This is a genomic window from Alteromonas sp. PRIM-21 (assembly GCF_027563165.1).
Taxonomy (GTDB): domain Bacteria; phylum Pseudomonadota; class Gammaproteobacteria; order Enterobacterales; family Alteromonadaceae; genus Alteromonas; species Alteromonas macleodii_A.
Genome location: NZ_JADOEK010000004.1, coordinates 115,343 through 173,013, shown reverse-complemented (window position 1 = coordinate 173,013; position 57,671 = coordinate 115,343). Strand labels below are relative to the sequence as shown.

General features: G+C 45.0%; 45 protein-coding genes and 1 riboswitch (1 of these 46 cut by a window edge). Of the genes, 18 read left to right on the top strand and 27 right to left on the bottom strand.

The window, feature by feature from the left end; all coding sequences use genetic code 11:
• From IW644_RS08540 to phoB, 6 genes are all read right to left on the bottom strand, one after another.
• On the bottom strand, positions 1 to 1,173 hold the 5' end (the start) of the coding sequence (locus tag IW644_RS08540; protein ID WP_269917250.1) for a TonB-dependent receptor domain-containing protein. 1,524 nt of this gene lie to the left of the window's left edge; only the first 1,173 of its 2,697 coding nucleotides appear in the window; the start codon lies at positions 1,171 to 1,173; its stop codon lies beyond the left edge, outside the window.
• Between the two features lie 96 nt (positions 1,174 to 1,269).
• Positions 1,270 to 5,340 carry a beta strand repeat-containing protein gene (locus IW644_RS08535; RefSeq protein ID WP_269917249.1) on the bottom strand — a complete coding sequence of 1,357 codons (4,071 nt, stop codon included), beginning with the start codon at positions 5,338 to 5,340 and terminating at the stop codon, positions 1,270 to 1,272.
• 206 nt (positions 5,341 to 5,546) lie between these two features.
• A complete protein-coding gene (locus IW644_RS08530) occupies positions 5,547 to 6,338 on the bottom strand; it encodes a prolyl hydroxylase family protein (protein WP_269917323.1) in 792 nt (263 codons plus the stop codon).
• Positions 6,339 to 6,400: 62 nt separating this feature from the next.
• A complete protein-coding gene (locus IW644_RS08525; RefSeq protein WP_333473849.1) occupies positions 6,401 to 7,336 on the bottom strand; it encodes a PstS family phosphate ABC transporter substrate-binding protein in 936 nt (311 codons plus the stop codon).
• Positions 7,337 to 7,445: 109 nt separating this feature from the next.
• Entirely contained in the window at positions 7,446 to 8,747 is a 1,302-nt protein-coding gene (gene phoR, locus IW644_RS08520) for a phosphate regulon sensor histidine kinase PhoR (protein WP_269917247.1), read from the bottom strand.
• Positions 8,748 to 8,848: 101 nt separating this feature from the next.
• Complete coding sequence (phoB, locus tag IW644_RS08515; protein ID WP_118490259.1) at positions 8,849 to 9,538, bottom strand: phosphate regulon transcriptional regulator PhoB; 690 nt, start codon at positions 9,536 to 9,538, stop codon at positions 8,849 to 8,851.
• Between the two features lie 266 nt (positions 9,539 to 9,804).
• Here phoB and IW644_RS08510 point away from each other — a divergent pair, with 266 nt between their 5' ends.
• Positions 9,805 to 11,535, top strand: coding sequence for a sensor histidine kinase (locus IW644_RS08510; RefSeq protein WP_269917246.1), 1,731 nt, complete (start codon positions 9,805 to 9,807; stop codon positions 11,533 to 11,535).
• A gap of 136 nt (positions 11,536 to 11,671) precedes the next feature.
• Complete coding sequence (rdgC, locus tag IW644_RS08505; protein WP_136780499.1) at positions 11,672 to 12,583, top strand: recombination-associated protein RdgC; 912 nt, start codon at positions 11,672 to 11,674, stop codon at positions 12,581 to 12,583.
• 188 nt (positions 12,584 to 12,771) lie between these two features.
• Here the strand turns inward: rdgC and IW644_RS08500 are convergent, their stop codons facing one another.
• Positions 12,772 to 13,335 carry a helix-turn-helix domain-containing protein gene (locus tag IW644_RS08500; protein WP_269917245.1) on the bottom strand — a complete coding sequence of 188 codons (564 nt, stop codon included), beginning with the start codon at positions 13,333 to 13,335 and terminating at the stop codon, positions 12,772 to 12,774.
• A gap of 188 nt (positions 13,336 to 13,523) precedes the next feature.
• On the opposite strand from IW644_RS08500, the gene IW644_RS08495 reads away from it, so the two are divergent.
• A complete protein-coding gene (locus IW644_RS08495) occupies positions 13,524 to 14,717 on the top strand; it encodes a benzoate/H(+) symporter BenE family transporter (protein WP_269917244.1) in 1,194 nt (397 codons plus the stop codon).
• Positions 14,718 to 14,847: 130 nt separating this feature from the next.
• Here IW644_RS08495 and IW644_RS08490 read toward each other — a convergent pair whose 3' ends face one another.
• Positions 14,848 to 15,684: an HDOD domain-containing protein gene (locus IW644_RS08490; RefSeq protein ID WP_179982382.1), complete on the bottom strand. Its 837-nt coding sequence runs from the start codon at positions 15,682 to 15,684 to the stop codon at positions 14,848 to 14,850.
• A 445-nt stretch (positions 15,685 to 16,129) separates the two neighbouring features.
• Between IW644_RS08490 and IW644_RS08485 the strand changes: the two genes are divergently transcribed.
• The gene (locus IW644_RS08485) at positions 16,130 to 17,824 is read left to right on the top strand and encodes a dipeptidyl-peptidase 3 family protein (RefSeq protein ID WP_269917322.1); all 1,695 of its coding nucleotides are present in this window, start codon (positions 16,130 to 16,132) and stop codon (positions 17,822 to 17,824) included.
• A 98-nt stretch (positions 17,825 to 17,922) separates the two neighbouring features.
• Here the strand turns inward: IW644_RS08485 and IW644_RS08480 are convergent, their stop codons facing one another.
• The 4 genes from IW644_RS08480 to folB form a co-directional block, all read right to left on the bottom strand.
• Complete coding sequence (locus IW644_RS08480; protein ID WP_179982381.1) at positions 17,923 to 18,294, bottom strand: histidine triad nucleotide-binding protein; 372 nt, start codon at positions 18,292 to 18,294, stop codon at positions 17,923 to 17,925.
• Between the two features lie 120 nt (positions 18,295 to 18,414).
• A complete protein-coding gene (locus IW644_RS08475; RefSeq protein WP_269917243.1) occupies positions 18,415 to 19,215 on the bottom strand; it encodes an undecaprenyl-diphosphate phosphatase in 801 nt (266 codons plus the stop codon).
• Positions 19,216 to 19,223: 8 nt separating this feature from the next.
• Positions 19,224 to 19,718, bottom strand: a complete 495-nt coding sequence (folK, locus tag IW644_RS08470) for a 2-amino-4-hydroxy-6-hydroxymethyldihydropteridine diphosphokinase (RefSeq protein ID WP_269917242.1) — start codon at positions 19,716 to 19,718, stop codon at positions 19,224 to 19,226.
• A complete protein-coding gene (folB, locus tag IW644_RS08465) occupies positions 19,718 to 20,071 on the bottom strand; it encodes a dihydroneopterin aldolase (protein ID WP_179982379.1) in 354 nt (117 codons plus the stop codon). The genes folK and folB overlap by 1 nt, the downstream gene beginning before the upstream one ends.
• A gap of 291 nt (positions 20,072 to 20,362) precedes the next feature.
• Here folB and plsY point away from each other — a divergent pair, with 291 nt between their 5' ends.
• Positions 20,363 to 20,965 carry a glycerol-3-phosphate 1-O-acyltransferase PlsY gene (gene plsY, locus IW644_RS08460; protein ID WP_118490269.1) on the top strand — a complete coding sequence of 201 codons (603 nt, stop codon included), beginning with the start codon at positions 20,363 to 20,365 and terminating at the stop codon, positions 20,963 to 20,965.
• Here the strand turns inward: plsY and IW644_RS08455 are convergent.
• Positions 20,955 to 22,280 (bottom strand): alkaline phosphatase family protein, encoded by a 1,326-nt coding sequence (locus IW644_RS08455; RefSeq protein WP_269917241.1) that lies wholly within the window; start codon positions 22,278 to 22,280, stop codon positions 20,955 to 20,957. The two genes, plsY and IW644_RS08455, sit on opposite strands and share 11 nt — an antisense overlap.
• 193 nt (positions 22,281 to 22,473) lie before the next feature.
• On the bottom strand, positions 22,474 to 23,499 hold the full coding sequence (tsaD, locus tag IW644_RS08450) for a tRNA (adenosine(37)-N6)-threonylcarbamoyltransferase complex transferase subunit TsaD (RefSeq protein WP_179982376.1): 1,026 nt from the start codon (positions 23,497 to 23,499) through the stop codon (positions 22,474 to 22,476).
• 524 nt (positions 23,500 to 24,023) lie between these two features.
• Here tsaD and rpsU point away from each other — a divergent pair.
• The 4 genes from rpsU to rpoD all read left to right on the top strand — a co-directional run bounded on the left by rpsU (position 24,024) and on the right by rpoD (position 29,162).
• A complete protein-coding gene (rpsU, locus tag IW644_RS08445; RefSeq protein WP_012517258.1) occupies positions 24,024 to 24,239 on the top strand; it encodes a 30S ribosomal protein S21 in 216 nt (71 codons plus the stop codon).
• Between the two features lie 245 nt (positions 24,240 to 24,484).
• Complete coding sequence (locus IW644_RS08440) at positions 24,485 to 24,931, top strand: GatB/YqeY domain-containing protein (RefSeq protein WP_269917240.1); 447 nt, start codon at positions 24,485 to 24,487, stop codon at positions 24,929 to 24,931.
• Between the two features lie 174 nt (positions 24,932 to 25,105).
• Complete coding sequence (dnaG, locus tag IW644_RS08435) at positions 25,106 to 26,884, top strand: DNA primase (protein WP_269917239.1); 1,779 nt, start codon at positions 25,106 to 25,108, stop codon at positions 26,882 to 26,884.
• A 442-nt stretch (positions 26,885 to 27,326) separates the two neighbouring features.
• Complete coding sequence (rpoD, locus tag IW644_RS08430) at positions 27,327 to 29,162, top strand: RNA polymerase sigma factor RpoD (protein ID WP_269917238.1); 1,836 nt, start codon at positions 27,327 to 27,329, stop codon at positions 29,160 to 29,162.
• Positions 29,163 to 29,338: 176 nt separating this feature from the next.
• On the opposite strand, the gene IW644_RS08425 is transcribed toward rpoD, so the two are convergent.
• The 5 genes from IW644_RS08425 to IW644_RS08405 form a co-directional block, all read right to left on the bottom strand.
• Entirely contained in the window at positions 29,339 to 30,958 is a 1,620-nt protein-coding gene (locus IW644_RS08425) for a methyl-accepting chemotaxis protein (protein WP_269917237.1), read from the bottom strand.
• 157 nt (positions 30,959 to 31,115) lie between these two features.
• Positions 31,116 to 32,297: a topoisomerase IV gene (locus IW644_RS08420; protein WP_179982372.1), complete on the bottom strand. Its 1,182-nt coding sequence runs from the start codon at positions 32,295 to 32,297 to the stop codon at positions 31,116 to 31,118.
• A gap of 34 nt (positions 32,298 to 32,331) precedes the next feature.
• Complete coding sequence (locus IW644_RS08415; RefSeq protein WP_179985139.1) at positions 32,332 to 32,736, bottom strand: phosphate ABC transporter substrate-binding protein; 405 nt, start codon at positions 32,734 to 32,736, stop codon at positions 32,332 to 32,334.
• Positions 32,737 to 33,231: 495 nt separating this feature from the next.
• Positions 33,232 to 36,339 (bottom strand): efflux RND transporter permease subunit, encoded by a 3,108-nt coding sequence (locus IW644_RS08410; protein WP_269917236.1) that lies wholly within the window; start codon positions 36,337 to 36,339, stop codon positions 33,232 to 33,234.
• 13 nt (positions 36,340 to 36,352) lie between these two features.
• Positions 36,353 to 37,402, bottom strand: a complete 1,050-nt coding sequence (locus IW644_RS08405) for an efflux RND transporter periplasmic adaptor subunit (protein ID WP_269917235.1) — start codon at positions 37,400 to 37,402, stop codon at positions 36,353 to 36,355.
• A gap of 317 nt (positions 37,403 to 37,719) precedes the next feature.
• Here IW644_RS08405 and IW644_RS08400 point away from each other — a divergent pair, with 317 nt between their 5' ends.
• From IW644_RS08400 to IW644_RS08390, 3 genes are all read left to right on the top strand, one after another.
• Positions 37,720 to 38,184 carry an NUDIX hydrolase gene (locus tag IW644_RS08400; RefSeq protein WP_269917234.1) on the top strand — a complete coding sequence of 155 codons (465 nt, stop codon included), beginning with the start codon at positions 37,720 to 37,722 and terminating at the stop codon, positions 38,182 to 38,184.
• A 65-nt stretch (positions 38,185 to 38,249) separates the two neighbouring features.
• Positions 38,250 to 39,017 (top strand): class II aldolase/adducin family protein, encoded by a 768-nt coding sequence (locus tag IW644_RS08395; protein WP_269917233.1) that lies wholly within the window; start codon positions 38,250 to 38,252, stop codon positions 39,015 to 39,017.
• Positions 39,018 to 39,071: 54 nt separating this feature from the next.
• Positions 39,072 to 40,256 carry a mandelate racemase/muconate lactonizing enzyme family protein gene (locus tag IW644_RS08390; protein ID WP_179982367.1) on the top strand — a complete coding sequence of 395 codons (1,185 nt, stop codon included), beginning with the start codon at positions 39,072 to 39,074 and terminating at the stop codon, positions 40,254 to 40,256.
• Between the two features lie 106 nt (positions 40,257 to 40,362).
• Here the strand turns inward: IW644_RS08390 and IW644_RS08385 are convergent, their stop codons facing one another.
• Entirely contained in the window at positions 40,363 to 41,238 is an 876-nt protein-coding gene (locus IW644_RS08385; protein WP_269917232.1) for an amidohydrolase family protein, read from the bottom strand.
• A 137-nt stretch (positions 41,239 to 41,375) separates the two neighbouring features.
• Positions 41,376 to 42,167 (bottom strand): SDR family NAD(P)-dependent oxidoreductase, encoded by a 792-nt coding sequence (locus IW644_RS08380; protein ID WP_269917231.1) that lies wholly within the window; start codon positions 42,165 to 42,167, stop codon positions 41,376 to 41,378.
• A gap of 276 nt (positions 42,168 to 42,443) precedes the next feature.
• On the opposite strand from IW644_RS08380, the gene IW644_RS08375 reads away from it, so the two are divergent.
• Positions 42,444 to 44,204 carry an acyl-CoA dehydrogenase family protein gene (locus tag IW644_RS08375; protein WP_269917230.1) on the top strand — a complete coding sequence of 587 codons (1,761 nt, stop codon included), beginning with the start codon at positions 42,444 to 42,446 and terminating at the stop codon, positions 44,202 to 44,204.
• 95 nt (positions 44,205 to 44,299) lie between these two features.
• Here IW644_RS08375 and IW644_RS08370 read toward each other — a convergent pair whose 3' ends face one another.
• The gene (locus IW644_RS08370) at positions 44,300 to 44,845 is read right to left on the bottom strand and encodes a DUF3016 domain-containing protein (RefSeq protein ID WP_179982362.1); all 546 of its coding nucleotides are present in this window, start codon (positions 44,843 to 44,845) and stop codon (positions 44,300 to 44,302) included.
• A gap of 119 nt (positions 44,846 to 44,964) precedes the next feature.
• Positions 44,965 to 45,330 (bottom strand): hypothetical protein, encoded by a 366-nt coding sequence (locus IW644_RS08365; RefSeq protein ID WP_269917229.1) that lies wholly within the window; start codon positions 45,328 to 45,330, stop codon positions 44,965 to 44,967.
• A gap of 481 nt (positions 45,331 to 45,811) precedes the next feature.
• On the opposite strand from IW644_RS08365, the gene ccoG reads away from it, so the two are divergent.
• The 5 genes from ccoG (at position 45,812) to IW644_RS08340 (ending at position 52,385) form a co-directional block, all read left to right on the top strand.
• Positions 45,812 to 47,242, top strand: coding sequence for a cytochrome c oxidase accessory protein CcoG (gene ccoG, locus IW644_RS08360; protein ID WP_269917228.1), 1,431 nt, complete (start codon positions 45,812 to 45,814; stop codon positions 47,240 to 47,242).
• Complete coding sequence (locus IW644_RS08355; RefSeq protein ID WP_269917227.1) at positions 47,239 to 48,222, top strand: serine/threonine protein kinase; 984 nt, start codon at positions 47,239 to 47,241, stop codon at positions 48,220 to 48,222. The genes ccoG and IW644_RS08355 overlap by 4 nt, the downstream gene beginning before the upstream one ends.
• A gap of 119 nt (positions 48,223 to 48,341) precedes the next feature.
• Positions 48,342 to 48,606: riboswitch (cobalamin riboswitch) on the top strand.
• Positions 48,607 to 48,696: 90 nt separating this feature from the next.
• A complete protein-coding gene (locus IW644_RS08350; RefSeq protein ID WP_269917226.1) occupies positions 48,697 to 50,619 on the top strand; it encodes a TonB-dependent receptor plug domain-containing protein in 1,923 nt (640 codons plus the stop codon).
• Between the two features lie 464 nt (positions 50,620 to 51,083).
• Complete coding sequence (locus tag IW644_RS08345) at positions 51,084 to 51,716, top strand: thiol:disulfide interchange protein DsbA/DsbL (RefSeq protein ID WP_179982357.1); 633 nt, start codon at positions 51,084 to 51,086, stop codon at positions 51,714 to 51,716.
• A gap of 78 nt (positions 51,717 to 51,794) precedes the next feature.
• Complete coding sequence (locus tag IW644_RS08340) at positions 51,795 to 52,385, top strand: HD domain-containing protein (RefSeq protein WP_269917225.1); 591 nt, start codon at positions 51,795 to 51,797, stop codon at positions 52,383 to 52,385.
• A 70-nt stretch (positions 52,386 to 52,455) separates the two neighbouring features.
• Here the strand turns inward: IW644_RS08340 and IW644_RS08335 are convergent, their stop codons facing one another.
• From IW644_RS08335 to IW644_RS08320, 4 genes are all read right to left on the bottom strand, one after another.
• The gene (locus tag IW644_RS08335; protein WP_269917224.1) at positions 52,456 to 53,676 is read right to left on the bottom strand and encodes an alginate export family protein; all 1,221 of its coding nucleotides are present in this window, start codon (positions 53,674 to 53,676) and stop codon (positions 52,456 to 52,458) included.
• Between the two features lie 137 nt (positions 53,677 to 53,813).
• Positions 53,814 to 54,689, bottom strand: coding sequence for an ABC transporter ATP-binding protein (locus IW644_RS08330; RefSeq protein WP_269917223.1), 876 nt, complete (start codon positions 54,687 to 54,689; stop codon positions 53,814 to 53,816).
• Positions 54,690 to 54,705: 16 nt separating this feature from the next.
• Entirely contained in the window at positions 54,706 to 55,701 is a 996-nt protein-coding gene (locus tag IW644_RS08325) for an ABC transporter permease (protein WP_269917222.1), read from the bottom strand.
• Positions 55,702 to 55,788: 87 nt separating this feature from the next.
• On the bottom strand, positions 55,789 to 57,198 hold the full coding sequence (locus tag IW644_RS08320) for a CmpA/NrtA family ABC transporter substrate-binding protein (protein WP_269917221.1): 1,410 nt from the start codon (positions 57,196 to 57,198) through the stop codon (positions 55,789 to 55,791).
• Positions 57,199 to 57,671: the final 473 nt, after the last annotated feature.

Here is a 57,671-nt window from a genome sequence, read left to right as displayed (position 1 = left end):
CTGTGAAGAAACCATTTCACGCTCTTCGAAAATGATATCCATACGGCGGAATTCTTCCACGCCAGGGTTTGATTCACTTTCGTCGAAATAGTATCCATCACGAACACGGTCACGCATGTCGTGAAGGATCATGTTCACAAGTTCTACTTTGTGGTTGCTGTTGTACTCGTAACCCACGTTGAACATACCGCTCCAACGCACGTTTTGCTCAGTTGACACCATGTCGCGATATTTAGTGAAACGTGGATTTTCCTGACCACCACCAATATCGTTACCTAACATCTCTTCGGCAACTGTCCATTCGTTGCTGTAAGAAACCGTTGCAAGGAAACCAAGTACAGAGTCGTTGTCGAAAACGTAATTGTTACCAATGGTCGTACCCAAGCTGAAGTTCGGGTCTACAGACTTTTCGTCTGGGCCGATGTCCCAGTTAAATGAACTTAGGATATCCTGCGTTTCAGCCAGTGTTCTTGTACGGTCACCCTCGAAGCCTGCAGAACCATTTGCAGCAAGACCCGAGCTGATAATGTCAGGCAGTGCACGAGTACCGTCATCACGACCTGTCCAATCATCGCCGCCACCAGAATAGAAAACACCAGTATCGCTGTTCTGCGTATTCCAACCGCCACCTGCACTTACATTGAATACAAACTCAGATGGGATTGATTTAGTGCGAATGTTTACGTTACCACCACCAAAGTGACCAGGCATATTGGGTGAGTAAGATTTCTGAACGTTCAGGCTTTCGATGATACTTGATGGGAATAAATCAAGCGGTACAACCGAGCGCGTAGGATCCGGACTTGGTACCGTCATGCCATTTAGCTGTGTGCTTGAATAACGCTCACCTAAACCACGAACGTAGATAAATTTACCGTCAACTAGCGTAAGGCCTGTTACACGTCGAAGTGCAGCAGCGGCATCGCCGTCACCGGTACGAGAAATTTGTTCTGCGCCAAGAATATCAGCAACGAACGCCTGATTTTGACGCTCTTGCAAAACCGCCGTTGCGGTTCCTTTAAGTCGCGTGCCCGTAGCAACGACTTCTTCAATTACTTCGTCTTCTGATTGCTGTGCTACTGCTGATAACGGTAACGCACTTGCGCCAAGAATGGACGCGATAGCCAGCGAAAGTCCACCGACTTTAAATGCTGACGTTTGATTGTTTTTCATTGTGTAACTCCTAAGAAACTGTAATCAGGTAGCTGCGCTTACACAAAAGCTAAGGCGTAAAAACGCCTTAGCTTTACTGTGTTTCGCATTCACTTATTAGTCTTGAAGACCAACAGTTACCCAACCCAGTGTCCAGTCAGACTCACCGTCGAATGCACCTTGGAAGTCTGTGCTATCAAAGAAAGCGTCCAAAGTAGAAGCGTCGAAGCCTGAACCTAATAAAACTGAATTGCTTGCAGGTACGAAACCTGTTGAATCAAAGCCAAGTGCTGCAGTGTCAGCAAGAACGCTGTTGCCGTCTTGACCTTCAAACCACGCTTGCGTGCTGTCTGTACCTATTGTATCTGAACCAAATGCGCTCGCAGATGAACATGCTACTGTTGAGTGCGTCACAGTTAGTGAACCTGCTGCTGCATTAGCAATTGACTCATCACCATTCACTCGTAAACAGTTGCTGTAGTTGTCGCCACCGGTAACCACTAGGTTTTTGATTGTTCCCGCTGTACCGTTGCGAAGACGTACACCGTTTGTAGTGTCTGCACCTAAAATGGTTACGTTAGATACTGTTGGTGTCGTTAATGGTGTCCACGCAGGGTTATCTTCGTTGTTGTCAGCTTCGAAGGCATTGTCGCCGCCCGCTGCATCTTGCTTGATAACTACGTACTGCGCCTTACCTGTCCAACCAAATGACCAGTCTAGAGAATCATCACCGATAGCAGTTAATACCAAGTGGCTTACGTTTACTGTACCGCCGAAGAACTCAACGCCATCATCTAGGTTTTGGTGAACCTGGATGAAGTCAACTTCAGTGCCGCTACCCACACCCGCAAATGAAATACCGTTTAGCTCATCGCCTGCCGCAAGTGCTTTACCTGCGTGCTTAACAATAACGTAGCGTAGTGTACCTGAGTTATCTTCGCTATCTGCACCACCATATAGGCCCGCATCACCTTCTGCAGCTACACCACAGTTAGCAAGCTCTGCTTCAGACGTGTCAGCGTCGTCGCCTGTGTTACATAGGTTTGTTGGTGCGTTGCCCAGAATAACCAGGCCGCCCCATTGACCGATGGCTGTTTCGCCGCCAGTCATATCTTCAGAAGATGTGAAGGTAATTGGCAATGTTGCAGTACCAGACGCTTCAATTTTAGAGCCACGACGAACAACTAGGAAATCATCACCGTCTTCGCCGAATACTGTCGTACCGCGCTGAATGTAAAGCGTCGCGCTGTCAGCATTGTCGTTACCTACCGCTGTACGACCTTTAATTAGCCAGTGAGCATCGTTAGTTAGCGATACATCAGCAGTAAATACGGTGTCAGCTGCAAGCTGATACACTGGCTTGTCAGTGATATCAGGGAAGCTAGCAGACACGTCAGTCGCCAAGCCTTGCTCTAGTGCAGTCGTGACGTCAGCCGGAATGCTATCGTTTACCGCAACAGTCCAACCGTCCATCCAGTTGTTGTCACCGTCAAATGCCCCGATATAGTCAGTTGCCGCGAAGAAGTCATTCTCTTCTGATACATCAACGCCCGCACCAAGAAGTGGAGAGCCAGAGCGTGGTGTAAAGCCATCGTTAGAAAGCATTAGCGCGTCAGCAGTAAGTACACTGTTGCCCGTTTGACCTTCGAACCATGCCTGAGTAGTACCGCCACCAATAGTGTCTGAACCAAAGTTATTGCCTGATTCACAAGCAACCACTGAATGTTCTACAGAGAGCTCGCCAGATACTGCGTTAGCAATTGACTCGTCGCCGTTAACACGTAGGCAGTTAGAGTAGCCTTCACCAGCAGTAACAACCAGATTGCGAATGTTACCCGCAGTACCGTTGCGTAGACGCACGCCGTTAGTTGTGTCAGCGCCAACGATAGTCACGTTAGAAATAGTAGGCTTAGTAAGTGGAAGCCACGCTGGGTTGTCTTCGTTGTTATCAGCTTCAATAGCATTGTCGCCACCAGCAGCTGACTGTTGGATATAAACGTTTTGCGCGTTACCTGTCCAACCGAAAGACCAATCTAGCGAGTCATCACCGATATCAGTAAGCACAACGTTACGCACGCTAACTGTACCGCCAAAGAACTCAATACCGTCGTCCAGGTTTTGGTGAACTTGAATGTACTCAACTTTAGTGCCTGAACCGATACCTGCAAATGAAATACCGTTTAGCTCGTCACCCGCTGCAAGAGCGCGGCCTGCGTGCTTAACTACTACGTAGCGAAGTGAACCTGTGCTGTCTGCAGGGTTATTACCGCCGTAAAGACCCGCGTCACCTTCAGCAGCCACACCACACGCAGCAAGTTCAGCGTCAGAGGTATCTGAATCGTCACCGGTATTACATAGGTTAGTTGGTGCATTACCTAAAAGTACGATACCACCCCATTGGCCGATACCTGTTTCATCACCAATAAGATCTTGTACAGAGGTAAACGTGATAGGTGCACTTGCGGTACCGTTAGCTTCAATCATTGAGCCACGACGTACTACTAGGAAGTCATCACCTTGCTCACCAAATACAGTTGTACCTTGCTCGATGTAAAGTGTTGCGCTGTCTTCGTTATCGTTACCTACTGCAGTACGGCCTTTAATTAGCCAGTAAGCATCGTTGGTAAGGGTCACGTCAGATGTAAATGTGGTGTCTGCAGCGATTTCGTAAACTGGCTTGTCTAGGTCGAAGTCAGCCGATACGTCTGTTGCTAAACCTTGTTCTAGTGCGCTTGTAACGTCAGTTGGGAAACCGCCATTTACGCCTACCGTCCAACCTACGGTCCAGTCTGTGCCGTTAGGGTTGAATGCACCGATATATTGACCGCCGCCAAGTGCAACCGGAGAAGAGGCAGTAGGGAAGTAACCGTTGTCTTCAAGCATTAATGCAGACGCAGCTAAAACGCTGTTGCCGTCTTGACCTTCAAACCATGCTTGAGTAGTGCCACCGTTAATGGTGTCAGAACCAAAGTTGTTCGCAGGTGTTTCACACGCAACAATTGAATCAGTGATAGAAAGCTCGCCCGACTCAGCGTTAGCAATTGCTTCGTCACCATTTACACGTAGGCAGTTGTTTGCAAGTGCCGAACCCGTTACTAGAACGTTTGAAAGCACGCCTGCTGTACCGTTACGTAGACGTACACCATTGGTGTTGTCTGCACTAACAATAGTCACGTTTGAAATAGTTGGTTTAGTTAGCGGCAACCAAGACGGGTTATCTTCGTTGTTATCCGCTTCGATTGCGTTGTCGCCACCGTCAGCAGACTGTTGGATATAAACGTTAGTTGCGCTACCAGTCCAGCCAAATGACCAATCAAGTGAATCGTCGCCGATGTCAGTAAGTACAACGTTACTTACGTTAACTGTACCACCGAAGAACTCAATACCGTCATCAAGGTTTTGGTGAACCTGAATATAGTTAACTGTAGTGCCTGAACCAATACCAGCGAATGAAATACCGTTTAGCTCATCGCCTGATGCCAGTGCTTTACCCGCATGCTTAACTACAACATACTCTAGGGTACCTGAGTTATCTTCTGGATTATTACCTCCGTAGAGACCTGCGTCACCTTCTGCAGAAACACCACAGTTTGCAAGTTCTTCGTCAGACGTATCTGCATCGTCACCCGTATTACAAAGGTTGGTCGGTGCATTACCTAGTAGAACCACACCGCCCCACTGACCGATTGAAGTTTCTTCACCAGTAACGTCCTGTACCGATGTCATCACGATAGGCGCTGAAGACGTACCAGATGCCTCAATTTGAGAGCCACGGCGAACAACTAAGAAGTCATCGCCGTCTTCGCCGATGACTGTAGTACCTTCTTGAATAGTTAGTACCGCTGCATCAGCGTTGTCGTTACCAACAGCCGTACGACCTTTGATGATCCAATGAGCATCATTTGTTAAGGTCATATCTTGAGTGATAGTCAAATCAGTATCTAAACGATAAACAGGCTTGTCTGTAATCGTTCCTGAGAATTCGCTTGATACGTCTGTGGCAAAGCCTAGAGAGAACGGCGTATCTACATCAGGGGTAGTCGGTGTTGTTGGTGTCGTAGGTGTAGTTGGTGTTGTTGGAGTTGTTACTACTTCATCACCTTCATTAATATTGATGTCACCGCCACAGCCTGCAAGGACAAGCGCAGTCGTGATAGCACTTACCTTAAATATGTTACGAATTTCCATTAAATTCTCCAGATTTTTGTAATACGGATTCTAAGGTTTGCTAGAGAGTAAAGGAGATCGGTGACATTTTTGTTACAAAGCAAAAAACTTATCGAATTTATTTGAACTTTTTCAGCTTTGAACTAAAGGTAACGTAAAGCTATTACTTTTCAATTAGATAAAACAAAACTGATTAAAAATAAAACTAAAAGTTTGGCGTAAGGTGTTTAGTTTTTCGTTCGAAACCATTTGGTTATGACAGTTTTGTGACCTCGAGTGACAGGTTCTGCGAAATGAATACTGTTAAGGTTGGGGTCGCCAGAGGGCAGCAAATTATTCCAAAAAAGTGCCATCCCCTTTTTCGGGCTTACTGCAATATCTAGCTTGGTAAAGCGGGTGTGACCGCCGTCACATTCATCATTCAAGTAAATCATGCATGTCCATGTTCGCTGACCACGCGATAAACAATGCGCTTTGTACTGCGGGCTTCCTGGAGGAAAGAAGTCGTAGTGCGGTTTGTAATATTCCCCAACATTGTAGTGCTGGGCCTGAATAACTTCTCCTTCTCCCACGCCCAAACTAAGTGTTGAAACAATGCGACTATCAACGCTTTTGACTAGCTCATTACCAAGAAAGGCCAATTCACAAGTTGAAGACGTTCTAATGTCATTGGCGCTAGCGGCGCCCGCTAATTTAGAGGGTGCGAGTTTATCTTTGGTCAGCGCAACGATGTCGTCACACTCTTGGCTGCTTAAAAAATCTTGGTATGCAAACAGCTGAATGTCGCTGAATTCAGCAAGAGGCTTAGCCTGTTCCACGCGGGTGATAGCACTTTTTGCTAGCTTCTCGTAGAAATTTGAAGATGGGGAAAACTCATAATTAGCGGGCAAATTGGCGCCGAGCACTTTTTTAATAGTGCCGGGAGAAAAACCGTTTTCCACTAGGGTTGTGACGATAGTTGGCACAGCTGTCCCTGATAGCAGGCATTTGACAACCCATTGTTTCCACGCTGGCGGCATATACGACACAATTTTATCCTTTGCTTTTAACGGCGAGTAATGCGGCTTCTACTTTCGCTTTTCTATTCCAATAACCGGCGCTGGCGTACCAACACGTCTTCACGAATAGGGAAATATCCGTCTCTTAATACCTGCTGCTGCCCTTCTTGTGACAAGATATAGCGCAAAAACTCCCTTTCCAGAGTAGGTAAAGGCTCACCGGGCTTCTTATTTATCACCAAATAAAGAAAACGAGCAAACGGATACGTTTCGTTACGCACGGTGTCAATAGAAAGAGGGATTAAGCTATCTAGCGACTCACCTAGTGGCAGAGCGCGCACTCCCGCAGTTTTATAGCCGTAGGCGGCATAGCCAATTGCACCTGTACCGCTGGCCACAGACAATACTACAGAAGCAGAGCCAGGTTGCTCGTTTACCGTATTCTTAAAATCACCATCACACAGCGCCATCACTTTGAACAAGCCATAAGTACCTGATACAGAATTTCGGCCGTACAGCCTTATAGGGGAGCGATAGCCTACGTCGTTAACACCGAGTTGAGACCAATTGGTAATTGCCTTATTGCTGCCACAAAACTGGGTTTCAGAAAATACAGCATCAACTTGCTCAAGGGTCATCCCCGGCAGCGGATTGCGTCTATCTACAAAAATGGCGATGGCATCCATTGCCACTTTTAATACCGTTGGCGGGTAACCGTGGGTTCGCGTGAAGTCCCGTATTTCACTGGGTTTTAATTCCCGGCTCATAGGGCCAATGGTAGCGGTACCTTCAATAAGTGCGGGCGGAGCGGTGGATGAACCAGACGCCTGTATTTGAAAGCCCACCTGAGGGTAGAGAGTTTTGAATTCCTGTGACCAAAAGGTCATTAAGTTTGCCAGTGTGTCTGAGCCCACTGAGGAGATTTTTCCTGCCACACCGGGTTTACGTTCGTAGGCTGGTACTTGGTAAGTGCTTGAAGAAGAGGAAGCGCTTGGGGCTGTCTGAGGCGTCGCGAATATTTTAAGTGGAAACAACAGACCTATTGCCAACAGTAAACTTATAACACCGCGGTATAACCCATTCACTATGTTACGACATTTGCTCGCCAAGGTTTACTGCCTCTTAAGGTTACAGCTGCTCTGCAATTAATTCGTTATCCAAAACGAAGGAGAAGTTACTGCCCTCGCCCAACGTACTAGTTATTTCTAAACGGGAATTATGATGACTTAGCACGTGTTTTACAATGGATAACCCCAAGCCTGAACCGCCGGTTTTACGTGAACGTGCTTTATCCACACGGTAAAAGCGTTCTGTTAAGCGATTAAGGTGGTTCTGCTCAATGCCATCACCGTTGTCTACTACAGAAAACTGGGCGCCGCTCGTACCGAGACGCCAATATACGTTTATCTCACCACCAGCGGGGGTGTAATGAACGGCATTAAACACCAAATTAGAACAGGCACTGCGCAGTTCGGTTTCGACACCAAAGACATACAGCTCTTCATCAATGTGAAATTTTATAGCGTGGTTCTTTTCTTTATTGAGGGCCAGTGCTTCCCTTTCAACTTGAGCAAGCACAGCAGGAATATTCACCACGTTTTCATAAATACGTTCTGAGCTTGCTTCAATACGTGATAGTACTAGCAAATCTTCTATCAGGTTTTGCATACGGTGGGTTTGCGATGTCATTTCTTTCATCGCTTTGTGCATAAACGGGTCTGACGCTTCATCAACAGGAAGAATTTCTAAATATCCATTAATAACCGTAAGCGGCGTACGAAGTTCATGAGATACGTTCGCCACAAAGTCTTTACGCATCTCTTCCAGCTGAGATACTCGCGTTATATCACGGGCAATCAGAAGAAGGTGCTCGTCGCCATAAGGCATTATTCGATATTCGAAGGTTTTGTTGGGGTTAGTCGGCGACGGTACTTCAATAGGGTATTTGTAATTACCCGCGTGGAAGTACTGTATAAATTCAGGGTGACGCAATAAGTTGTCTATACGCCGGCCTGAGTCTTGAGGCCATTTTAAACCAAGATCTAAACGGGCAAGACGATTACACCAGATAATACATGCCTTTGAGTCAACCACTACCGCTGCATCTGGTAAGGCTTCAGACCCTTCTCTAAAGCGTTTAACTAACTCGCCAAGTTCTTTACGCTTGTTACGGTTTCGACGCTGAAGGTAATAAATACCTTCATAAATATGCTCCCACACGCCTCGTACGGTAGGAGGGGACATTTTGCGACTATGCCACAGCCAGCGGTTCAGCTTATAAAGGTGCCAATAGTTAAACAGCAGTAACAAAGTCGCACCTATGGCGACAGCGAATAACATATCATCCAGATACCACCCTACTAGCGCAAAAACCACAAGGAATAGCACTAAGCGCAAAGTACTTCTCAACCAAGAGAACGGGTAATACATGAAATAGCTCGCGTTGTTGAAAGTGGAAATAGGCGCACGTTAAGGTGGCGTATAGACGTGAAGGGAATGGCGTCATACCACTCTCTAAACACTACATCTTATTAAAGCTTAGTAGAAAAACGATAACCCGCACCGCGTACGGTTTGGATCATAGCATCATGTCCGTGGCGAGATATAGCTTTGCGCAAGCGTCGGATATGTACATCTACCGTTCTGTCTTCAACGTAAACATTGGTGCCCCACACATTATCAAGAAGAAGTTCTCGGCTGTATACTCGCTCTGGATGAGTCATGAAAAAGTGCAATAGCTTGAACTCTGTCGGCCCCATATCCAATGGCTCTTCATTAGCCATAACACGATGGGATACAGGCTCAAGTTTAAGTCCGTTAAACTCAATCGGCTCTTCATTTGACGTAGGTGTGACTCTACGCATTACCGCTTTGATTCTTGCCACTAGCTCCTTCGGCGAGAAGGGCTTAGTCACATAATCATCAGCACCAGCATCCAGGCCTCGAATTTTATCTTCTTCTTCGCCACGGGCCGTTAGCATGATAACGGGAATGTCACGAGTAAACTCGTGTTGCTTTAAACTTTTAGCCAGCTGTACACCGCTTCCACCCGGTAACATCCAATCCAGTAGGATTAAATCTGGGTAAGGCTCGCAAATTTTTTCCTGCGCGATGTCGAAATCTTCGGCTTCAATAATATTAAAACCAGATTGCTCAAGTACAAACTTAAGCATCTCACGGATAGGCGCTTCGTCCTCAACCACCAACACTGTACGAGACATCGTATTATTCCTGCTCATTTATAAACGCCGTTATTATTAATGTGGTCTGTGACAGTTTTATTAAAACGATTACATTAATGTGTCAAGTTTAATACGGTTATAAAACACGCTTCGCCCAAAGTTTATACATACAATCTTGTTTATTCATACAATTACGCATATTCTTGAATTGTCAAAAATATCTACACGTATGTAATTCAAAATAGTGCTCTCGCCATCAACGTGAGTATCATAAAAAGTCTGAAGTAACAGGGGTGTGTTTTTCTATGGCTGCGGTCAAGACAGGGTTATCAAGGAAGCTCTTAGCAAGAGTATTGTCGGTATACTTTGCGCTCACACTTCTTGTGACAATAGGACAAATTTTTACAGAGTACCTCAGCACCAAAAATCACGTTGAAAGCGAGCTTCAAACGTTAAAAAACACCTTTTCTTCTAGTCTTACTCGCGCGCTGTGGGAGCTTAACAATGACCAAGTCCGAGCTATCGCAGAAGGATTAATGTCACTGCCTATTGTAGAAGGTCTGCAAGTTCGTGGTGAAAATGGTAATTACATTGCGGAGTACGGTATTAGGGTCCAGCGCTCACCCTCGCCTGTCGACCAAGAGCTGATAGAGGATCATCCTGGAGGTGTTTTTAGCTATAGCTTTCCACTCGTTTTCAAATTCTCTGGCCGTGAGTCTACCGTTGGCGACGTTACTTTATACTCAAGTTTCGACACTATATTTAGCCGCATTGAAGTAGGTGTCTTCTTTCTTATCGGCAACGCGATAGTGAAGACAGCCTTCCTTGTATTCTTGTTTATGACAGCCTTTCGCACAATGCTCTCAGAACCCTTACAGTCCATCACTGAGCAAATGGGCAATTTCGACCCTCAGCACCCGGAAGAGAGTAAGTTCAACATCAAATTGGATGATGATAACGAGCTATTGCAACTTAAAGAGTCGTACAACAACGTTATTGATGACCTTATCGTTTCAAATAACAAGTTGAATAATGCGCAAAGCGAGCTAACGCTAGCCAACAAAAAATTGGATGACCAAAACCTTATTTTGGAACAGGAAGTGGCAAAGAAAACCGCGTCTTTGTCACAAATCATGCTTGATCTAGAGCAGCAAAAAGACGAGCTTATCGCCCACCAGCGAGAGCTTCGCCAGGAAAACGAAAATCGCCAGTATATAGAAGCAGAGCTTCGCAAACGTAATCAAGAACTTGCAAGCTCAATGGAGACGCTTAACCAAGCACAAGAGCAGCTAGTAGAGTCAGAGCGCATGGCGTCGCTTGGCGGCCTTGTTGCTGGTATTGCACACGACGTGAATACACCGTTAGGCGTAAGCGTTACCGCAGCCAGTTTTCTGCAAGAGCGACTAAACAACCTGAAGACTGATTTTGAAGATAAAAGCCTGACCAGTAAAAATATGGCAAGCTTTATTGACGAAGCCGAGCAAACTGCGCTTTTACTCTTAAGTAACTTAGAACGCGCATCAGATCTTATCGCCAGCTTTAAGCAAGTAGCCGTTGATCAAACCAGTGAGACCGAACGCGAGTTTGTATTAGGCGATTACATCAACGAGATCATCCAGTCCCTTAAGCCGAGTTTCAAGCAAACCGAACATCAGATTAACGTAACCTGCCCTGACAATTTAGTGGTAACCTGTGCCCCTGGCGCTATTGCTCAGATTGTTACAAATATGGTCGTTAACTCGCTTATGCACGGCTTTGAAGGCAAAACCGCTGGCACGGTAACCCTTGATGTAAAAGAAGAAGGTGATAATGTTGTTCTTTACTATAAGGATGACGGCAGGGGTTTAAGTGAAGGAGAATTAAGTCAATTGTTTGATGCTTTCTTTACTACTAAACGAGGCCAAGGTGGCAGCGGTCTGGGCACACATATTATGTATAATCTTGTTACGCAGTCACTGCATGGCCATATTGAAGCTGACAGTACACTCGGCAACGGCTTACAGTACACCATTCGTTTTCCCAAAAAGAGTGTGTAACCCTTTTTACTATTTTCAATTTGGGGCGCGCACTGCAAGCGCCCTTTTATGTATCTAATAACCCTTTATTGAATTGCACCGCAAGTCTTACGTTGGTACGCTTGCGCCCTATTTTTATTAAGAGAATGCTTACACTATGTGGTTTAAAAATGTAAAAGCCTATCAAATTACTCAGCCGCTATCGCTAGACGAGGGCGATTTAGAGCGCGCGCTTAACGAGCATGCTTTTCGCCCATGCGGCAGCCAAGATTTGGCAACCATGGGTTTTGCCTCTCCGTTTTCTCAGGCTGGTAAGCAAGGCACCATGTTCCATGTTGTTCAACAGCGTTTTTGGATAACGCTAAAGAAACAAGAAAAGATTTTACCCGGTGCTGTGGTCAATGCTGAGCTTGACGAAATGGTGGCTAAGATTGAAATGGAAACCGGTTCGCCAGTTGGCAAAAAAGCTAAAGCTGACCTCAAGCAGGAAATTCAGACACGCTTGCTGCCACAGGCCTTTACCAAAAACACCTACACCCACGGCTTTATCTCGCTTGCCGACAACTTGGTAGTGGTTGATGCATCATCTGACGGCAAAGCCGAAGCCTTTTTGGCCATGGTAAGAAAAGCCATAGGTTCACTCCCAGTAGTGCCCTTTACGCGAAGAAGTCTTCAAAGCGAACTTACGCATTGGGTTACTGAGTCAACACCAGAAGGTGTAGGGCTACTCGAAGAAGCTGAACTTAAATCTACCGACGACACAGGCAGCGTTATTCGCTGTAAGAACCAGCCGCTTGATAGCGAAGAAATCAGTATTCACCTTGATGCGGGTAAACTGGTTCAAAAAGTCGCGTTTGAATATGCAGAAACCCTAACAGCTATTATGTGTGAAGATGGCGCCATTAAGCGTATTAAGTTCACCGACCGCATTAAAGAAGAAACTGACGACGTACCAAAAGATCAGGTTGAAGCACGCCTTGACGCAGAGTTTGCGTTAATGTCAGCAGAGATTTGTACGCTGCTGAACTTCCTTCGTGGTGCGCTTAACCTTAACGACGATAGTTTGTAAGCGAGCGACCAGTACAGCACAACCTATTCTCTAATTTCAATTGAGCGTTTAATTCAAAGCCTAATCACTATTACAGTCATTAGGCTTTTCACAAATATCCCCAGAGTCCCCTTTCTAATCAGCTTACTTTTGTAAAAGCGGTTCATACGAAAGCTCGCAAACCGCTAAGAGAAAGTTATTTAATTGCTTTAAACAGGATAGTGGATTACCACAATAAAGCGCGTTTCTCCCGCTTCGTCTCGATAACCGTGGGGCTGGTCTGCGCGTAATATACATTGCTCTTGCGCTTGATAGGTTTGCCATTGACCATCTTGCAAAACCCCTAACTTTCCTTGTAGTACGTGAATATGCTCGGTGACGCCAATTTGGTGAGCTGAAGAATGCTGCTCATGAAAGTCTGTTAAGCATAGTTCGAACATTTCAAACTGGGTGACTGAGTTAAAGGGAAATAGCGTTTTTATGGTTACGTTTGGGTCGTTAGCGAACTTGTTATCGGCGTGTTGAGACGAAGGTGCTGTTTCATCACCAGATAAGAAAGAAGAAAACGAACACGCAAGACCTGTGGCTATTTTCCATAAGGTAGCGATGGTTGGGCTAGACTCACCTCGTTCTATTTGCCCAAGCATAGCTTTCGATACGCCCGTCAACTTCGCTGTTTTATCAAGAGAAAGTCCCCTAGCTTTGCGAACAGTCTGCAGGTGCTGTGCAATACTTCTTGAAATAGCAGAAGGCTGCCCATTTGCTTTTGTCATGTAATGAAGGCCTTTTATTTTGTCGTTGATGTTAATAAAGCGGTTGTGCGCTATAACGCACAAATGTTAAGTTACTTATTGTACGTTATAGCGCACAAATAGGTAGAGTAGCACATTCGATAGACACTAAAAGCGTACTTTTATCGCTCAGTCATTTTTAAAATTGAAATTCCATCACGAGGGTTTTCATGAGTAAATGGAAGTTAAGTCATATCAGCGCAGGGCTTACCGCCGTTACGGTAGGTTACAGTAGTTCTGTTGTCATTATCATTGATGTAGCACGCAAAGCCGGCGCTAGCGATGACATGGTAATAAGCTGGTTATTCGCGCTTGGTCTAGGTATGGGTATTACCTGTATTTTGTTTTCGTGGCTATCCAAACTGCCCGTTGTTACCGCTTGGTCTACCCCAGGTGCGGCTTTTTTGTTAACCAGTATCGGCGACTATAGTTTAAACGAAGCCATTGGTGCTTTTGTAATATGCGCAATGCTTTCACTTGTAACAGCGCAAAGCCGGACTTTACTTAAACAAATTAGTCGCATTCCTCCAGCCATTTCATCTGCACTTTTAGCCGGTATTCTCTTACCTATATGCCTAGCTATATTTACCGATGTTAACGAAGCGCCGCACCTAGTCGCGTTATTTATTTCCGCTTACCTAATAGGAAGCCGACTATTTCCCCGCTATCTGATGCTGTTGTTGCTGGTTATGTCGGTGGGCATTAGTTTGTTTATGGGTGGTAGTGCCAGCGGTGTTGTTGCTCTACCAACTACCTCACAAGGGCTGTCATCAATATTTACCCTGCCCGAGCCAATTTGGGTAACGCCTACTTTCTCTCTTAGCGCCGCCGTTGGCTTAGCCTTTCCTCTTTTTCTAATCACCACGCTTTCCCAAAACTTGCCTGGCATAGCTATTCATCACGCACATGGCTATGCGCCCGACCATAAGCCTATCTTGTCAGGCATTGCCGTTATACAAGGTCTATTAGCACCTTTTGGTGGCTTTACCTTTAACCTAGCTGCTATCACAGCAGCACTGTGCATGGGTGAGCAAGCGGATAGTGAAAAGTCACAGCGCTATAGAGCCGCCATAGCGGCCGGCGTGGCGTATTTATTTATGGGACTTTTAGCGTCTGTGGTCGTTGCGTTATTTGTCAGCATGCCCAGTATCATTATTCACCTACTTGCAGGGCTCGCACTTTTAGCTACGCTGCAAGGTTCTGTAGTTCGCGCTATGGAAGTAGAACATCACAGAGCTCCAGCGCTGCTCACCATGCTGTGTACGGCGTCAGGCTTTAGCTTATTTTCTATGACTTCAGCGGTGTGGGGATTGGGGCTAGGTTTACTATTGCTGTATGTTCAAAAGAAACCTGCTAACGCATAGTGTTGCTTATTAAGTGCTATACCTGTAGCTAACCGACATAACTAAAAGGCCGATACATTTTGAAGATTCACTTCTGTATCGGCCTAACACTACTGTGTAGATTTGGGAGGTTGCTTAAACGCTTAACTGCTTATAAGAAAATTTGCTTCGCGGCGCTTGTTAGCTCTTCGAACTCATCTGAGTGAAGCTCGCCCATATCTTCAACCACACCACGTTGTATAGCTAAGTTCAAAATAGCGTCTTTCTGGCTACCTGCCGCTCCCGAGACTGCCGCACCTACACGAACAAAGTCAATATAGCTTAGCTCATCAGGAAGATAGCTTAAGTCTTTCCAGTTTTTCGCTACATTAACGAAGCTTTCACCAAAGCCCCATTCTCTCATTATGCTTGCCCCAATGCGGCCCGCTAGTTTATCGATTGCCACTTCAAGGAAAGAAGGATTAGCAAAAACCTCAGGGTGACGTTCAGCTTCGGTCAAAATAGGCAGTACGCCAATGTTATGTACCAATGCAGCTAGGGTCATAGTATCCATGCTCATTTCCCGCTTTTTGGTGCGGGCTATGTAAAGCTGTAATACCGCCATTGCACTGGCAACTATGTTTACCGTATTCGCCCATTCCTGTTGCAAATAACGAGCAACTACATCGTTTTTAGATACGAACAGCTGCTCCATTGCCAGTGCGGTAGAAATATTCTTAATTTGTCGCAGACCAATACGCGTTACCGCCTGACTAATGGAGGTAACTTTAACACTGCGCCCCATATAAGCACTGTTTGCAATTTTAATCATTCTTGCACTAAGTGATGGGTCTTGCCCGATTACCTCACCCATAGCATTAAGATTGATGTCAGGGTCATCTGCTGCTTTACGGACTTTTAATGCAATAGCAGGAAGTGTTGGAAGGACCAGTGTGTCATTGTTTATTTTTTCAACCAAAATAGTTGAAAGCGCGTTCTGTGTAGACATATTTCTACCCTTAGAAAGTTCCAAATTGCCTTGATAAGGCGATAGTTTGCGTTACCCGTTATCCACCTAGCCAACATCAATCCCGATGCGCCAAATAAATCGAGTATTTGTGCGTTGCATTCCCTGCGCTTATTCACATAGGCCTCTATGATTCACGCTAAAATACAAACCGTTTATTGTTTTATTATGGTATTTCTATCACCATACTATAGTAGCTCTCTAGTTTCGACCAACTAAAAAAGACAGGCTTAATACGAATGTTCAACGACCGCATAAGCACAAGAGCTTAACCAAAGTATAGACAACAAGCAGCAAACCACTATTGATATTAAGCAAATAATTTTCATACTTTTGTATAAAATCAAAAGCATAGCTATAGTGAGTTACGCAAACACCTCCCCACATACTTAAATCAATACGGGAAAACGACACGGTAAACCTTATGATTAAAAAAACGACTTCGACTTATTCGCCTATTGCTGCTGCAGTAGCAGGGCTATTTATGCTGACCGCCTGCAGCAAAAGCGCCGATACAACGCAAACTCAAACGGCAAAGCCTGAAACCGATACAGCGCAAACCTTACTTGTAGACGAGTCTCGCTTGTCTATTTATCACGGTGTAGATCTTACCAGCGATTTATCACACCTTAGTGACAACCAGCATAAAATGCTTTCGCTTTTGATAGATGCGTCGAAAATTATGGACGACTTGTTTTGGAAGCAGGCATTTTTTGAAGATAAAGATGCTTTTCTTTCCTCGATAAGCGACGAAAAGGTACGCCATTTTGCCGCCATAAACTATGGCCCATGGGATCGACTTAACGGCGACACGCCATTTATCAGCGGCTATGAAGACAAAGCCTTAGGCGCTGAGTTTTATCCTCATGATATGGAAAAGGAAGAGTTTGCTACGGCAGATTTTAACGACAAGCAAGGCTTGTATTCTATGGTGAAGCGCGATGAAGCGGGTAACCTTTATTCTGTGCCTTACTCTGAAGCATTTAAAAGCGAATTGATGAAAGCATCTGACCTACTAAAAAAAGCGTCAGAGCTAGCTGAAGACGAAAGCTTCAAGCAATACCTGCAACTGCGTTCTGAGGCATTGTTGTCTAATGACTATCTTGCGTCTGATATGGCCTGGATGGATATGAAGAGCAACCCTGTTGAGCTGGTTATTGGTCCTATTGAAAGCTACGAAGATCAACTCTTTGGCTATCGCGCGGCATTTGAAGCCTACGTGCTTATTAAAGATTTAGCGTGGAGTGAGAAGCTGGCGAAGTACGCCTCTTTCCTACCTGAGCTTCAGCAAGGCCTTCCTGTTGCTGATGCTTACAAAGCTGAGATGCCCGGCTCTGATGCCGACCTTAATGCATATGACGTTATTTATTACGCAGGCCACTCTAATGCTGGCAGTAAAACCATTGCGATTAACCTGCCAAATGACGAGCGCGTTCAGTTAGAAAAGGGAACCCGCCGTCTTCAGCTTAAAAACGCAATGCGCGCTAAGTTCGACACGATTTTGGTACCTATTGCAGATACGCTAATTGTGCCTGAGCAACGTGAGCACATTACGTTCGACGCCTTTTTCGCCAACACCATGTTTCACGAAGTGGCTCACGGTCTTGGCATTAAAAACACCCTGGACGGTTCGGGTACCGTGCGCGGCGCACTTAAAGAACACGCTTCAGCCCTTGAAGAAGGTAAAGCCGATATTTTAGGTTTGTACATGGTACAAAGCCTTCTTGAAAAAGGTGAAATTACCGAAGGTACGCTAGAAGATTATTACGTTACCTTTATGGCCGGAATTTTCCGTTCTGTGCGTTTTGGAGCAAGCTCTGCTCACGGCAAGGCGAATATGATTCGTTTTAACTTCTTTGCACAGCAAGGCGCGTTTGAGAAAACAGAAGACGGCATGTATCGCGTAAATATGGAGAAGATGGGCGCTGCAGTAGAGGCACTTTCTGAATTGATCCTGACTCTTCAAGGTGACGGCGATTACGACGGTGTTGCAGAACTTGTGGAAACTATGGGTGTGATCAAGCCTGACCTTGCGTCAGATTTAGCGCGCTTAGAAGCAGCCAGCATCCCGGTTGATATTCACTTTAATCAAGGTAAGAAAGTGCTAGGGCTTGCTGAATAAGTCAATCGATTTCACTTATTTACCTCATTTAGTGCAGCGTAAATAAAAATGCCGCCCTTTGAATAAAGGGCGGCATTTTTTATCTTTAAGCGCAAACGTTACTCGACGTGTTGCTTCATATTCTCAGTATACGGAGGCCAGCCTAGCGGTTTACCTGCCAATACGTGAAGGTGAATGTGATATACGGTTTGCCCACCGTATTCGTTACAATTCATGACAGTACGATAGCCTTGGTCTGCAAACCCTTGCTCCTTGGCAATTTTTGCAGCCACATATGACAAGTGCCCCACTACTTCGCGGTCTTCTTCAGCAATATCGTTTACCGTGGCAATTTGCTTTTTCGGAATAACCAGAAAATGAGTCGGAGCCTGAGGGTTTATATCTTTAAACGCCAGCGCTAGTTCGTCTTCGTACAAAATCTCTGCTGGAATTTCCTTGCTGATAATTTTATCAAAAATTGTTTCTGCCATGTCTCACATTCCTTTTTAATCAGGTGTTTAACTATTGCGTTAGCGATCGATGATGGTTCTCTCACCAACGCAATAACAAATTCTAAACTACAGTGTTTTTACTCGGCTCGATGCCTTGTCTTATGCAAAAACAAACCATAGAAGTATTACGCCTAACGCTAAGCGATAGATAACAAAAGGCAGCATGCCTATACGGGATATCCAGCTTAGAAATAAATAAATACAAAGGTAGGCACTTACGAATGAAAATGCTGCGCCATACAGCAATGCATACCAGTCCACGGCTTCATTTGCTTTAAGCAAATCTAAGGTGGCTAGCAACCCTGCACCTAAGATGACAGGTATAGACAGTAAGAAAGAAAAGCGTGCACAGGCTTCGCGTTTTAATCCTAGCATCAAGCCAGCAGTCATCGTTATACCTGAACGAGATGTCCCGGGAATTAACGCTAACACCTGGGCTAAGCCGATATAAATGGCTTGTTTTAGCGTTAGGCCTTCAAGCTCCTGTTCCCGCTTTGCTGTCGAGTCGGCATACCATAAAAGCAAACCGAAAATAATGGTGGTACCTGCGATTACTAATGCTGTACGTGCATTGCCTTCTATCCAGCTTTTCATCAAAAATCCAATGATGACCGCTGGAATAGTCGCTACAATAACGTACCACGCAAGTTTACTGTCGGTAGATTGCTGCTTGCTGAAGCCTTGAGTCACCCATGCTACTGTCATCTGTCCTATTTCTTGACGAAAATAGATCATAACTGCAAGAAGGCTTCCCACATGTACTGCTACGTCAAACGCCAAACCTTGGCTTACCCAACCGAAAAGCTCAGCGGGTAGCAGCAAGTGCCCAGAACTACTGATTGGAAGAAATTCAGTAACGCCCTGAATAATTGCTAAAATAATGATTTCGAAAAGTGTCATTCCTTTGCTTAACTCCAAGTAAAGTCAATTGGCCATAATTGCTGTTTCTGTTTATCAAAGTTTTGCCACATTTGGGCATAGGTTTCTTGCGTTTCAGGGTGAATGTCGTCGGGAACAAGTTCAGCTAACGGCCAAAGCACAAACGCGTTGTAACAAATCTCTTCGCGAGGCAAAACCACAGGGGATGTGATTACCTTACTATCATAGGTAAGCAAATCGAGATCAAGGGTTCTTGCGCAGAATTTTTTGTCGGTATGCACTCTTCCATTGTCTTTCTCAATTGCCTTTAGTATTGCACACACCTCTTCAACATTTTTTGATGTTGTCGCCCGTGCGGCAGCATTATAAAAAGGGCTGCCGTTGAAGCCTACAGCTTCGCTTTCATAAACGGAAGACACTGAAACATCTGAGAAGTGCTGTTTTAGGGCAACCAAAGACTGCCTAGTGTAATGCTCACGCTCAATATTGGAACCAATGCTGATTAAAATGGTATGTTCAGGCATTAGTTGCGCTCTTTTCGCATTTCAACGGCAACAGTTTGCGCATTAGGAAGAATATTAGGTTTAACGATTTTAAGCGTTATTGTTGAAACCGAGAAGTGAGCAAGTACGGTATCCATAACCTTGCTTCCGAATGCCTCAAGTAGTTCGAACGTACTCTCTTTACCTACTTCCACGATGCACTCGGCTACTTTGGCATAATCTACCGTATCAGCAACATCATCACTTTGCATCGCCGCGCTTAAGTCAACATCAAGTGTTACATCGAGAAGTAGCTGGGTGGTTCTTACTCGCTCCCAATCATAAACACCAATCAGGGTGTCTACTTCAAGCCCTGTTATATAAATTTTTCCCATGGAATTTTTTCATCTTGTCTGTTTTCAAACCAGTTTATTGCCTTACTTTCCGGCTTCAATACTGGTCTTACTACTGCGCTTTCAACCACATATTGCTGCTAAACGGTGGTATATCGCGTTTGGATGGAGTAGCTTTACGCTTGTGTGGCACAACTATACCGCTGTATGACAACTGGGGGCAACCAAGGTTTTGTAATTTAATAGGACACAAGCCTTTAACCTCCTACAAGAGAAGTGAAACCTGACAGAAGGCAGTGCTTCTAAAACGCTTTTGATAATTAGAATGAAAAAATGATTTCGCTAACGCTTTTAATGGCTGCTGTTGCCTACCTCTTCGGTTCACTATCAAGTGCGGTGGTTATAAGCCAATTATTTGGTTTACCCGACCCCAGAACCGCTGGCTCTAAAAACCCTGGAGCAACTAATGTGTACCGCTTGGGTGGCCGTATTCCTGCGCTGCTTGTACTTGTTATGGATATTTTGAAAGGCACTATTCCCGTTTACGGCAGCTACTTTTTGGGTATAGAACCAATAATGCTTGGCATAATTGCTATCTTTGCCTGTTTAGGTCATATATTTCCGCTTTATTTTGGTTTTAAAGGCGGTAAAGCCGTCGCTACCGCCTTTGGTGCCATGTTGCCTATTGGGCTCGATTTAGCAGGGCTGCTTGTTCTAAGCTGGGTAGTGGTGGTTTTTCTTACCGGCTATTCTTCGCTAGGTGCGCTCGTTGCGGTGTCGCTTGCGCCGCTTTTCACGTTTTTAATCAAGCCTTTGTATACCGTGCCGGTAGCAATGCTTTCACTACTTATTATTTTACGCCATAAAGACAACATTGCCCGCCTGTTAGCAGGCAATGAAAGTAAAGTGTGGGATAAAGGAAAAGTTAAAGAGTAAGTGCCTGCTGCAGTACATCCAGCTTTCCATCTATAGGCGTAACAGGCGAAATACCCAATAGTTTAGCTAGCGCTGGATAAACCTCTAAATTGCTAAATGTAGGTATAGTGGTGTTCGTTTTAAACGCCGGCCCCACTGCAACAAAGGTCGCTCCCATATCAGGTAACGTATTTACGTAGCCATGGCCACCTTTGCTCACATGCATACTGTTGGCGTTTTTGAAACGGGCTGGTGGCGCAATTTCGATAATGATATCGCCCGTTCTGTTTCCTACTTCCATGTGACGCTGAGCGCGCTGGGTATCATTGAGTACAATGAAGCGGTTTTCGGCTATATAGGTAAGACGTTCTATTTCTTCGGTGATTTGCTTATCTGACACGCCTTCTCTGGCGTAAAGGTGCACTTGCGCCCCTTCATTTTCAATAATGAAGCTATCAGGAATGGATAAAGACTCAACCTCTATAAGCTGGTTTTCATCAATAGGCGTCATGCCGTGGTCAGACACCACTACCAGATTTACTGGTAAGTCTAATGCATTAATGCGCTCATAAAGTTGACCGATAAGTGCATCTACTTCTTGTACCGCGTCATTGGTTTTATCGGCAAAAGGTCCTTCATCGTGTCCTACCGAATCGGTAAGCGAAAAATAGCCCGCAATAAAGCGAGGGCGCGATACCTCGGGCAATTTTAGCCAGTTAATGATCTGATCAATACGCATCTGGTAGTCAGCATATTTTGAATAGTGATAGAAGTAAGTCGGAGAAGCACCCGATATGCGTGCGTCAGACTCTGGCCAGAAGAAGGTTGCAGCCTTCATACCGTGATATTCCACTAAGTTCCATAGCGGCGTTGCCGTAATCCAAGTGCTATCCATGCCGCCATAGCCCAACTGATATTTTGCATAACCCTCTTTTGTAGGGCGGGATTTATCATAAAAACGGTTATTCACAATACCGTGGTGTTTGGGAAGCAGCCCTGTGATCAACGAAATATGGTTGGGAAAAGTATTCGACGGATAAACAGGGGTCATAGACGAGGCTCTTACCCCCTGCTTTGCAATGGCGCCAAGATGCTCCGCATTGTGTAACTCTATATAGTCGTGGCGAAATCCATCAAGAGAAATGAGCACGACATACTGGTCTTGCTGAGTCTGTTGCTTTTGCTTTAACTCTTTTACTGATTCATTTGAAGGAATTTTGCTTGAGGCAAGTGCATTAGGCGAGGTGAGCGCTGCAAAGAAAATCAAAATAAATAACGACAGCGCTAAATATAATAGCGATGCATTTCGTTTTGTACCGTCTGTTGCTAAGCGCATGGTTTTTTTACGTCCTTACTCAATGTTTATTTTGGTAAAATAAAAGGCAATGGGACGCGCTCCCATTGCCTTTACTTTTTGTTTGTCTGTTTTGCCCGCTTGTTAAACTTGATATCTGCCTTTTGCACATCTTATGTATACCTTGATAAGCAGTATCAATTTCACAACATCATTTAAAACCCAGTCGACGTTTTTAAATAGCTGACAAGGTATCAAGAGGCCATCGCGGTTTGGCTTGTGACGATAACGCCAAGGTTTCGCCTGCTTTCAAGCGCTGCATCCCCGCATAGGCAATCATGGCACCATTATCAGTACAATACGCTAAGCTAGGGTAAAACACCTCACCTTTTAGCTCTTGCATCAGGGCTTTCATCTCACCGCGCAGCATTGTATTTGCACTTACACCGCCAGCAATAACTAAACGCTTCATGCCAGTCTGCTTTAATGCTCGCTTACATTTAATGATAAGCGTATCCACTACGGCTTCTTGAAACGCGTAGGCAATATTCGCTTTAATTTGCTCAGCATCATCACCGGTTAAATCAGCATCGCGAATGGTGTTTGCCGCAAAGGTTTTTAAGCCGCTAAAACTGAAATCTAAGCCTGGTCGGTCGGTCATTGGACGTGGGAATTTGTAGTGTCCCGCTTCGCCCTTTTCCGCCAATTTTGCCAAGAGAGGGCCGCCAGGGTAATCAAGACCAAGTAGCTTAGCGGTTTTATCAAAAGCTTCGCCTGCGGCATCGTCAATTGACTCGCCAAGTACTTCATACTGGCCAATGCCTTCTACTTTAACCAACATCGAGTGACCGCCAGACACCAATAGCGCAACAAAAGGAAATTCTGGGGCATCGTCTTCAAGCATAGGCGCTAGCAAATGCCCCTCCATATGATGAACACCTACTGCAGGTACGTTCCACGCATATGAGAGCGACCGTCCTACCGATGAGCCTACTAACAGTGCCCCTACCAAACCTGGGCCTTGAGTAAAGGCAACGCCGTCGATATCTGATGGCTGGGTATTCGCATCTTCCATGGCTTTTTCAATTAAAGGAATGATTTTTCTTACATGATCCCGTGAAGCAAGCTCGGGCACCACACCGCCATAATCAGCGTGCAGCTTTACTTGGCTGTATAGTTCGTGTGACAACAAGCCTTTTTCATCGTCATAAACGGCGATGCCAGTTTCGTCACAAGATGTTTCTATTCCTAAAATACGCATGGGGAGCAACCCTTTCTACTACTAACTTTAACGCCTAGCTTTTGGATGTATAGCAAAGCTGCTTAACACATAAATTGCTCACTACAGTGCTGTGAACAACACTTAGTAGAGCGAATACCAAAAACTGTGAAAATAATTCTGGCGATCTGGCGGGATCATCTTTATGATCCCGGCGCGATCATAACACTACCCTCGTCAGGATCATTTGCTTTCTACTTTTGATCAAAAAAGTATATCAGTAGAAACATGAGCAAAAGGCATTCTGAAAAGGGCGCTTATACAAGCCGCGTTAAACAACACAGTGCTTAACGAGCGCAGAGTTTACCTTTTATCCTGCATTCATGGAATGCCAGTGAACAGGTAAATGAACGGTAAATGCACAATATTGGCTATTTTTTGGCAATTCATCCTTTACTTTCTCTGTAGATATGATTAGAATTTCGCACCATTTTTAACCCGGGTGGCCTTTTTAGCGCACAATTTTACCCGGATTTACACAGTAAAAGTTTTGAGGTGAGTGTTTAATGCCTATCGTTAAAGTTAGAGAAAACGAGCCGTTTGATGTGGCGCTGCGTCGTTTTAAGCGTTCTTGTGAAAAAGCAGGTGTTCTTTCTGAAGTTCGTCGTCGTGAATTCTTCGAAAAGCCAACTTGGGAACGCAAGCGCAAGAAAGCTGCCGCTAAGAAGCGTCATCTTAAGAAGCTAGCTCGTGAAAACGCACGTCGCGTAAAACTCTACTAATATAGGGTTAAGTAACGAGTCTGAAAGGTGTTGCAATTGCAGCACCTTTCGCGTTTCTGGGCCTCTATTTTTTGGTATTGATTTTAGTTTTCTAAACTAAACCCGTTTTTCCCTTTCGAATAATTGCATTTGATTTTCAACCTGGGGTTTAATAATACCAGTCCGCATAAATCATTATCTTCTGAGTGGGCAATGACCTATGCGGATTGATATAAGCAATCTACTAATAAAAATCAGGAAGCATCATGGCACTAATTGATGATTTAAAAGCAGCGCAGAAAGATGCGATGCGTGCAAAAGAAAAAGTACGTCTTGGTACTATTCGTATGGCTATGGCTGCCATTAAGCAAAAAGAAATCGATGAACAAATCACGCTAGACGATAGCGCAATCTTAGCAGTATTGACCAAAATGGTTAAACAGCGTCAAGACGCGGCAGCGCAATACGACGCAGCCAATCGCGAAGACCTAGCGAGCAAAGAGCGTGAAGAAATCACTTATATTGAAGATTTCTTGCCTCAGCCTTTGACTGACGATGAACTCAATGTCCTTATCGACGAAACTATGGCTGCGACAGGCGCGTCGGGTATGCAAGATATGGGTAAAGTAATGGGCGCATTGAAGCCTAAAGTTCAAGGCCGTACCGATATGGGCGCACTGAGTGCTAAAATAAAGGCACGCTTGAACGCTTAGGCTTAGTCCTTTATTAAAAGTGAAGTATTTTGAAGGTGTGTATATCCACACCTTCGTTATTCTCATTTAACCACTTCCCTGTTACAGTACTTCACTGTTTTCATCATGTCGTTGCCTTTTGTTTAGAAAGCCGTCACGACTTGTGCTTTACTAATCCTTGTTGAAAATACCCTCATGGCTGGAAAAATACCTCGCGATTTTATAGATGATCTACTTTCACGTACTGACGTGGTAGAAGTAGTAGATAGCCGAGTCAAACTCAAAAAAGCAGGTAAGAATTACCAAGCGTGCTGCCCTTTTCATAATGAGAAATCGCCGTCTTTCACCGTTAGCCAAGACAAGCAGTTCTATCACTGTTTCGGATGTGGTGCTCACGGTAATGCTATCTCGTTTATTATGGAATTCGACCGTCTTGAGTTTGTAGAGGCTATTGAAGAGCTAGCGCGTTATCACGGGCTTGAAGTACCTCGAGAAAAAGGCAGTCGGCCTGCCATGAGCGAAGAGAAAAAGCAGCAACAGCAAGACGACTATGCAGTGATGGAACAAGTCACACGCTTTTTCCAGCATCAGTTGCGCCAAAACGGAAATAGTAAAAAAGCCATCGACTATTTAAAAAATCGTGGGCTAAGTGGTGATATCGTCAAGCAATGGGAAATTGGCTACGCCCCTGACAGCTGGGATGCGCTGCTAAATACATTTGGTAAAGACCCACAGCGTATCAAGCAGCTGGTCGATTTAAAGCTGGTTAATAAAAACGACCAAGGACGTACCTACGACTTTTTCCGCGACCGCATAATGTTTCCTATCAGGGATAAACGAGGTCGGGTTGTAGGCTTTGGTGGTCGTGTTTTAGATGATGGCGGTCCTAAATACTTAAACTCACCAGAAACCCGTATTTTTCATAAAGGCAGCGAGCTTTTCGGGTTTTACTCAGCGCGCCAGAATAATAGAACGCTAGATACGGTTGTTGTTGTTGAAGGCTATATGGATGTTGTGGCATTGAGTCAGTTCGACATTAATATTGCTACCGCAGCCTTAGGTACAGCTACCACGCCTGAACATATTCAAATGCTGGTTCGTGCTACGTCTCATATTGTATGCTGTTATGACGGCGACCGCGCTGGACGTGAAGCTGCATGGCGCGCGCTAGAGAACGCCTTACCGGCGCTAAAAGATGGCGTGCGCATATCGTTTTTATTCCTACCCGACGGTGAAGACCCAGATACTATGGTTCGCCAAGTAGGTAAAGATGCCTTCCTGAAAATGCTCGATAGCGCTACGCCCTTGTCGCGTTTCTTTTTTGAGAACTTGCTAAAAACCCACAACGTCGGTACGCCAGAAGGTAAAATTGCTCTTAAAAAAGCAGCAATGCCACTTATTGAAAGCACTTTAGGTGATGACCAAAAGCAAATGTTGCTAGAAGAATTAGCCAAGCACACTGGCGAGTTCGATCGATTTAAACTTCAGCAAGACATTACTAAAGCGAATCAAGGTTCAAAGCAAGCTTATTCACCTAACCGCAATCAAGTAAATAAGCCTAAACTTTCCCCCCTTCGTATGCTGATACGCTTGCTACTTGATAAACCGGAATTAGCCACGCTATGTGAAGACGTTCAAATTGATATTTTCGCGGGCAGTAACGCTGCGGGCATGGATTTATTGCGCGATATTCACAGCTATTGTGTCAGCCACCCTCACGCAAAAACTGCGCAGCTTGTTGAAAATTTCCGCGACCATCCCCATTCTTCTACTATCGCGAAATTATTGTTGCAAGAACACTTAGTCAAAGATGAGGATGCTGAGCGTGTATATAACGACAGCTTCGCTCGCTTACTAGACGGGCATTTCGATAGCCGCATTGAAACCTTAATTTCACGCTCGCGGGTTCAACCGCTGACTCAAGCGGAAAAACAGGAATTGAACCTGCTTATGAGGGAAAGACAGAAGAGTTAACCTGAGGGTAATGACCTTTGGGTTAATCTGTTTTTGCGTAGTAAGCTTTACGTTTAGCTCGCTTTCACCTTGCAATTATGGACTATGCAAGTAGTAAAGGCGGAAATGTAAAAAGCACTGGCTAAAAAATCGGCCGTCAATCTGGTAAAACCACCGCTTATTCTGCTATACTGGCTAATTCGCTGCGGGCATGTTTAAACATGGTCCACACTTATAAGTGAACAAAAATGCAGCAACACGAGTAGCAAAGATATAGCCGAACATAACGGGCAGAACCGAACCCGAGCAGATGTGCATCGTAAATATATTGGTTTATACCAGCGTGGCATCTAGCATTAACGGCCTTGATACAAATGCAGTACTACAGCAGAACGGGGAACATACCTAGGCGTATGTTGTCTTTTCTATTGCAAACTAATTGAATGTGAGAAGTGTAGGTTATATGGCGCAAAGCAAGCAGTCTCAGATTAAACTCCTGATTGCAAAAGGTAAAGAGCAAGGTTACTTAACCTTTGCAGAAGTAAACGACCACCTGCCGCAAGATATTGTCGATTCTGATCAAATCGAAGACATAATCCGCATGATTAATGACATGGGAATTCAAGTTTCTGAATCAGCTCCTGATGCAGATGAACTTCTCATGCAAGAAGCGAATGCTGATGAAGACGCTGCAGAAGCAGCAGCTCAAGCACTTGCTACTGTAGAAAGTGAAATTGGCCGTACGACTGACCCAGTTCGCATGTACATGCGTGAAATGGGTACCGTTGAACTTCTTACACGTGAAGGCGAAATTGAAATCGCTAAGCGTATTGAAGACGGTATTAACCAAGTACAGTGTTCGGTTGCTGAATATCCAGAAGCGATCACTTACCTGTTAGATCAGTGGGATTTATACGAAGCCGAAGAAATTCGTCTAAGTGATATTATCTCTGGCTTTGTTGATCCTAACGATGATCAAGATCTCGCGCCAACTGCAACACACGTAGGCTCAGAGTTATCTGAAGAAGAGTTAGATGACGAAGATGACGATGATGACGATGACGACGACGAAGATGAAGACGATAGCGGCGTAGACCCAGAGCTAGCGCGCGAACGCTTCGCAGAACTTCGTGAACAGTACCTAAAAACTCGTGAAGTTATCGAGAAGAAGGGTCGTTCTCATGCCGATTCTCGTACACAAATCAACGCACTAAGCGACGTATTTAAAGAGTTCCGTCTAGTTCCTAAGCAATTTGATCGCATGGTTAAAAACATGCGTGCAATGATGGACAAAGTACGTATCCAAGAACGTCTTGTAATGAAGTTCTGTGTTGTTAATGCAAAAATGCCTAAGAAAGATTTTATAAAAGCTTTCGCGGGTAATGAAACATCTACTGCGTGGTTACATGAAGCAGTTAAATCAGGTGCGCCTTATGCAGCTGAACTTGCAGTTAACCAAGAAGAGATTGAGCGCTGCATTAGCAAGATGAATCAAGTTGAGCAAGAAACTGGCTTGGTTATCGCTGATATTAAAGACATCAACCGTCGCATGTCGATTGGTGAAGCGAAAGCGCGTCGTGCGAAAAAAGAAATGGTTGAAGCTAACCTTCGTCTTGTTATCTCAATTGCGAAGAAGTACACCAACCGCGGTCTTCAGTTCCTTGACCTTATCCAAGAAGGTAATATTGGTCTGATGAAGGCGGTAGATAAGTTCGAATACCGTCGTGGTTATAAGTTCTCAACTTATGCTACATGGTGGATTCGACAGGCGATAACTCGTTCGATTGCTGACCAGGCGCGTACTATCCGTATTCCTGTGCACATGATTGAAACGATTAACAAGCTAAACCGTATCTCTCGTCAAATGCTTCAGGAAATGGGTCGTGAACCTACGCCTGAAGAATTGTCAGAGCGCATGTTAATGCCTGAAGACAAGATCCGTAAGGTACTTAAGATTGCTAAAGAGCCAATCTCGATGGAAACACCTATCGGCGATGATGAAGATTCACATCTTGGCGACTTTATCGAGGACAGCACTATTATTCAGCCCCTCGATTCAGCAACTGGCGGTAGCTTAAAAGGCGCAACGCAAGAAGTGCTAGCAGGCCTAACGGCTAGAGAAGCGAAAGTACTACGTATGCGTTTCGGTATTGACATGAATACCGATCACACGCTTGAAGAAGTAGGTAAGCAGTTTGACGTTACCCGTGAGCGTATTCGTCAGATTGAAGCTAAAGCGCTTCGCAAACTTCGCCACCCTAGCCGTTCTGAGCAGCTACGCAGCTTCTTAGACGAATAGAAAGATATTACCTTAAATAAAAATCCTCAGCCTTTGCTGGGGATTTTTTTATCTTAATTTCCCGAACCTCATGTTTCTATAACAAACTAAAACTCATTGTTCTCCCATTGCGCTGCGCACATAAAAAAGCCCCCGTCAGGAGGCTTTCAATACGCTTTAGAAAAGTTAGGTAGAGCTTACACTCTAAACTGCTTAGCGATTGATTCAAGGTGTTGCGCAAGGTCAGCAAGCTCATTACACATAGTCCCCAGTTCGCCTGAGCGGCTTGCAGTTTGCTCTGTTCGCACATGAATTTCATCCACGTGACGTACAATATCTACCGCAACAGTGCGCTGGTCTTCAGTATTATGGGCAATCTGTTCATTCATTTGGTTGATGCGACCGATAGTACTGGTAATGGTTTCTAAGCTGCTGCCCGCTTTATTGGCGGTTTCTACGCTATTTGTGGCCTGCTCGGTACCACGAGCCATTACTTCAACCGCTGAATGTGCGGCACTTTGAAGCTGTTCGATTGTGCTTTGAATCTCTTCTGTAGATTGCTGCGTGCGTGAGGCCAAAGTTCTAACTTCGTCGGCAACTACTGCAAAGCCTCGCCCTTGCTCACCCGCTCTCGCTGCTTCAATTGCCGCATTTAAGGCAAGTAGATTGGTTTGCTCTGCGATACCTTTAATGACATCGAGTACCGAGCCAACCTTGTTTGAATCAGATTCTAGGCGACCAATAACGTCGGCTGTTTCGCGCACGTTTTCAGCAAGCTGCTGAATACTAGTCACGGTTTGCTGCACAATTTGACGACCTTCACTTGCCGCTGTAGTCGCTTCGTTGGCGTCACTGGCCGCTTGGGCTGCACTGTGTGCAACACCATCAACTGAGCCGCTCATAGTATCTACTGCACTTTTCGCATTAGTAGCAGACTGCTGTTGAACGTCTATGGTGCGCTGCGTTTCCTCTGTAACGCCGCGTAGGTTTTGCGCTAAGTTCGATAGCGGTAAACTCGCTTCAACCACATCACGCACTACGCCTTGTAGCTTATCCATAAATTGATTGAACCAGTAAACCAGCTCACCAATTTCATCTTCGCTTTTCGTATCAATACGTACCGTTAGGTCGCCATTTTCTTGCGCAATATCTTTAAGAGAGCGAACAACATCATCAATACTCTGCTTAATACCACGAACAATAGGTACTGCGGTTGCAAACAATAAAATGGTAACAACAATAGCTAAAATAACGCCCGTGCTAATCAGTGATGTATTTGCGCTATCTGTGTTTTCAAATGCTTTTTCAAACGCGGCTTGCTGTGCATCGCGAAATTGTGACATAGCGGCAATAGCACCGTCGTAAGACTGATTCATTTGAGCAGACAGTTCACCTAGGCGACTAAAGTCAGCTGTGCCGTCTACCATGGATTGTGAAACTTCGTAGGCGACGTCAAAGTATTTGTCGAAACCTGAGGATATACGAGAGATATCTGAACGAAATTCAGGGCTGATATTCGCGATTTGATTAAGCCCTTTCTTCGCTTCTTCTGCCAATTCTTGCGCCACAGTAAGGGTATCTTGCTCCCCTGTTGTTACTGCACTTGCTAGGGTGTCACGCACTTTTTGCATGTCGACCAGTGTCGATGCTGAAAGCTGTAACGCCGGGAACTGAACTTTCTGTACTTTTTCAAGTGTTGCGCCATTATTGAGCGCGGTGTAGATAGTGATAAGCAAATAAATAATAAAACTTAGCGCTGCGATCCCCGGTATAAGGAAGATCTTAGTCGCAATTGGCATTTTCTTTAGAAAGTTCATCAACTATCCCACTGTTTTTTGTGATAGTGCAACTGCCTTTCACTTAACTTTTCAAAAAGCGCTGCACTTTGTTTGGTCTACCTAATTTATCTACCTATTAGTAAAAAACTTTAACGAAATTATGGCCTCGCACAAGTACAAGGCCATAAATAGGTAGTTAGAACGTATAATTTACGCCAACTTTAAGTAGTGTTGCATCATTCAGATCATTTAGATCGTCTGAGTACCAGGTTACATCGGTTTTAAGTGCAAAGCCTGGCTCCACGTCGTAGCGTAGGCCCACAGTAACTGCTGATACATCTAGCTCTTGTTGAGCTGCAATGCCAGCAGCACCTTGATAGATAGAAGCCCAGGTAGCATCAGTAACCGCGTCTCCAGTAGAGATAGTTGATGGAAGTGCTGCTACAAGGCCAAGCTGAGTACCGTTATCCGCTTCTTCAACTTCATAAGTAATGTGCGGCGTAAACTTGCCGAAGCGCATACCTGCAGTAACGTACCATGCTTTATTATCAGCGATAACAGAACCATCAACCTCTGTCTGCGTAAATTCTGCGCCTACAAACCAGTCATACTTATCGATATCAACCGCTACTTCAAAGAAGGTACCAGTATCATCATTAACACTGAAGCCTTCTGCCGCAGCTGACGCATTTGGTACCGCTGCACCGAACGCCGACATTCCCTCTATAAACGAATCAAAATCTTCGTTTGCAGCACTTGTAGTACCGCGTGCAAGCAAGGTACGAGCGCTGAACCAGTCACGAGTCGCTTCAAAAGAAACCGCTACTACATTTTTTAAATCTAGCGCTGCAGGCGTACCTGAAATCGTCGTATCTGTTTCAACGCGCCCCATAGTAAGCTGTGCGCCGTACTCCCAGTCACCTGAGTAGTTCATGTAATCAACGCGAACACCATCAATGTTGTTAAAGTCGATACCGTAAATAGCATCCGGCGGTGTTAACCAGTGATAAGAGTAACCAATATCAAGAGATGCTGAGTATTTGAAAAGTGGCATACGTAGGCGACCGGCACTAATGTTGACATTGTTGTTCAACATATAAGTCATGTAAGCCCACTCGAAATCTGCGTCATAGTCTTCACTACCACGGCCCACTAACTGTGCTGTAGCAGAAAGTTTATCGCTAACGTCACCGCGGACTTGTAGACCAAAAACACTGGCTGGATCGAAGTTAAAATCATTGTCGTAGCCATACACCGACTCGTCATCATCCAGTGTCATTCCGCCGATAAGGTTTGCAAAGCCGTTAATTTGAATGTCGGCTAGTGCTGGAGTAGCCAAAAGGCCAGCCATAGATAAGATAGCTAATTTGGTTTTCATGCGTGTTCCTTAAATTCTTTGTATTAACGGTAAGTTAGAAGGTAGCGACTACGCGTACGCTATCGTTAACAGCGCCAGCGTCGACATAACCAATAGCGCCAGGATTACTTGCAACTGCAGAAATAACGTCTGCGTCACTGCCTAAGGACTTTGGAGGTTGACCTTTACCGGTAAAAACAAGTTTTGACCAAAACGCAGTAAGTTGTGCTGCAGTTTTGTTTAATACTTTGCCGTTAAATTCGTCGGTGGCAGACTGACCTTCAGCTAACGCGATAGGTTCTGCTTTTGTACCGCTAGGAAATGCTTTGGCCTTGTTTAAGAAAAGACGGCTTATACTATCTTTATCTAGTGAATCACCATTGCTAGGATGCACTATGACTGCTACATCAGCAATCGCGACGTTACAGCACAGTCCAGCTGCAAGTATCCATTTTTTCATCATATGTCCTCTGGAGTCTTTGTGAATGCTAGCCCATCGCTCTTCACTTTCTTTGAAGACGCTAAAAACGACATTTACGTGTTTGAGCGATATGAAGCAAACAGGTGCTTGTGTGTCCAAACATTTACAACGAGATAAGTATTGGACACAAATGCAATATTTGCCACTTTGAGCTTTAAATATTTATCTTATATAAATTAGTAGCTTATATAAGTACTTGGGAATGGCGCGAAGTGTAGTGTAAGTAGAAAGTTAAACAACTATACGATTGTCTAATACATACTGTTGGCGCTTATAAGTATCAATAAAAAAACTAAATGCATTGCAAAAAAACTAAACTAGTTTATATATATCAGGAACTTAAAAAAATTAAGCATTGTAATAGAAGTGATAGAAATTCATATTAAAGTATGAAAGAAGATACCTGAACTTTTGAACCCGCCCAACTGGCATTGGCGCGGGCCCAAGAGTAAACAATAGTCTATAAGCGAATACCTATGACTCACCTTTCTTGTAAGGAATCGTTTTTTCCAGCGCTTCGATTTCGTTGGTTCGCTGCATTGGAGAGCCTGTTTTCCTTGCAAGCCAGCTATACGCTGTAGGAACAACATAAAGGGTCATAAATGCTGAAACAAGCACACCTGAGAAGATAACCATACCGATTACCATCCGGCTTTCAGCGCCAGGTCCTGATGCAAGCACCAAAGGTAAAGAGCTAAACACGGTGGTAAACCCTGTCATTACGATAGGGCGCAAACGCTGTGCGGCAGCACGCTTAAGTGCGAGTTCAAACTCCATACCTGCATCGCGAAGTTGATTAGCGAACTCTACTATTAATATGCCATTTTTTGCGGCAAGCCCAATAAGCATAACCAAACCAATTTGGCTGTAGATATTAATCGTCATACCGCTAAAAAACAGCCCGATGTATGCCCCAACGAGAGCTAAGGGCACGGTAAGCATTATTACTAACGGATGCACCCAGCTTTCAAACTGCGCGGCCAATATTAAGTAAGTGACCGCAAGTGCTAGCATAAAGACATAAACAAACGAGTTGCCCGCTTCTTGATAAAGCTGTGATTCACCTTTGTAATCGATAGATACGTTATCGGGAAGTTCAGTAGCCACAATATTTTCTAAGTAGGCAAGTGCCTCACCAAGTGTATAACCATCTGCTAAGTTAGCCGATATAGTAACGGCCCGCATTCTGTTATAGCGGTTTAGTCTTGCCGATGTAGCCTGCTCTTCAAAGGTGAGTAAGTTATCCATAGGGATAAGCTCACCGGTACGAGATGACCTCACGTATAAATTTTCAATGCTGTTAGGGCTTCTAAAGTCTTCTTCTATGCCTTCCATGATGACGTCGTATTCTTCACCTCTATCGAGAAAAGTAGACACCCTACGCTGTCCCAGCATTACTTCTAAGGTTCCGCCAATATCACTAATTGATACGCCCAAATCAGCTGCTCTGTCCCGATCGATATTAACCAACAGCTGGGGTGACGTCTCCTTATAATCGGAGTCTAGCCGAACTAATCCCGGGTTTTGCGCGGCTTTTTGTAACACTATGTCGCGCCACTCTACAAGGTTCTCATAAGTATCACCTTGTAAGACGAACTGAACAGGACGCCCTAGCCCACCTCCTGATATCCCGCTTCGCATTATGGCAAACGCGCGAACATCAGGTACGCCGTTAAGCTTGCCGCTGATTTCATCCATTAGTGAAAATGTACTGAAATCACGCTCATCCCAATCTGCAGAACCGACGATCGCTATCCCCGCGTTTCCGCCAAAACCAGGTGTTCTCACCAAGAGACGATTAATTTTACCGCTCTCGCGATAGGGCATTAAAATGCTTTCTATTTGCTCTAAGTTTCTTGCGTTACTTTCAAAACTCGCGCCTTCTTGAGCATTCATTAAGATGAAAAAGTTACCTCTATCTTCTTTAGGAACGAACTCACTAGGTACTTTCTCTGAGAGTTGGACTAAGGCTACAATCGCAATTACAAGCATGAGCAGCATAAGAAAAGGTTGGTGTAAGGTTTTACCCAACGTATTGAAGTAACTGCTTTCAAGCTTTGAAAAACGCTTATCCATCCAGCTTCCGAAGCCTGACGAACGTGGGCGTTTTTTGAGTATTTTTGATGCCATCATGGGCGACAAAGTAAGCGCGGTAAAGCTTGAAAATGCGACCGCTGCAGCAATGGCCAACGCAAACTCGGTGAAGAGTCTGCCTATATTACCTTCAAGGAAAACCAAAGGAACGAACACAGAAATAAGTACCAGTGTGGTGGCAATTACGGCAAACCCGACCTCTTTGGCTCCGCGATAGGCAGCCAAAATAGGCGGCTCTCCCATCTCAATGCGTCGATAGATGTTCTCAAGTACAACAATAGCATCGTCTACCACTAGGCCAATCGCTAATACCATAGCAAGCAGGGTTAGCAGGTTTATCGAAAAGCCCAGCGCATACATCACGATAAAAGCCGCAATTATAGAAACAGGCACGGTAACCGCAGGAATTAGGGTGGCGCGAATATTACCTAGGAAAAGATATATTACGATCACTACCATGAGCATAGCGATCCCCAAGGTCTCATACACCTCGTCAATCGATGCCTCAATGAAAACTGACGAGTCGTAACTTGGTACGATAAAAATGTTATCTGGAAGGGTCGCTTCTATTTTTTCAATCTGCGCTTTAGCTGCGCGAGCTACTTCGAGAGTATTGGCTTTAGACTGCTTGATGATGCCTAGGCCTATCATATTGACGCCATCACCCCGAAACTCTGTCTCGTCATCTTCGGCGGTTAGCTCAACGTGGGCTATTTCGCCTAGACGCACCAGATAGCCATTATCCCCTACTGCAACGGTTAGGGCTGCAAAATCATCCGGCGTTAGAAACGTTCGCGCTACCCGGACTTCAAAGTCACGATCATTACTTTCTACTTCACCAGCAGGCAACTCTACGTTTTCGGCGCGGATCACTTGCTCAACATCGCTAACTGTTATGCCTCTAGCCGCCATAGCATTGCGGTCTAAAAACACTTTCATGGCGTAGCGTCTTCCACCACCAATTTGAATTCTAGCCACACCGTCTACAATGGATAGCCTGTCAACCAGCACACGTTCTGCGTAGTCGGTCAACTCCATAGTATTGAGGTTGGTGCTTCGTAGGTTGTACCACACCACGGCACTTTCATCTGAATTCGCTTTAGATACTTCAGGGGGATCGGCTTGGTCGGGCAAGTTATTTAACGCGCGGCTGACTCGTTCGCGCACATCGTTAGCTGCCGCATCGATGTCTCGAGAAAGTTTAAACTCGATTGTGATGTCTGAACGACCATTACGAGACGTGGAAGTCACGTTCTTTATGCCCTCAATACCCGAAATTCTGTCTTCAAGAAGCTGGGTAATCCGGGTCTCGACTATGTTCGCCGAAGCCCCTGTGTAGTTTGTATTAACTGAGACAATGGGAGGGTCGATGTCGGGGTATTCCCGTAAACTCAACATGGAGAACGCGGCAATACCAAAGATAATCAGCAGTAAATTAAGTACGGTTGCAAAAACTGGGCGCTTTACAGAAACGTCTGACAATAGCATAACTGTATACTCCCTAGCGGTTTAATACATTAACCGGAGATTGGTCACGTACGCGAAGTGTACCTTCGGTTATTACTTCATCTCCTTCACTTAAACCGCTGATAATTTGCACTTGCCCGGGTCGTCGCTCACCAATTTCCACCTCAGTTTGGTGTGCAACATTATCTTTAACCACATAAACAAACTGCTTGTCTTGCACTGGCACCAGTGCCTTTTCTGGCAAGACTAAAGCGCTAAGTACACGTTTTTCTACCACAACGGTTAGCAGCATACCTGGGCGTAGACGACTGTCTTGATTATCAATAGTTGCGCGCACGGGAATGGAGCGGCTAACGGGGTCCAAACGCGTATCAATATTAGTAATTTTCCCTGTAAATTCTTCTCCAGGATAAGCGACTGACGACGCACTTACTGTCTGCCCTTTAGCCACGCTAGCAAGGTGGTTTTCAGCGATACTAAAATCAACTTTGATTTGGCTAATATCATCTAATGTGGTGATAGTGTCGCCTGGCTGGATTAGTGAACCAACGCTAATTTCTCGGTTGCCTAGCAGTCCATTAAATGGCGCGCGGACTTGCAAGTCATTAAGTTGAGCTAAGGCGACATCTAACTGGGCTTGTAATGCTTTCACTCGAGCTTGCTGCTCATCGAGAAGCTGTTCAGAAGTAGCATTTGACTGACGTAAGTCGGCTATGCGGGTAAACTGGCGTTTAGCCTCATCAATGTTAGCTTTGAGCTCTTCTACTCTGGCACGCTCTTCAGTGTTGTTAAGCTGCACCAAAAGCTCGCCTTCTACAACTTTATCGCCATCATCGAAATTTATCGTTTTTACCGTATCGGTAACTTGAGCGGTGATATTCACAGATTCGTTAGCGGTAGCTGTGCCGAGCGACTCGATAGTGATAGGAAATGCCTGCGACGAAACGACTGCTGTTTTGACTGGTGTGGCTCTAGTGCCAGCGCTTGCTTTGCTTTCTTCCTGTGACATATTCAAATATGCGACAACACCAGCAAGCAACAACACGCCAAGTACTAAGGGCGATAACGAGAATCGTGAAGACATAACCTTTCCTATTGGTAAAATAGCATTGCGTTGAGCCTGAGCTTTTTTAAAACTCAACGAATACTTCAGTACACAAAGTTCGCTTTATGTAAGCGCAAACTTTCCCAAACATGTTTTTGTGTACCACGTTATTATTGTTAGTTGTGTTATTTTTATTTTTGCGTAGAGTCTGCTTGATAATATTGATTGCTATTACAACAATCGCAAACACCCGCTAGAGTATTTTACCCAAATCAATGGTCATCTTATTTCGCTTATCAGCTATATTCGCTGTTTTAACGCTTTTCGCATGTTCACCGACAGCGCCTAATTCCCCGATGTGCCGTGTTTCAGATGCGCTGCTATCTAAGAATGTTCACACCGAGATAAACGCTCAAGCTTCCCCCGTTGGCGCGGCCTGTTTAATAAAAACTGAAGGGGAAGTGTTGCTTGTCAAGCACCGCCTGTCAGGCAAATTAGACTTCCCTGGCGGAGGGCTGGTTGAAGGTGAATCACTTGCCTGCACAGCCCATAGAGAAACGTGGGAGGAAACAGGTTTTAATGTAGAAGTTAAAGAATACCTATCAACGACAGCTAATGGTTTGGTCATATTCGGCTGTCATATAGATGCAGGCATTGAAAAGCTTCCCAACACTTTCGATGCACCACCGTGGGCAAAGATAGAAGTTGTCAGACTCGTTAAGGCAGACCCATTTATGCTCGACCATGATGCATTGCGTTATGCCGATGATCTTATTCCCTTGCGCGATGGCTACACCCAATTCGTTATAAAGCAGCACTGACAAAGCATTGTTCATTGTGTCTGGGATTGGTAAATTGTTCCAACTGAATAAACAGGAGAAGTGGCTTGTTTTCACTGCCAACATTAAGCTTAAAAGGCAAAGTATCTGAACAAGAATGGCAAACCCGTGTCAATTTGGCGGCGTGCTATCGATTAGTAGCAGATATGCGATGGGGCGATCTTATCTATACCCACATTTCCGCGAAGGTACCGGGCACAGACCATTATCTTGTTAATGCATTTGGGCTTACTTTCGATGAAGTTACGGCTTCTAACTTGGTAAAAGTCGACTTAGACGGCAATATATTGGACGACACACCCTATGGGATTAACCCAGCCGGATTCACTATTCACAGTGCAATTCACGAAGTGCGCCACGACGCTCAATGCGTTATCCACCTCCATACATTAGCTACCATTTCCGTAGCTTCGGTGAAAGGCGGATTGAAGCCGTGGAGTCAGTATTCAATGTTTTCGCTTCCTTCGCTTTCTTATCACAGCTATGAAGGCTTGGCCGTAGACGATAGCGAAAAGAAGCGTTTGCAAGACGACCTTGGCGATACTAACCATATGCTTTTGCCTAACCATGGCGGTTTAACCCTTGGCCCAACTGTTGGCGACGCTTTTATGCGCTTTTACGATTTACAGCGTGCGTGCGAAATTCAGCTTGCATTAATGCAATCTAACGAATCAGTTATCGAAATACCGCAAAGCATTATTGATGGTATATATGCTCAGGCAAATGTTGTTCACAGCGGCGAGACTGGCGGTCAAAAAGCATGGCCTGCTATGTTGCGCAAAGCCTATAAATTAGATCCAAGTTTTTGCGAATAATTGAGCCTATTTAGCTAAACGCCAACTCATTTTAAACAGGAATTGTTTTAACACATGAAAGTCACCAAAGTAGAAATTTTTGATATCGAATGCCCTAAACGCCCACAGTGGAACCCTGTTTTTGTGCGTGTTTACACCGATGAAGGCATTACTGGCGTAGGTGAAGCAGGACTTGCTTATGACTGGGGTCACAGCGCCGCAGCGCATATGATTAAGGAAATTGCCGAAGCCATGCTAATTGGCTTTAACCCTTTCCACACTGAGCTGCTTTGGTCGAGAATGCTGCGCGAGGGCTTTTGGGGGTTAGGCGGCGGACCGGTAATTTATGCCGCGATGAGCGCGATTGATACCGCGCTTTGGGATATTAAGGGCAAAGCACTTGGTTTGCCCGTTTATGAACTACTTGGTGGTAAAACGAATGGCAAACTTCGTAGCTATGCCAGCCAGCTACAGTTTGACTGGGATAAAGAAGTCACCAAACTTAACGACCCAGCAGATTATGCTCGCGCCACTGAAAAAGCGCTGAAAGATGGTTACGACGCCGTAAAAGTTGACCCTATCGTTTACGACAAAGATGGCAACACTCACTTTGACAGAACTAAGCTGTTTACTAAGCCCGAGCTTAAACTTTTCAAAGCTCGTCTTCAGGCAATTAGAGACACCATGGGCGAAGATGGTGACATTATCTTTGAATGTCACAGCTTGTTAGGTGCATCAACGGCCATTCAGCTCGGCGATATCGTAGAAGAAATTGGCTGTTTGTATTACGAAGAGCCGGTTAATTACCTTAACTCTAAGCTTCACGACAAAGTGGCGAAGAACGTCAACGTGCCGATTGCGGGCGGTGAACGCTTGTATCACCGCTGGGACGTACGCCCGTACCTTGAAGACCAGTCTCTTGATGTACTTCAACCTGATGTTGGCCTTTGCGGTGGTTTTACAGAAGCGAAGAAGGTATGTGATTATGCGGATATTTACGATGTACGCATTCAGGCTCACGTTTGCGGCGGCCCAGTTGCTACGGCGGCAAGTTTGCATCTAGAAACGGCTATTCCAAACTTTTTAATTCACGAGCATCACACCTATGCCATCAAAGATTGGAACCGTGAGCTTTGTATTCAAGACCCTCAGCCAGTTAACGGCTTTATAGAAGCGCCTGACACGCCAGGAATTGGTATCGACCTAAACGATGAGGTGGTTTACCGCTCGCCACACATGACGGTAACGGAACTTAAATAGCAAAGTTACATACCGGCCTCTTGTACGTTTGCACGGCCTTTACACAAAGTACCTGCAGAGCTCGACAGTGCCGGGCTAAGCCTTGAGGCTAGTTTCCGGCTGGCGCTTAAGCGATGTCGTACCATTGCTTGGCGTTTATAGACAACAGCGCCGCTTTTTGAATTTCAGAAAGCGGCGTTGTCATATCTGAGAACCCATGCCAAAGCGCAGCATAAGGCATTCGCCACTGGCACAACGGGAAGTTGCTCGCAAACATGATTTGATTTGTGCCAACTGTATCCAATAAGGTTTCAAAAATATAGTTGGCTCGCTGCCAGTGCCACCTCCGCTCTTGCATTTCTAAACCTGAAAACTTAAACGCAACCTGCCCGGTTTCATTCAAGACTCGAGTATTTTGTCGCCACGTTCTAAACGCCAAGCTGTTTTTATCAAGTGGCGCAAGAGCGGCGTGGTTGATTGCTACTTTCAAAGCTGGGTTTTGCTCTAATACGTTAAGTAATGCAACTACGGCACTACTATCTGCAATATTAAACTGAGCATCAAAAGACAAGCCTTTAGAAGCCATGTGACCAAGCGCCCACTTTACTTTAGGGGCGCGCAAAAGCGTTTCAGCATCATCATCTAAAATATGACGAAGGCCACGTACAGAGGAATACAGCCCTAGCTTATCGATATGACTGCCAACGCTGGTTCCAGCTAAATCTATGCAACCAACAGAGCGAAATGGAAGCGTACAATGACGCTCTAGAAAGGCAATTTCTCGCCACGGTCTGCTGTTATCGTAGCCAGCTTCAATATGCACAAACCCACAAAGCTGACCTAGAGAAGCCCGATGAAGCATCGCCTCTGTGGTATTTTTGGCAATATTTTTCTTATCAGCCCAAAAAGGCGCATTAGTGGGTTTTAGCCAATTGTACTGACCTTCATCTAACGCAAAAAGATGGATATGAGGGTCTACCCACGTTTGTGAATGCTGAACCATTTTGTATTCTTTAACCCTGAATTTGTGCACTGCGTGTAGCGTTTTTTACATCGCTTATTTGCTGTAGCGCTATTTCGCTCTCACTATTGAGCAGCGCTTTCAGCGCCTCTTTTTGCGCCCGTCCTGCTGAGCCCCTTCTATTGAGCCGTGTAGCCCCCATCCACAGCATACAAACTTCCCGTGATGAAAGACGCCTTATCACTACATAAAAAATAGGTCAGTTCCGCTACATCCTCTGGCTGACCTAATCGCCCAATGGGCTGGGCTGCAGCTTCTTCGGCTACCACATCGCTTTTAATTGCGCCTGAGCGAGCAACGTAATTGTCAATCGCGTTATGAAATAAAGGGGTTTCAATGGTGCCTGGGCATACCGCGTTAACGCGAATGTTGTATTGGGCATAATCAAGTGCCGTGGTTTTTGCGATAGACGCCAGCGCACCTTTACTTACCCCGTAGGCAAAGGAGTTTCGCTTTCCTACAAAAGACTGATCAGATCCCATCACCACAATGGCTCCACTTCCCTGCTTTTTCATCGTCGGCAAGCATGATTTAATTGCGCCATAGGCGCCTTTAACGTTCAGGCTAAGTACCTTATCAAGCAAGGCTTCGTCGGTATCCTCAATAGTTGCTGATACGTGGATACCAGCATTACACACTAAAGCGTCTATGCGTTGATAAGCCGTCATAACTTCATCGATCGCAGCCTTAATGTTACTTACCACGCTTACATCACAAGGCTTCCAAATAGCGTTAGGCACAGCTTGCTCAAAGTTTCTTATATCTAAGTTAACCACTTGATAGCCATTTTCGCTAAACAACTTGCATACCGCGAAACCGATACCCAAGCTTCCGCCTGTGACTATACAAACCGGGGCCTGCGCTTCATTACTACTATGCTCAATATTTTTCTTCGCGCTATCTGAATTCATGTCTTTATGTACCGTGTTGCTGGTGCGTATGTGTTATTTCAATGTAGGCTAAGCATGCCAGTGAGAATGTGAATTGCAAGCGAGCTTAGCATTTGTGTTCGTCATTCTATATCAACAGTGATGCGCAAGGCATCATCACTAGCATTTCCATGGGCTGCTCTCATTGCCACATCATCCAAATTTATTATTAACTTTCCTTTAACGGACTATTCGGACTACGCTTTTTGTGACTATAATAGGCAAAATTAAAACACTTGTTTGAAAAAGGAGTCATCCATGCCTCTGTACCACGCCCCTACAACTGATTTTCAGTTCTTATTAAAAGACTGGCTTGGACTTGATGCTCACTACGAAAAGCTCGGTATCAGCGACTTTGATAGCGAACTGGCCAATGAAATTATTGCGCAAGGCGCAAAGTTTGCTCTAGATGTGGTTGCCCCACTCAACCGTGAAGGTGATGAAGAAGGCTGTAAGCTTGAAGACGGTAAAATTACCACGCCTAAAGGCTTTGCAGATGCTTATCAAGAATACGTTGCGAACGGTTGGAATGCCATGTTAGGCACTGCCGAGTACGACGGGCAAGACTTGCCGTACACCATGGCTGTGCCGGTTCACGAAATGTTAAACGCGGCCAATTTAAGCTGGCGCTTAACTACCATGCTTACGGAAAGCGCCACACTTGCGGTTACCAAACACGCCAGTAAAGAATTAAAGGATATTTATCTTGCTAAGCTAATCAGCGGTGAGTGGACAGGTACCATGAACCTGACCGAACCTCACGCAGGAACAGATTTGAGCTTGCTTAGCACTAAAGCTGAGCCACAAGGCGACGGCAGCTATAAAGTAACGGGTAATAAAATCTTTATCACTGCCGGTGATCACGACTGGAGTTCGAACGTTATTCACCTTGTTCTTGCTCGACTACCTGACGCACCAAAAGGTGTTAAGGGCATAAGTCTGTTCTTAGTACCTAAGTTCCTTCCAGATGCTAGCAATGAGCCTGGCGAGGCAAATAGCCTTTCGATAGGAAGCATTGAACACAAAATGGGGATCAAGGCCAGCCCAACCTGTGTGATGAACTTCGACGGCGCAACAGGCTACCTTGTCGGTGAAGAAAACCAGGGTCTTGCATGCATGTTCACTATGATGAACGACGCCCGTTTCCAGGTAGGTCTTCAGGGTTTAGGTGCGGCAGAAGCATCGTACCAAGGCGCGCTAACCTACGCCCGTGAACGTGTGCAGTCTCGCGCGCCTCAGGGTATCCAAAACCCAGACGGCAAAGCAGACCCAATCGTATTTCAACCTGACGTAGCGCGTATGTTACTGACGCAGAAATCATTGATTGAAGGTTGTCGTGCACTTTCACTTTTCTACGCTAAATTTATGGACGTAGAAAAGCTTGGTGAGGGCCAAGAAAAAGAAGATGCCGACAAAATACTTCAGTTTTTAACGCCTATCTGTAAAGCTTTTATGACCGATATGGGCCTTGAAACCACCAGCTTGGGTGTTCAGGTTTTCGGTGGTCACGGTTTTATTCGTGAGTGGGGTATGGAGCAACTTATGCGCGATGTGCGCATTGCAATGCTGTACGAAGGAACAAACGGTATACAGGCGTTAGACCTTATTGGTCGAAAGCTTACCCGCGATGGCGGACAAATGATGGAAGCTACTTATAAAGCCTTTAGTGCATTAGTTAGCGACATTCAAGACAGTGAAGCGAAAGGCCTAGCACAAGGTATTCTTGACGACTGGCGCGCATCTTCAGCAGACTGCTTAGGGATGGATGCGACAACCGCAGCTGCCGCCGCTTGCGACTATCTCGCTTACAGTGCTTACTCACTTATTGGTGTACTGTGGTACAGCATGGCAGACAAAGCCCAAGTCTCGGGCAATGCGGTACTTGCCGCTTCTAAGATGAAGACTCGTGACTTCTATATGGAGCGCATTTTAGTTCGCCGTGACGCGCATAAAGCCGCTTACAAAGCTGGTCCTGAAAGCACGCTCGCTATTTCGGGCAATGAGTTTGATTACCTGTAAGCGACATACGCTTTGTTAGCCCAATAAAGTTGTGCTAACAACACAAAAAAGGTCACTACACGTGACCTTTTTTATTGCCTTTTTAAGGGAATGTATTAATCGTTTGCCGCAACTTGCGTGGAGAACGTATCGGCAAACCAGTCGTTAAGCATGGCTTTCTCGTACGACAACGACTCGGTGCGGTTGTGACGAATATTCGACTCCATAAAGTCCATGTCTTTAAGCTTCACATCTTCACCACTTAGTATGACCTGACCATCAGAATTAGATAGCGAGTAACTAAACGTCATTCTTGGAATATCAATACGTTTGATTATTCGCACATCGCTGCCAGCCCCGCTGCCAAAACCTACAAACTGGCTAGGCCAAACTTGACCAGCCAAATCAACGTTAGTCACTGTCATCGACAGAACCTGTGATTCGGGTAAGTCGCTCGCTAATTCCGTAATGTGCTCTTCCAAGTCTTTTAAGGTTCGCTCACGAAAGCGTTTACGGGATTCATTGGCTGGCCTGACGTCACTGTAAGACTCTGGCTCTTCCCATGTTATCTCTACCTCAGCGGCTTGGGTTGGCGCAAAAACAACAAGAGCCCCTACGGCTGCGGCGCAACTTAAACAAGAAAAAGTACGTAATTTATTCACTTTCATGCTCCTAAATTCAGTCGTTTAACCTTAAGTTAGCAAGCGTTGAAAAAGTTATTAATCAAAAAAACATTAGAAAATGTTTTAGGTTTAACTTTTTCTTACGTAAAACGCTAATGTCACTTTGAAACTTGCATAACCGGAGACTGCTTAACAATTAGGCACAGTTTTGCGCGTTTAGTTCCCGTAAAGTTAGGGTTTATATCGTCGTTTTCACAATAAATGTGATGGAAGCGTTTTACGCTCGCAGCATCGGCAGTAATTTGTTTGACGTAACTTTGCTGGTAAGGTTTCAAAGGGCTTAATTCAATATTTATTTTATCTTGCAAACTACGTAATTCTTTTCGCTCTGGAAGCGTAGCAATGGACACCAGCCAGTCAGAAACAGAGTTTTGGATATCTTCAAATAGATACTGGACAAAAGGAGAGCGCAGTACTATTACCAAAACAATAATTTCCGCAGCGATAATAAAGAACCGTAACATAACTTCTCAGCTAACTTTGATAGGGGTTTACAGCAAGTAGCGCCTACTTTGTGCGCCTTTCACCAACAATATGCTTCATAAATGCTTTACTAATTTGTTTTACAACGAGGTTCACTGTACATGATTTGGATACTTATTGGCCACATAATTGCTCTTCATGGTAGTGTGCTATCTAACTTGCTGTAAACACTGTAGTTTATACTAAGGTATAACTTGTATACTTTTTCAACCAACACTTTTTAGGTCTAACTATTTATCCAATTTTCTGCTCGTAAGCCATGTCGTTGTACGTAGAAATTTACAAAATGACATAATGCCAGAGAAAAATAACAACCGACCCATATTACTTTCTGAACTTTCAGTATTGACTGAAAGTTTAAAAAGGTAGACCATACGCCGCATTATTGATCTATATTAAATATGACGTGTTGAACGCAGTTATACTGCACAGGCAGTTTGTTACGTCACATAAGGTTAAGCTATGAATGAACAAATACCGGTCAAAAACGTTACACCGGTAAAAGTACATAAGCCCAAAGGAGCCACAGAGGGTAAACGACACGATTCCCGTAGCCGTATTTATGTGCGCGCTGTGCAGGGCCCTCTGGAAACATTTAGGCGTTTCTTTGGTCTTTTCTTTTTAGCTCTTTTTGCCATTATTCCGTGGATTCAGTACAACGGCCATCAGGCAGTACTACTTGATATTGGCGAACAGCGTTTTACTATTTTCTCACTTACTTTGTGGCCTCAAGATCTTACGTTGCTGGCTTATATATTCATTGTTTCCGCTTTCGCTTTGTTTTTTGTCACTACCTTCGCTGGCAGAGTGTGGTGTGGCTTTATGTGCCCACAAACGACATGGGTATATATATACACTTGGTTTGAAGAAAAGTTCGAAGGCCCACGAAACAAGCGTATAGCCCTTGATGCGCGCAAAATGGATACTGACAAATTTTTGCGTAAAACAGCTAAGCATACTGCTTGGGTTCTGGTAGCACTATTAACTGCGCTAACCTTTGTCGGCTACTTCACCCCTATTGATGCCCTGTTTGTTGACTTCGTCACATTTGACACCAGCTTCTGGGCGGGTTTCTCGGTTATCTTTTTTGCAGTTTGTACCTACGGGAATGCAGGCTATATGCGTGAAATTATGTGCACGCACATCTGTCCTTATGCACGATTCCAATCTGCCATGTTCGACAAAGATACTTTCACCGTATCTTACGATGCAAAACGTGGCGAACAACGCGGTCCACGCCCTCGCAAGCTCAGTCACGAACAGGTGCAGGAAAAAGGCTTAGGTGACTGCATTGACTGCAATTTATGCGTTCAAGTCTGCCCAACTGGAATTGATATTCGCAACGGCCTTCAATACGAATGCATCAACTGCGGTGCCTGTGTTGATGCCTGTAACGGCGTTATGGATAAAATGGGTTATCCCAAAGGCTTGATAAGCTTCACCTCAGAAGAAGAGCTTGCGGGCGGCAAGACTCACGTTTTTCGTCCTAAGCTAATTGGTTACTTTGTCGTTCTTTTGGTTATGATGGGTTTGTTGTTTGCCAATATTTGGATGCGCAGTCCAACAGAAGTCGACATCATCCGCGATAGAAATTCATTGTACCGCGAGACCAATGAAGGGCTTATTGAAAACGTATATACGATTAAAGTGCTCAACAAAACCCAGCAAGAGCAAACGTATACCATTGCTGTAAAAGGTCTTCCTGACTATGAATACATAGGAGAGCAAGAAGTGACAGTTAAAGGTGGTGCGGTATACAGTACACCGATTTCAGTTGCAACGGACGCTTATAATCTGGAAGATACGGTTACCGATATTTTTATCAGTGTAACCACCACAATTGATGGGGAAACGGTTACTGTTGATGAACCAACCAAATTCCTTTATCGATGACAGATTTTTCTTTTTCTGGGCTTAGTCCAGACACCATACTTGATGCCCTGGAAAGCCAGGGCATTTTTCTTCAAAGCGGCCTGCTTGCGCTCAACAGCTATGAAAACCGCGTTTATCAATTTTTGGCTGAAGACGGTCAGCGCTATGTGGCAAAATTCTATCGCCCAGGTCGATGGACAGACGCGCAAATTCTTGAAGAGCACGAGTTTGCCGCTGAACTTATGGATAACGAAATTCCATTGGCTGCACCTATCGTTTTAAACGGTAACACGCTGCATCACCACACAGTGGCTGAGACTGACTATCGATTTACGCTATTTCCGTCGGTTGGCGGTAGACAATTTGAAAACGACAACCTTGATCAGCTCGAATGGATGGGACGTTTCATTGGCCGTATTCACCGTGTCGCTTCAGCAAAGGCATTTACTCATCGCCCTTCTATTGAGATTGAAAGTTATCTCAAAGAGCCCAAACAGGTACTTGAACAAAGTACCCTGCTACCCGAACACCTAAAAACGGCTTTTTTTGCCATACTTAACCCTGTGATTGACGCGACCCTCAACGCCTATAAGCCGACATCGAATATTCGATTACACGGTGACTGCCACCCCGGCAACATCTTATGGCGCGACGGCCCGACCTTCGTTGACCTTGATGACTGCCGTATGGGGCCAGCTATTCAAGATTTATGGATGATGTTAAGTGGCGACCGCCAACAGCAGCTTTTGCAGCTAGATACCCTAGTAGAAGCCTATGAAGAATTCCATGAATTCGATACGGCTCAGCTAGTGCTTATTGAACCTCTTCGGGCAATGCGCATGGTGCATTACATGGCTTGGCTTTCTCGTCGTTGGGAAGACCCCGCGTTCCCTCGTGCGTTCCCTTGGTTTGCTGAAGACAAATATTGGGAAGGCCAAATACTTGCCCTTAAAGAGCAGCTATCTGCACTACAGGAGCCACCGCTGAAATTGGGTTACTGAGCCTTCTGCCTTACTGCTGAAAAACGCTTTTTCGATGACCCTTGTCCAATAACCGTATGCGGGTTACGAAAAAGCGTAAGGTATAAGAAACCGTATTCGCTATCACTTTTTAAGTTCTATATAATCGCTAGCGTGTAGGTGCTCTTGTCTAGCTCTAATATTAACTACGGCGACAAGAGTTAAACGGGAAATCAGTGAAAATCTGATGCTGCCCCCGCAACGGTAAACTCAACGCATTGTCGTTTTCTTTTCATTCGCCACTGTCTTTTATACGTTAACGCGCTACAGCGCAGTTAGACGCCACTAGATGGGAAGGCAAAAGACCCATTACTTTATCGGTATTGGTGAGTAAGCCCGGATACCGGCCTGTACTTCATGGTGTCGTATGCTTGCTCACATCCATAATTAAGCAAGAACGTGCACTTTCCCTAACCATGTGCTCGGGTGGAGCGCATCAAAGACAATATAAAAACCATGCGTACACATTTTACTAAAGCAGCCCTTAGCGCTGCAGTTATTTCGTGCTTAAGCACACCTGCCTTTGCTCAAACTCCTGATCAAGATATTGAAACCTTAACGGTAACAGGCACGCGTTTACCTATTTCATTGACCAAGCTTCCTGCTTCAGTATCGGTACTAACTGAAAGCGATATTAAAGCTTCGGGCGCGCTTCAAATTACTGATTTAGTTCGCGGCTTACCTGGCGTTAGCTTGTCTCAGTCAGGCAGCCCTGGTGGTTTAACCGAACTGCGCGTGCGCGGCGGTGAAACTAACCATCTACTCGTTTTAATTGATGGTGTTGTTGCCAATGATGTAGGCCAAGGGAGCCTTGTTGACCTTGCTCACCTAACTAGCGCTAACGTAGTGCGCATTGAGCTACTTCGCGGCCCGCAAAGTGCGAGGTGGGGTAGCGGCGCAATTGGTGGCGTACTAAGCATTACCACTAAATCTGGCCAGTTTGCCGACAATGTTTCTCACGTAGATTTTTCTGCTGGCGTTGGCACTCAAGGTACCCTTCAGGGCAGCATGAATGCGCGCTCACAAAGCGATAACGTGGGTGTGTCTGCCTACGCGAGCTATATTCGAACTGACGGCGATAATGTGTCTCGCGTTGGTAACGAAGATGATGGCTACGACAATATGACTGCCGGCATAAACCTTAATTATGCCGCCACCACCGAACACACCTTCATCGCGAATTTACGTACTGTTCAATATGAAAATGATTATGACGGTACTGACTTTGTAATAACCGGCCTTCCCGCTGATACAGATAACGTGACAGATGGCACACAAGTTAGTGCGAAATTAAGATGGGAATTTGCCCCTGAAAACACAGGCTACCGCTCGGCATTAAGTGCACACTATCGTAAAGATGAAAACGATAATACTGAATCGGGTACGGATACAGGCGGCACCACAGGTGAGCGCATTGAGTTAAATTGGACCGGTTTTTACACTATCGATAATTGGGATTTTGCAGGCGGTCTCGAATATCTGCAGCGTCTTTTTGATCAGCGCGGCCCTATTGTATTTGGCGATCCTAATCAAAAACAACACGACAACACCTACAGCGTATTTGCAGAAGCAAACAGTCAGCTAACCGAGTCGCTAACGGCAACATTAAGCGCAAGGTTCGACAACAATAGTGAGTTCGACAATGCCGTAAGTTATCGCGGCGGTTTGACATGGCAACTTAACGACCACTACGCTGTTTTCACAAGCTATGGTAGAGCCGTTAAAACACCAACCTTTACTGAACGCTTTGGTTATTTCCCAGCAAGCTTCATCGGAAACCCTAACCTAGAGCCTGAAACCAGTGAAGAGTGGGAAGTAGGTGTTAAAGCCAACTGGCAATCGCTTTCTGGTCAAATCAGTACCTATACCACCGACCTTGAAGACGAAATTAACGGCTTTGTATTTGTACCTGACTTGGGTGCGTTTAGTGCTGATAATATCGACGGAGAAAGTTCACGAGAAGGGATTGATGTAGAGCTAAATTGGGACAGTGGCTATGGTGACCTTACCGCCGCCTATAGCTATTTAGACGCTGAGCAAACTGACAGTGGTATCACAAGTACCGAGTTACGTCGCGCTCGCCATCAAGGCTCGATAACTTATACCACTGACTTTGGTACAGAAAAGTTCAGCTTTTACACCAAGCTGGCCTACACCGGAAGCCGTTACGATACGTTATTCCCACCATTCCCTGAGCCGTCTCAAACGTTAGCGCTTTCAGCTTATACCCTTGCTACCGTTAACGTAGGTTATCAAATTGATAGTCAATGGCAGGTATCGTTGAAAGTCGACAATGCATTCGATACCGACTATGAAGACATTGTAGGCTACGCTGGGCAAGAGCGCCGTGCGCTACTTTCTGTTAACTACACCATGTAGCTAACATAAGTAAGACTTACCTCTTTACATAAAGGGTGGTCTATATTCAATAAATTGAAGGGTTGCACTTATTTGTAACCCTTCTCTTATGTTTACTTGAACTTGGTTTATTTACAGCGGTACTTTTCAGTATTACTTCTGATAGGGTCCAAAGCATTTACCTACCCCCTGCTACGCTCTCACTTACATTCACACTTCGTAAAATTCATATTCTGTTCATGGTTGAGCATTTATCCTGTATCAGTCGTTCGCCTTGTAGACGACAGAGTTATCCAGCTATTTTTTGCTTTCTATGTAAGAACAGTGTTTTTTCGCGATAAAACGTAAACCTTGTCGTTGAACCCCGTTTTTTAGTGAGCTTATCGCGTACTAAGACTTTGAAGTAAAACAGGTCCTAGTTAAGCGAATAAGGCTGTGATAATCTCAACCTCGAAAGATTGTTTTTTAATACAGGATCATAATCCATGAAAAAGTTTGCAGTAATGTTTGTCATGGCAATGCTTTTGCCATTAACAGCTTGCGCTCAAGAGCCAGCGTCTAAATGGAAAGAAGGCACGCACTATAAAGTGCTTGATAAAGAAGCCACAGATAAACCAGTAATTACTGAGTACTTCTCATTTTGGTGCCCGCACTGCTTCCAATTTGAGCCAATCGTTGCACAAATTAAAGAAAAGAAAAGCGACGGTACTAAGTTCAATAAAGTACACGTAAACTTTATGCGCTTTACCGGCCCAGAAGTTCAAGACGATGCGACTAAAGCTATGCTTATCGCACGTGCAATGAAGCAAGAAGATGCAATGAACGGTGCTATCTTTAACTATATTCATAAGCAGCGCGCGTCTATCACAGGGCTGAAAGACCTTCGCAACATCTTCGTGGTTAACGGCGTAGACGGTGCAGAATTTGATAAAATGGCTAAGAGCTTCGGCGTTAATAGCATGGTGCGCAAAAACCAACAGCAAATTGATGAGTACCGTGAGCACCTAACAGGTGTGCCTAGCTTTATTATTAACGGTAAATATCAGCCAACGTTTACCGCTGATATGTCATACGATGACATCGCTGATCTTATCGTGTGGTTGTCAGAACAGAAGTAATTTAGTTTAACAACCAATTACATCTTTAATTATGAAATGGGCGCTCTTGCGCCCATTTTTACGCCTAGGAGCCCCCGAATGCATGCAGTCAGTGACTTTGCCGAATTCATTTGTGAACTTGATCAACTCAAAGCGGTTAAGCGTCAGATTACGCTTCCAAGTGATGACTATCGCCAAGAAAACTCAGCAGAGCACAGCTGGCACGTTGCATTAATGGCAAATATGTTGAGTGAATATGCAGCCAAGCCAATTGATATTACGCGAGTTATTCGCATGATCCTTATTCACGATATCGTAGAAATTGACGCTGGCGATATGTTTGCGTTTAACCAGCAAGCCGACCATGATGCACAAGCTGAAAAGGAACTTGCGGCCGCTAAGCGCATTTTTGGCTTATTGCCAAGCCCACTTGATAGCGAACTGCTCAATTTATGGCTTGAGTTTGAAGCCGCGGAAACCGCTGATGCAGAGTTTGCTAAAGCCATGGACCGAGTACTTCCTGTATTTCAAAATATGAAAGACAATGGAGGAAGCTGGAAGCGCCACGGTATTGCAAGAGAGAAAATTGAGGCGCGAAATGCACACTTGAAATCGTGTGCGCCAGCACTGTGGGACTATGTTATGCAGCAGCTAGATATAGCCGTTGAAAAAGGCTGGCTAAGTCAGTAACGACTTAGCCAATCAAAGTTTGGTGAAGCTGTAACGCTATGCTAGGTCAGAGAGTTACTTTGCATAGCAATTAAAAACGTGTACCAACCCACATCCAAAAACGGTTAGCATCTACTTTTATATCGCCCGCGTCGTAAGTACCGTACTTGATGCCGAAATTATACTTACCAGCAAACTTCTTGGTGTATTGAACATTAAATTCGCTACCTAAATCATCAACGCCATTGCTGCTGTCGTCAGCGCTGAAATCATGATAAGCCAAAAGCCACTTACCACCGGCTAGGCCACCAGAAAGTGAAAATTTAAGGTCTTGTAAGCCTTGTGCTGGCGTACCCAAAAACTGATCGGTCCAACCGTTGAACTTGTGTAGGGTAGCAAGAGGCGTAGCAAAACCATACAGCCCATCATCTGAACCTAGTACTTCATAATCGACTTTAGCGGTTACACCAGAGAAGGTTGCGGCTAGATAAGCATTTAGGTAAGACGCGTCGAAATCAGTGGCTGTTTCTCCTGCGCCAGCTTCGCTCGATTGCGTAGCAAACTCAGCGCCATAAGCCCAATTTACGCTGTCACCTTTCATCTTTCCATCATAGCTTACACCATACGTATCCAGAGCATTGTCTGTATCATTATCTACTTCTAATAAATACGCGTAGGCCACAAACTTACCGATTTTCGACTTATAAGTAGCGTGAAGGATATGATCTTTTGAATCTAAATCAGCAGCTTCGGCGAAAATGCGGTTACGCTTATATAAATAGCTGTAGAAAAGCTCTAGATTGTCAGTTGCCGCATACTTTGCGCTTACGGCATCAAAGGTCTGGCGGTCCTGTCTCCAACCAACGTGACCAACAAATCTGTGGTCGTCTAGCGTAATAACCTGGCGCCCAACTTTGGCTGTAAAGCCATCTGTTTTGTATTGAATAAAAGCTTGGTCAACTTCGGTCGTTTCTGGGTCAGCAATAACAGAGTATTCACCCACATTGAATCCAGTAGGCCCTACGGTAAACTCATCTTGCCCCATTACAATGCGGCTGTCTTCAACCTCGGCGGTAAATGAGAAACCATTAACACTTCCTGAGCTAAAGCCTAAGCGGGTGCGTAAAGTCAGCGCGCTTGCATCTTCTAGCGCGTTGTCTTGATCTACGGCCTCATAACGCAAATTAAGGTCAACCCATGCCTTTGAGTCACTTAGTGCAGTGTGAATATCATCAGCCATCGCGCTGCCACCGAGTACTGCCATAACAGAGGCAGCTAACATATTAATGCTTAGTTTTTGAAACGTGTTCATGCGTGTTCCCTATCGGTTTTTCGGTTTTGTTTTTTATTAGTCAACACTTACCCAGCCGGCATAAAAATGCCGGTTGAAAAGTGAAAGTTATACGTTGTGGGCGGTACAACTACCGCCCTTATCAGATGCCGATAGTGCTAGGCAGCATCTGATTTTTTAGTGTCTTTTTTTTCAGATGTCACCCCGCTGGGTTTTGATGTTCCGTTGTTAGTACGTGAAGTAACGGTTTCAACCTTTTTCTGCTTATCGTAAAGGAAGGTTAATACCTCATGTCGATAGTGGTTATATTGTTTGTTGTCGGCAAGTGCTAATCGGTCACGCGGGCGAGGCAACTCAATATCTAGAATTTCACCAATGGTGGCGGCGGGCCCATTGTTCATCATTACGATGCGATCAGATAACAACACGGCCTCATCCACGTCATGGGTAATCATGATGACGGTGTTACCCAAATCAGAATGAATTTCCATTAAAGAGTCTTGAAGGTGAGCGCGCGTTAATGCGTCAAGCGCACCGAACGGTTCGTCCATCAATAGTACTTTAGGTTCCATTGCTAATGCACGAGCGATACCTACACGCTGTTTCATCCCCCCTGAGATCTCACTTGGCAATTTGTCGAGTGCGTGAGTCATGTGTACAAGCTCTAAGTTGTGCATGATCCATTCGCGCATCTCGCCTTTACTCTTACCTCGCATGGTCGATTTAACGGCCAGCTCAACATTTTTATAAACAGTAAGCCAGGGTAATAGCGAATGGTTTTGAAATACTACGGCGCGCTCTGGTCCAGGCTGCTTCACTTCAGCGCCATCTAATATCACCCCTCCTGAAGTCGCTTGGTGTAAACCCGCAATAATGTTTAGTACTGTCGACTTTCCGCAACCAGAGTGGCCAATCAATGAAACAAATTCGCCTTTGCTGATTTTAAGATTTACATCTTGAAGCGCAGTAAATGGCCCTTTGGGTGTTGGGAAGTCGATACCTACCTGCTCTAACTCTAAGTGTCTAGTCTGCATAAATTTCTCCTCAAAATTAGCGTAATACGCTCGACTTATCCCAGCTTACCGCGCGCTGAATTGATAACATTAAACGGTCCAGTACGAAGCCGATTACACCGATAGTTAATACTGCCACCATGATTCGGGCTAAGGATTCTGAGCTACCGTTTTGAAACTCATCCCATACAAACTTTCCTAACCCTGGGTTTTGGGCAAGCATCTCTGCTGCTATGAGTACCATCCAACCGATACCAAGCGATAATCGAAGCCCAGTGAAAATCATTGGAATTGAAGATGGCAGTACTATTTTCGTAAGGTGAGCAAAAGGCGTAAGACGCAGCACTTTGCTCACGTTGATAAGATCTTTTTCAATGTTTGACACCCCTACTGCAGTGTTAATAAGGGTTGGCCATAGGCAGCAAAGCGAGACCGTGAAGGCAGAAGTAACAAACGACTTTGAAAACGCTGGGTCTTCGCTCACATAAAGCGCACTTACTACCATAGTAACTAGTGGTAACCATGCTAGTGGCGAAACGGGTTTGAATAATTGAATAAGCGGGTTTATAGCCGTGTAGGCTGATTTACTTAAACCACACAAAATTCCTAATGGGACTGCGACTACTGATGCAATAAAGAATCCAACCATAACCGTGTAAAGGCTGGTCCAAATTTGATCGAAGAAAGTAGGTGCACCGGTAAAGTCTCGTACCTTTGGCTCATAAGTAGGGTCTTGCGCCACACGAGCTGCATTTCGTTCTTCTTGGCGTTGATAAAACGCGTCTGCCTTTTCACGCTGGGCGACATGCTCGTCTATTAAAGCACCCGCTTGTTCAAAAACTTGTGCAGGGCCTGGAAATTGGCCTAACGATGTATCGATACTTTTTGCAACGCCATTCCAAATGGCCAGAAACATCAGCAAGCCGATTACAGGCAGCAACAACGCAGGTGTGGATTGATATAAACGACTCAATAAAGAGTTCGCGTTTGACGGCGATGATGGAAGGCGAAGAATGGTTGTCATCTTGCTCATTGCTTGCTCCTGATATTTAATGTGCGCTAAAGCGCTTTGAATGCCCCGCCTTCACCTTAGGGTGGACGGGGCGACTTTACGAGACACTTACAGAACAGTGTCGCCTTTAAGACCAATATCAAATTGCTCTAAGTAAGCGTTAGGCTTGCTTCCATCAAACGTTACGCCATCAATAAACTCGCTCTGAGGCGGCTTATAACCTGTTTCCGTTTCAAACTCAGGGAAATCAGATGCCTTTGCTTTACCCTCAGCAATAAGCGCTTTAGCAGCTTGGGCATAAACTTCTGGCTTGTAGACTTTTTTGGCCGTTTCTTTGTACCAATCGTCAGACTTAGCTTCTGAAATTTGTCCCCAGCGGCGCATTTGTGTGAGATACCAAATTGCATCACTGTAGTACGGGTAAGTAGCGTTGTAGCGGAAGAACACATTGAAGTCTGGCACGTCACGCTTGTCGCCTTTTTCGTATTCGAAGGTGCCCGTCATGCTGTTAGCCAGGACGTCTTCGTCTGCGCCAACGTAGTTGCTTTTAGCAAGAATCTTTACAGCTTCAGGACGGTTAGCATTGTCGTTTTCATCCAACCACATTGCTGCACGGATTAATGCTTTTACCACGCGTATGTGAGTATTTGGATACTTGTCAGCCCAACCTTGGCTTACGCCAAACACTTTTTCAGGGTTGTTTTTCCAGATCTCATAATCGGTAATTACAGGTACACCGATACCTTTAAACACCGCTTGCTGGTTCCATGGCTCACCTACGCAGTAGCCATAAATAGTACCCGCTTCCATTGTCGCTGGCATTTGTGGTGGTGGCGTTACAGACAATAGCGCTTGGGCATCGATTTGGCCTGCGGTATCACCTTTGTGAGGGGCGTAATAACCTGGATGAATGCCACCTGCTGCTAGCCAATAACGTAGCTCGTAGTTGTGGGTAGATACAGGAAATACCATGCCCATATTGAAAGGTTTTCCGGCGTTGCGGTATTCATCAACGACCGGTTTAAGATAATCAGCTTTGATTGGGTGTACAGGCTTGCCATCTTCCTGTGGAATATGCGCCTTCATTTTCTCCCAAATCTCATTTGATACAGTAATACCATTTCCGTTTAGGTCCATGCTAAACGCAGTAACTACATGAGATTCCGTACCAAAACCAATAGTCGCGCCTAGCGGTTGACCTGCAAGCATGTGAGCGCCATCTAGCTGACCATCAATAACCCGATCGAGCAGCACTTTCCAGTTAGCTTGCGCTTCTAATGTGACATAAAGCCCTTCATCTTCGAAAAAGCCTTTTTCATACGCAACAGCAAGCGGCGCCATGTCTGTCAGTTTAATAAAACCGAATTTCAGCTCTTCTTTCTCTGGCCATCCTACTGCGGGCGCTTGTGCTGAAACAGATGTTGAAAATGTTGCTACAGAGACGACAAGTGCAGCACAAACGCTTGCGCCCACCGTTCTAAAGCGTTTTAGTAATGATGTTGTCTTTAACCCAGTCATACGTGTTCCTCGTAGCCAAAAAAAAACCCACCAGCTATAGACATTTACATGTCTAGCACGGTGGGCTTCGTTGCCGTGTTAGTAACATCGGAGTAATTACTAACGCATCAAGTTGTAATTGGTAAGTCAGGAATTCCCGCTCACACACCTCATCTTAAAGGGAGGTTATATAAAAGCTTTAGCTTAATAAAACCATCTTTTTTATTGTTATTATCATTTGCCATAAATGTAGGAGAAGTTGGAGCTTCCTTACTACTCTCCACTGATTCCTAATAATTTTTCTTATTCACACTATGGAAAATGTTGCGCATGACACGACGCCTAATGAGTCGTGTCGCACTCGCTGCCTTACACGGCACCGTTATTTTGCACGTAAAGGTTTGCAGTCAACGTGCCAAAAATTCAAGATACTGATTATTATAGAAATTATTTAAAACAGGGGCGTATAGTTACAACACAATGAAAGATTTGGT

Coding starts and splice junctions, on each gene's coding strand:
- IW644_RS08480 (WP_179982381.1), bottom strand. CDS start 18,294: ATGGCAGAAACAATTTTTGATAAAATTATCAGCAAGGAAATTCCAGCA.
- IW644_RS08400 (WP_269917234.1), top strand. CDS start 37,720: ATGTGCCGTGTTTCAGATGCGCTGCTATCTAAGAATGTTCACACCGAG.
- phoB (WP_118490259.1), bottom strand. CDS start 9,538: ATGTCTCGTACAGTGTTGGTGGTTGAGGACGAAGCGCCTATCCGTGAG.
- rpsU (WP_012517258.1), top strand. CDS start 24,024: ATGCCTATCGTTAAAGTTAGAGAAAACGAGCCGTTTGATGTGGCGCTG.
- ccoG (WP_269917228.1), top strand. CDS start 45,812: ATGAATGAACAAATACCGGTCAAAAACGTTACACCGGTAAAAGTACAT.
- IW644_RS08380 (WP_269917231.1), bottom strand. CDS start 42,167: ATGAATTCAGATAGCGCGAAGAAAAATATTGAGCATAGTAGTAATGAA.
- dnaG (WP_269917239.1), top strand. CDS start 25,106: ATGGCTGGAAAAATACCTCGCGATTTTATAGATGATCTACTTTCACGT.
- rdgC (WP_136780499.1), top strand. CDS start 11,672: ATGTGGTTTAAAAATGTAAAAGCCTATCAAATTACTCAGCCGCTATCG.
- IW644_RS08440 (WP_269917240.1), top strand. CDS start 24,485: ATGGCACTAATTGATGATTTAAAAGCAGCGCAGAAAGATGCGATGCGT.
- IW644_RS08355 (WP_269917227.1), top strand. CDS start 47,239: ATGACAGATTTTTCTTTTTCTGGGCTTAGTCCAGACACCATACTTGAT.
- IW644_RS08405 (WP_269917235.1), bottom strand. CDS start 37,402: ATGTCTTCACGATTCTCGTTATCGCCCTTAGTACTTGGCGTGTTGTTG.
- IW644_RS08420 (WP_179982372.1), bottom strand. CDS start 32,297: ATGAAAACCAAATTAGCTATCTTATCTATGGCTGGCCTTTTGGCTACT.
- IW644_RS08385 (WP_269917232.1), bottom strand. CDS start 41,238: ATGGTTCAGCATTCACAAACGTGGGTAGACCCTCATATCCATCTTTTT.
- IW644_RS08345 (WP_179982357.1), top strand. CDS start 51,084: ATGAAAAAGTTTGCAGTAATGTTTGTCATGGCAATGCTTTTGCCATTA.
- IW644_RS08350 (WP_269917226.1), top strand. CDS start 48,697: ATGCGTACACATTTTACTAAAGCAGCCCTTAGCGCTGCAGTTATTTCG.
- IW644_RS08510 (WP_269917246.1), top strand. CDS start 9,805: ATGGCTGCGGTCAAGACAGGGTTATCAAGGAAGCTCTTAGCAAGAGTA.
- IW644_RS08455 (WP_269917241.1), bottom strand. CDS start 22,280: ATGCGCTTAGCAACAGACGGTACAAAACGAAATGCATCGCTATTATAT.
- IW644_RS08490 (WP_179982382.1), bottom strand. CDS start 15,684: ATGTCTACACAGAACGCGCTTTCAACTATTTTGGTTGAAAAAATAAAC.
- folB (WP_179982379.1), bottom strand. CDS start 20,071: ATGGGAAAAATTTATATAACAGGGCTTGAAGTAGACACCCTGATTGGT.
- IW644_RS08320 (WP_269917221.1), bottom strand. CDS start 57,198: ATGACTGGGTTAAAGACAACATCATTACTAAAACGCTTTAGAACGGTG.
- IW644_RS08410 (WP_269917236.1), bottom strand. CDS start 36,339: ATGCTATTGTCAGACGTTTCTGTAAAGCGCCCAGTTTTTGCAACCGTA.
- plsY (WP_118490269.1), top strand. CDS start 20,363: ATGATTTCGCTAACGCTTTTAATGGCTGCTGTTGCCTACCTCTTCGGT.
- IW644_RS08475 (WP_269917243.1), bottom strand. CDS start 19,215: ATGACACTTTTCGAAATCATTATTTTAGCAATTATTCAGGGCGTTACT.
- IW644_RS08495 (WP_269917244.1), top strand. CDS start 13,524: ATGAGTAAATGGAAGTTAAGTCATATCAGCGCAGGGCTTACCGCCGTT.
- IW644_RS08535 (WP_269917249.1), bottom strand. CDS start 5,340: ATGGAAATTCGTAACATATTTAAGGTAAGTGCTATCACGACTGCGCTT.
- tsaD (WP_179982376.1), bottom strand. CDS start 23,499: ATGCGTATTTTAGGAATAGAAACATCTTGTGACGAAACTGGCATCGCC.
- IW644_RS08325 (WP_269917222.1), bottom strand. CDS start 55,701: ATGAGCAAGATGACAACCATTCTTCGCCTTCCATCATCGCCGTCAAAC.
- folK (WP_269917242.1), bottom strand. CDS start 19,718: ATGCCTGAACATACCATTTTAATCAGCATTGGTTCCAATATTGAGCGT.
- IW644_RS08365 (WP_269917229.1), bottom strand. CDS start 45,330: ATGTTACGGTTCTTTATTATCGCTGCGGAAATTATTGTTTTGGTAATA.
- IW644_RS08330 (WP_269917223.1), bottom strand. CDS start 54,689: ATGCAGACTAGACACTTAGAGTTAGAGCAGGTAGGTATCGACTTCCCA.
- IW644_RS08500 (WP_269917245.1), bottom strand. CDS start 13,335: ATGACAAAAGCAAATGGGCAGCCTTCTGCTATTTCAAGAAGTATTGCA.
- IW644_RS08530 (WP_269917323.1), bottom strand. CDS start 6,338: ATGCCGCCAGCGTGGAAACAATGGGTTGTCAAATGCCTGCTATCAGGG.
- IW644_RS08375 (WP_269917230.1), top strand. CDS start 42,444: ATGCCTCTGTACCACGCCCCTACAACTGATTTTCAGTTCTTATTAAAA.
- phoR (WP_269917247.1), bottom strand. CDS start 8,747: ATGTATTACCCGTTCTCTTGGTTGAGAAGTACTTTGCGCTTAGTGCTA.
- IW644_RS08335 (WP_269917224.1), bottom strand. CDS start 53,676: ATGAACACGTTTCAAAAACTAAGCATTAATATGTTAGCTGCCTCTGTT.
- rpoD (WP_269917238.1), top strand. CDS start 27,327: ATGGCGCAAAGCAAGCAGTCTCAGATTAAACTCCTGATTGCAAAAGGT.
- IW644_RS08390 (WP_179982367.1), top strand. CDS start 39,072: ATGAAAGTCACCAAAGTAGAAATTTTTGATATCGAATGCCCTAAACGC.
- IW644_RS08425 (WP_269917237.1), bottom strand. CDS start 30,958: ATGAACTTTCTAAAGAAAATGCCAATTGCGACTAAGATCTTCCTTATA.
- IW644_RS08340 (WP_269917225.1), top strand. CDS start 51,795: ATGCATGCAGTCAGTGACTTTGCCGAATTCATTTGTGAACTTGATCAA.
- IW644_RS08415 (WP_179985139.1), bottom strand. CDS start 32,736: ATGAAAAAATGGATACTTGCAGCTGGACTGTGCTGTAACGTCGCGATT.